The organism is Mycolicibacterium grossiae, assembly GCF_008329645.1.
Classification (GTDB): domain Bacteria; phylum Actinomycetota; class Actinomycetes; order Mycobacteriales; family Mycobacteriaceae; genus Mycobacterium; species Mycobacterium grossiae.
In genome coordinates, this window is record NZ_CP043474.1 from 2,290,118 (window position 1) to 2,347,326 (window position 57,209).

A 57,209-nucleotide genomic window follows, 5' to 3' on the forward strand; every position below is an offset into this window, starting at 1 on the left:
CTTGGCCCGGGTCACCGCGGTGTAGAACAACTCGCGCGTGAGCAGCCGTGAATCCACCGGCGGCAGCAGCACCGTCACCTCCGCGGCCTGCGAACCCTGGCTCTTGTGAATCGTCATGGCATGCATGGTTTCCACGTCGGCCAACCGGCCGGGCGCGAACTCGAGTCGTGCCGACGTGCCCGCCACCGCAACGCGCAGCCCAGTGTCGTGCCGCAGCGTCACGCCGACGTCGCCGTTGTAGAGGCCCAGACCATAGTCGTTCGCCGTCACCAGGACCGGACGCCCGACGTACCACGCCGACCAGATCGGTTCGCCCGTCTCCTCGGTGAGCCACCGCTCGACCTGACGGTTCCAGTGCGTGACGCCGTGCGGCCCGTGCCGGTGGGCACACAGCAGGCGGTGCGCGTCGAGCGTCGCCAGCGCTGTCTTCGCGTCGCCGAGGAGCGCCGCACGCCGCAGGTCGCGCGCCGTCGGCAGCAGCACCTCGCGCAACTGCTCGCCCGGTGCGTCGATCTCGAGCCATTCGACGTGCTCGCCGCCGTCGCGCAGCACCTCGAGTGCCGCGTTGTCGGCGCCGGCACGGATCGCGGCGGCGAGTGCCCCGATGCTCTCTCCGAAGCGGTGCGGCGTCCGCAACTCGGCGATCCGCACGTCCGCATGTCCGCCGAAGCCCTCGACGAGGTCGGCGAGCACCGCCCCGGCGTCGACGGACGCCAGCTGATCGGGATCGCCCACGAGGAGGACGCGGGCCTCGGGCCGCACCGCCTCCAGCAGCCGCGCCATCATGGTCAGCGACACCATGGACGTCTCGTCGACCACCACGACGTCGTGCGGCAACCGGTTGCCGCGGTGGTGCCGGAACCGCGACGAGCTGTCCGGCCGGCTGCCGAGCAGCCGGTGCAACGTCGTGGCCTGCAGCCCCGAGATGCGTTGTGCATCACCAGGATCGAGCTGTCCGATCTCGGATCGCACCGCCTCCTGCAGCCGTGCCGCCGCCTTGCCGGTCGGTGCGGCCAGTGCGATCCGCAGCGGCGGCGCACCGGCCTTCGCGGCCGATCCGGCGAGCAGCGCGAGCAGCCGCGCGACGGTCGTGGTCTTGCCGGTTCCGGGCCCGCCGGTGAGGACCGTGAGTCTCTGCGTCAGAGCCAGCTCGGCCGCCGCTCGCTGTTCGCCGTACCCGGCGGGGAACAGGCGGTCGACGTCGGACACCCCACCGACCGGCGGCGCCCCGGTGATCATCGCGCGCAGGTCGTCGGCGACCTGCTGCTCTTCGCGCCAGTAGCGGTCGAGGTACAGCGCCTCGTCCCGCAGCCGCAGTACGTGGGGCGGTGCGAGCAATGCGGAGTCACGGACCGCCGCCAGCCAGTCGTCCGGTTCGGGCCAGGGCAGGTCCGGTTGTTCGACGTGCTCGGCCACCGACCGGAGTTCGACGCACACCGAGCCGCCGCGCAGCCCTCGCACGGTGAAGGCGACCGCCAGCGCGACCCGCTCGTCGTCCTCGCCGCCGAGCGCACACAGTCGTTGCGCCACCAGGACGTCCGATGCGTCGAGCACGCCGGCGGCGTTGAACGCGGCCAGCAGACCGCACGCGCTGACCGCCCGTCGCCAGTCGGCCTCGTCGACGGTCGAGGTCATGCCGCAGCCCTCCCGGCGTCGAGCAGATCGGACAGCGCCACGATCATCGCCGCCGGCGGCTGCCAGTCGAAGACCCCGGCGGGATGACCGTCGACGACGGGCGTGGTGGGCCCGCACATGCCGCGGACGAACAGGTACAGGATGCCGCCGAGGTGGCGGCCGGGCTCGTATCCCGGTTGCCGCCACCTCAGGAAGCGGTGCAGCACGACGCTGTACAGCAGCGCCTGCAACGGGTAGTCCGAGTGCAGCATCGCCTCGGTCATCCGCGGACGGTCGTAGTCGTCCGCCGTCAACGGCGCGTCGCCGTCGCCGAGCCAGTTGGTCTTGTAGTCGACCACCACGTAGCGGTGGCCGTCCCCGTCCGGGATGCGCAGTACCGCGTCGATCTGGCCGCTGAGGTAACCGCGCAGCGACTGGCTGCCGAGCGGTTCGCCGAGCAGTCGTAGCGTGTACGACGCCAACGGGTCCGACGGCGGTAGGTGGTCGCGCAGCAGCACACCGACGTCGCGCAACCGCACTTCGGGAGCGTCGGCGCGCAGATCGCCCCCGGCGAGCGGGAACTCGAAGTCCAACTCGCGCAGCCGATCGCGAAGCGCGATGTCGCGCAACGTGAGTCCGTCGGCCAGCGGCCCGAGCGGGCTGTCGTGCATCGGCACCAGCGCGCCGGCCAGGTCCGCGACCGGGACGTCGACGGGCCACCACGCCAGTTGCTCGTCGATGCGGGCTGCCAGCTCGGCGGTGAGGTCGCCGGCGCGTGGGTCGGCGTTCTCGAGGACGGCGTGCACCAGCGTGCCGAACGCGGCACCGGTCGGCAGGTCGGCCATGGGCGAGGGCACGTCGCCCCCCACGGATGGACCGAGGATCGGGATCTCGGCCACCTCGTCGTCGAGTTCGGGCGCCTCGGCTTCGCTGCTGACGGTGCTGGTCTCGGTGACGCGGATGAGCCCGGAGTACGACGTGCGCCGCCACGCGGTGTCGATCGTCCGGTGGAAGTGCCGGGCGTCGAGGTCGGTGGGCGGCGGCGTCAGCGGCACCACCGGGGGCGGGGTCAGCACGGAGTCCTCGAGGACGGGACCGCCCGCAGCGGCCCACTCCCGAAGGCGTTCCCGCGCCGCGTCGTCGGTGACCTTGCTCGGCACGCAGACGTCGGGCACGGTGCTCTCGCCGGGCCGGCGGCCGCGCAGCAGCCGTGACAGCCCACCATTCGGCTCGTCCCAGGAGGGCGCCCACCACGCGACGACCTGGGCCTGGGCGCGGGTGAGTGCGACGTAGGTGAGTCTGCTGTCGTCACCGGCCTGTTCGGCGCGGCCCTGCGCGGCGACGGCGCGGTAGTCGGGACTGTCCGGCCCGCCGACGTGCAGGCACCGCGCGTCATCGTCGTGGTACAGGACGATGTCGGGGTCGCGGACGTTGCGATTGAACGCGAACGGCAGATAGACCACGGGGTACTGCAGTCCCTTGCTGACCCACACGGTCATGATCTGCACGGCGGCGGCGTCGCTGTCGAGGCGGCGATTGCGTTCGGTGCGGCCGTCGCCGCGCTCGTCCCGCTCGGCGCGGAGCCAGTCCCGCAGTGCGGGCAGCGAATACCGTTCCCGATGCGCGACGTCCTGCAGCAGCTGAGTCATGTGCGAGAGATCGGTCATGTGCCGCTCGCCGTCCCGCCACGACAGCACGCGATCGGCCATGCCGCGCAGCTGCGCAGCCTCGTAGATGGCGGCCACACCGCGTTCGCGGGCATGCCCGGCCCACTCGCGCAGCGTCTCGGCGATCCGGTCGGTCAGCACGTCGCCGCCGGCCACCAGCGTCTCGGCGGTCTCCCCGAAGAACATGGTGGCGGCGGCCGCGCGCACCACCCCCGCGCGGTGCGGCTGGTCGAACGCCTCGAGCAGGGCCAGCCAGTCGCCGGCCGCCTCGGAGGAGAAGATGTCGGAGTCACCGGTGTAGACGCACGGAATGCCCGCCGCCGTCAGCGCCTGTTGGCAGGTGCGGGCGTCGGTGTGCCGTTCGACGATGACAGCCACGTCGCGTGCCTGGATGCGCGTGCCATCGAACGTCGCGCCACTGGCGAGCAGCGCGCCGATGTCGTTGGCGAGGTCGGTGCCGATGTGCCGGCGGATGTCCGAGATGGGCACCGTCTGGGTGCCGCGGCGCCCGAAGGTGCTCCGCGACACGACGCGGAGGCGGAACGGATCGGGCCGTGGCGCCCCGGCCAGGCGGGTACCGGCATGCGCGGCGTCGACGTCGAGCACCTCGATGCGCGGGTCACCGAGCCGGGCGCCGCGCAGCACCGCCTGCAGGCGCTCGACGAGGGCGCCGTCGCTCCGCCAGTTGGTGCCCAACGTCCGGCGGTCACCCGCCGTCTCGGCGGCTGCGAGGTAGGTGACGATGTCGCCACCGCGGAACGCGTAGATCGCCTGCTTCGGATCACCGATGAGCACCACGGTCGACCGGTCGCTGAACGCGCGGTCGATCACCTGCCACTGCACCAGGTCGGTGTCCTGGAATTCGTCGACCATCACGATGGGCCACCGCTGATGCATCCGGGTGCGGGCGGGGGAGTCCTCCGCGGCGAGTGCATCGGCCAGCCGCGTCAGCAGGTCGTCGTAGCCGAGGATGCCCATGCGACGCTTGCGCGTCTCGACCTCCGCCAGCACGGCCTTTGCGAACGAGATGCACACGGCCGCGTGCGAATCCGGGTCCGGAGCGACGGGGCGCAGCTCGGTCGCCGGATTGCCGATGACCTCGCGGGCGAGGCGCAGCGCGTCGGCGTAGGCGAGCGCCGGGTCGTCGGCCTGCTGGCCGAAGTGCTTGAGGTACAGGTCGTCGACCACCTCGGTGACCAGATCGGTGAGGCTCTCGACGAGGGTGACGCCACCGTCGGAGTCGCCGGCGACGCCGAGGGACGACAGCACGAGTTGACAGAACTGGTGCGTGGTCGCGATGGTGGCCGCGTCGAAGCCGGCCATCGCGTCACGCAGGTTGCGTTGGCGGTCCTCGCGTTCGGCGTCCGTGCCGGCGACCAGCGCAGCCACCACCTCGTTGCCGTCGACGAGCGACGGATCGTCGAATGCGGCTGCGGCGTCGGTGATCTGGCGTCGGACCCGCTCGCGCAACTCCTGGCTCGCCGCGCGGCCGAAGGTGATCAGCAGCATCTGGTCGAGCGTCGCGACGCCTTCGGCGACGTACCGGGTGACGAGGTTCGCCAGGGCGAACGTCTTGCCGGTGCCGGCGCTGGCCTCCAGCACCGTCGTGCTGCGGGGTGTCGGAAGCGGGCCGAGCAGGTCGAAGCGGTTCACAGGTCACTCCGTTCGGCGCGTAGCAGGGGCAGCCACAGCCGGGCGGCGAAGGCGCCGAGGCGGTTGTTCTCGCCGTCGACCTGCTCTCCGGGGCGCAGTGGCTGCATGAGGTCGCGCAGCCAGGCGTCCTTGCCCCAGGCCCGCACGTGTGCGGGTTCGGCGTCCTCGCCCGGGAACCGGCTCGAGCGCCAGCGGTAGGACGCGGCACGTTCGGGATCGTCGCCGGTATGGCGGGCCTGGGCCCAGGCGTACGAGGTCTTCACCGGCAGCGGCAACGGTTCGCGACGTCCGACGTCGTACATCGCCACCAGGTCGCGCAGTACGTCGACGGCGGGCACCTCGGGCTGGCCGAGCGCCTGCGCCCGTGGCGTCGACCCCTTGGGCGGGCGGCCGATGCACACCGCCGCCCAGTCCCGGCCCGGATCGCGAGCGTGGAGCGCCAGCAACGGGATCCACGACTCGAGCAGGTGCTTGCCGCCCAGTTTCGAATAGGTGACCGACACCAGGCGCTCACCGAAGACGGGCGACACCGTGCCGGTGAGCCGACGCCGGTCACCGAGGTCCACGTCGACGTCGATCGCGCGCGCCGTGACCGAGCGATGCCGCCGGGCGGCCTCGGCGAGCAGGTGGGCCTGGTCGCGCAGTTCGGCCGCCTTGCGCCAGCCGAGCTTGCCCGGCGGCAGCGTGCCGCGGCGCCATTCGGCGGCACGCGCGTCGTCGGGTGCCATGCCGCGCAGCATGTCGGCGAGCATGCGGTCGCCGACGGTCCACTCCTCGAGCGCGTCGAGGTCGACCGGCATCTCGTCGTCGACGCCGTCGACGTCCCAGGGGAGCGTGTACTCCATCTCGCGGAAGAAGCCCTTGACCGGATCGCGGTAGAAGGCGACCAGGTCGGCGAGCGCGACGTCGGTGCGGGGGCGTTCCGGCAGCGGTCCCGCGATGAAGGGCGGCTGGGTCGAACGTTCGCGGGTGCTGACCCGCGCGGCGCGGAGTACCGTCGGATCGAAGCTGAACGGCTCGCCGGGCACCAGCTCGCCGCGGACGACGTTGCGAATGTCGAACGGCTGCAGCGGATGCCGGACCACGATGCGCTTGGCGACGATCTTGGCCGGCGTTTCGGTGGTGCGGTACACCGCGTCGAGCAGTTCGGCGAGCGGCACCGCGGGTGGGCGTTCGTGTCCGGATCCGGCGTCGGCGCCGGTGTAGGTGATGACGAGCTTCTCGGTGGCCGCACCGATGGCGTCGAGCAGCAGCTGCCGGTCCTCGGATCGGCTGTCCCGTTCGCCGGTCATCGGCGCGCGAGCCAGGACGTCGTCGCCGTCGACGATGCCGCGGCGCGGGAACACGCCGTCGTCGAGACCGACGAGGCACACCACGCGATGCGGGACCGACCGCATCGGCACCATGGTGCACACGGTCAGCGTGCCGGTGCGGAAGTTGGCCCGGGTGGGGCGGCCGCCGAGGCGGCGTTCGAGGAGCGCCTTGACGTCCGGAAGCCGCAGCGGGGTGTCGGCGTGGTCGCCGGCGGCGGCGAGGACGTCGGCGAATTCGCGCTCCATCTGGCTGAACTGCCACTGGTCGGCGTCCGCGGTGCGCGTCAGCCGGGTGATGCCGTCGGTGAGCGCGGCGAGCCAGGCGCGCAACGGCTGCTTCGTGGACAGTGCCGTGACGGTCCGTTGGACGCGGTCGACGTATTCGGCGAATTGCCCGGCCAATTCGACGCGGTTGCTGCTGACGTCGTCGAGGGGAAGCGTCGCATCTATCCAGGCGTGGGCGTCGTCGGACATCGCCACGCCCAGCAGGACGCGGTCGACGCCGAACTGCCAGGTGTTGTGCACGAAGTCGACGCCGTAGGGACGCCGGTGGTCCTGGTCGAAGCCCCACCGGACATTCGCCTGGCGCACCCACCGGGTGATGTCCTCGAGATCGTCGTCGGAGAACGCGAAGCGCGCGCGGACCGGCGCGGACTGCGCGAGGTTGAGGACCTCGCTCGCAGTGGCCCGGCTCCCGGCCAGGGCGAGCAGCTGCGTGGCGACGCCGAGCAGCGGGTTGGTCTGAACGAGTGCGCGATCCGCCAGCCGCATCCGCAGCTTGTGTGCCGGATGGACGCCGGGCAGCACGTCGCCGAGCCCGAAGTCGGCGTTGATGAGCGGCGCGTAGGCGTCGATGTCGGGGCACATGACGAGGATGTCGCGTGGCTGCAGGGTGGGGTCGTCGGCGAGCAGCCCGAGCAGGACCTCGCGCAGCACGTCCACCTGCCGCGCCTGTCCGTGGCAGGCGTGCACCTGCACCGAACGGTCGCCCGGGTCGTGCGAGCGGCCGTGCGGCCGAACCGCGTTGGCGGTGATGTCGGACTGCAACCACCCAAGCATCGTCGCCGGCCGCGGTGATTCGGGAAGGTGCTCGTCGGTGCCGGCGCCGGACGGCAGGCTGCGCTGCAACTCGCGAAGGTCCCGACCGAGCGTCGCCAGCAGCGGATGGCCCACGCTGCGGTGGCTGTCGTCGTCGCGGCGCGGCACCGGTCCGCGGCGTCCCCGAAGCGTCTGCCACAGCGCATCGCTCGCGTGCGGCAGCCACAGGTGCAGGTCGTGGTGCACCCCCAGCGCGGTCAGCAGCTCGATCTCGGTGACCGGTAGCCGGGTGTGTCCGAACAGCGAGAGCCGCTGCGGCAGATCGATCGCCGATTCGTGCAGTCGTGCAACGGTTTCGGCGTGGCGCACGTGCGGTGGAGCGGCGGGGACGCGGTCGACCACGGCGCGCCACAGCGGCGGCTGCCACGTGAGGTCGGGCGGGAGCGAGCCGCTGTCGCCGTCGAGCCACCCGGCGAGCAGCGCGGGCCGCTGGCGGGCGTAGGACGCGAACAACCCGGCCACGCGGCGGGCGACCGCGTACCGCCGGCCCAGCCGCAACTCGCGTTCGGCGTCGCCCGGCTCGAAGTGTCCGAGGTGCAGCGCCAGCGCCCGGCACCACGGTTCGTCGAGGCTGCGATCGATGACGTCGAGCAGCGGCCACACCAGCGCATCGGGCGCCCACGGATCGTCGTCGGCCGTGCCCGTCAGTTCGGCGATGAGCGAGTGCGGGTTGCGGAACTCGACGCCGGCGCAGACGCCGTCGGCGGCCGATCCGCGTCCCAGCACGTGCGACAGACGTTGCGACAACCAGCGTTCGACGCCCTTGGCGGGCACCAGCACGAGGTCCATTGCGAACGGATCGGACGGCGGGGTGGCCAGGAGTTCGGCCAGTCCCGAGGCGAGGACGTCGGTCCGGTCCGCGCGGTGGAGGTGAAGACCCATCGACCCCACCCTATGCCGCGCCGCAGGCGACGGGCACCGCTTTCGCCGGCGTGCGGTGTCGGACCCTCCTGCCACAGTGAGGGTGTGCATCGGACGTAGACGAGGGGGACACATGCCGACGGACGTCGACCAGCCAAAGCTCACCACGCGGTTCGACGAGGCGTTGCGCTACGCCTCGGAGCTGCACCGGACCCAGACCCGCAAGAGCAGTGAGGTCCCCTACCTCGGGCACCTGCTGTCGGTGGCGGGCCTGGTGATCGAGGGTGGGGGCACCGAGACGCAGGCGATCGCCGGGTTGCTGCACGACGCGGTCGAGGACCAGGGCGGGGCACCGGTCCTGGGGACGATCCGCGAGCGGTTCGGCGAGGACGTGGCGACGATCGTCGACGAGTGCAGCGACACCGACGTCGTCCCGAAGCCGCCGTGGAAACAGCGCAAACAGGACTACGTCGACCACCTCGGCGGAGCCTCGGACGGAACGATCCTGGTCTCGCTGGCGGACAAGCTCGACAACGCGCGGGCCATCCTGCGCGACCTGCGCGAGGTGGGTCCGGTGCTGTGGGACCGGTTCAGCGAAGGGGATCCGCGCGAGCACCTCTGGTACTACCGCTCCCTGCTCGCGGTCTACCGCGAGCGCACCGACACGTGGCTCGTCCGGGAACTGGCGCGCGTCCTCGACGCCATCGAGGACCTGGTCGACGGAGCCCAGGGGCGACCCAAGAGCTAACCCGCGGTCGCGGCGAACTCCGCCGGCAGGCCGTCGATGCCGGCGCGGATGGCGCGCAGGGCGTCGTCGCGGGCCTTGAGCTTGGAGGCGACGTGCGCCTTGGCGTGCACGGTGGCGGCAACGTCCGCGGCGACCTCGTGGGCGCGTGCCAACACGTTGCCGTCTGCGACGATCTCGTCGAGCCAGCCGGCCGACACCGCGGCGTCACCGGAGAACACGGCGGCCAGGGAGATGGCGCGCTGGAAGGCGGCGCGGGTGAGGCGCAGCCGCATGATCTCGATGGCGGAGATGGGCAGCACCATGCCGATCGCCACCTCGTTGGCCTGGCACCGCGAGCTGGGGGAGCCGACCCGGTGGTCGCCGCTCAGCAGGAGGAACGATCCCATCGCGATGGCCGGACCGGTGGCCGCGATGATCACCGGCACGGGGAAGGTCAGGAGTCGGATCGAGAGTTCGAAGCCGCCGGCCAGCATCCCCAGCGCGGCCGCGGCGTCACCGGAGCTGAACACCGACAGGTCGAATCCGGCGCTGAGGACCCGCGAGTTGCCTGCCAGCACGATGGCCTTCACCTCGCCGGCACCCGCCGCGGCCTCGGCCCGGTCCAACGCCTCGTTGAGGTGCTGCTGGGTGGCCGGCGACAGAACGTTGACCTTGCCGTCGTCCAGCGTGATCGTCGCGACGTTCTCGGTCAGCTCGTAGGTGACTGGACTGCTCATCGGCTCTCCCTCGGTGCGGCGGTTCGAGCCGATGGTACTGAGGCCGGACTGCGGCTCCGGTGTCAGCGGGTCCCGACCCGGTGCCTGCCCGCCGGGTCGTCGCGCAGCCAGGGGAGGTCGAGTTCGGTCGTCTGGTCGAGTTGCCGTGTGCGCCAACGGTCCTGCGTTTCGGCGACGGCGCCCTTCATGCGTTCGATCTCCTGCCGGAACACCTCGGGCTGCGTCTCCTTCGACGCGTAGTGGAAGTAGGTGAGCACGGTGCGCAGCAGTTCGAGCTTCTGCTTCTCGCGCTTGGCGAGGTCGTGCGTCGTCAGCAGGTCGAGGCGCTGCACCGGCTGCAGGGCGCCCCAGTCGAGGCTGACCTTCGACTCGAAGGACCGGCGCCGCCTCCACGCCCGGGTGTTGCGGCCGTCGGCCGGTCGGGGCGTATCCGTGTATCGCACTGTCCCGTCGAAGCGCGAGCGGATCGACCCACCGAGTTCCTCCCGGCTGATCGCCGAGTCCCACACCGTTCGCCATTCCTGGCCGGGAGCGAGGTGGGGCAATTCGCTGGGTAGCTCCAACTCGACGACCTCGGGTGGCCCGTCGTACGGGTTGTCCTCGTACACCGCCACGGTCGGCGGGTGGGTGAACTCGAAGCGAACGTCGTGGGCGGCGGTCTGCCCGTAGTTGCGCACGACCAGTTCGATGACGTGCCAGTCCGAGGGATGCGGCTCCATGTACATCGCCACCTCGGGCCGTACCTGGTCGGCCCTGACTGCCGATTCTTCGACATCTGCCGATGGGTGGCGACGGCGATGGCGATGCCCACGGCCACGGCCGTCCACACCGCGATCGCCAACCAGGTCTGTGCGCCGAGGCTCGTCACTCGGTCCCACTCCGATGTCATCTCGATCCCCACTGCGTTCGGTGTGCCCGTGCGTCGGGGAGGACACTACTGCGTCGCCGGCACCTCCGTCATGTGCGACGAAAAGTTTGCTGACGGCTACCAGGAGTGCGACGTAGCCCTGCGGCGGGGGCGCGCTGCAGGGCTACGTCGCGGTCCTCATCCGCACGCCGGCACCGTGACCGTCGGTGTCGGCGAGTCGCGCAGCGGTTGCACGGGAACCCGTGCGGCGCCGGGAGCGGTCAGCTCGGTCAGTTCGAAGGTCACCTCGATGGTCGCGCCGCGTTCGATGCGCAGCTGCGCGTCGAACACCGGGTGTCCGCGTTCCATCCCGGTGAACACGGCGACGCGGCGACCGTCGACGTAGGCGGCGGTCAGCTCGGCTCCCTGGGTGGCGACCAGGCTGACCGAGGCGACGTTGGTGCCCTCGGGGACGTCGCGCACGGGTCCGTCGGCGAGGCCGAAGGAGCCTGCCACGTAGCCCGGCAGTGCGCCGGAGGGCGCATCGTTGCGCAGCCGCACGGTGACGGTGGAGCTGCGACTGTCGGCGTCGCAGCCGGCGGCGCTGTAGACGATCTGCCGGGTGAGGTAGTAGTCGAGCTTGTTGCCACCGAGGTTGTTGACGAGCACCTGCGCGTACGGGCCGGGATCGTCGGGCACCACGTGTGCCAACACGGTGTCCTCGATGACCGCTTGTTCGTCGGGATGGTCACTCCACACCGAGATGCGTTGCTCTGCGGCGGCCTTGGCCAGCGCGTCGAGCAGCGCACGGTGGGAGCCCGCGAAGCTCGTCACCTTCGTCACCACCTCGCCGGCGATGTCCTGCAGGTACTGCTTGCGGGCGTCGTTGTCGTCGGCGAAGCGAAGGTAGGCGGTCGATTCGGTCAACTCGACGACGTTGTCCGCCGTGACGGTCTCGCCGTCGGGCATCGTCACCGGGCCGGTGACGGCGAGGACGTCGCTCAGCGCGACCGGGTCGAGGGCGATGACACCGTCGACCCGCTCACCGGACTGCTGCTCCCACATCGACTGCCAGATGCGCGCGGCGTAGGGGAAGTGCGGGCTGAGGTTGCTGTTGCGCACGTCGACCGTGGGATTGACGTAGCCGTACTGTGCGGTGAATTCCGGTCCGAGGTCGATCGGCGCGAACGGCCGGTTCAGTTCGGTGTTGCGACCCAACGTGTCGACCGATGCTCGACCGTCGGCGACGCGCAGGATGCCGAAGCCGCCGAGGAGTCCTCCGGTGCCGCGCGCCTCGGCGTTGGTCTGGAATCCGAGGAAGTACGTGCGTGGCCCGTCGGCGCCCAACATGGGTGGCAGGAGGCGGGCTGCCACGGCAGCGCGCTCGAGAAGCGAGGCGAGTTCCGACGTTTGGGTCCGAAGGGCCGCGCGGGCGTCGCGTACCGGAGCCAGGTAGGCGGGGTCGACGACGTCCCGGGCCGCCATGTCGGCGGTGCGTGCCTCGCGGGCCACGTCGGCCAGTGCTGGTGCCGCCTGCTCGAGCAGTGGGAGGTCGATTCTGCCGTCGGCGCCGAGGAAACGCTCCGGTGAGATGGCTACCGACGTGTCGACGGCCGGCCGAAGGACGTCGCGCACCAGGTGGACGACGACGTCGGAGATCTGCTGGGTGGCGAGCAGTGGGCGACCGACCCACGGCACCGAGGCCCCGGCGCTCCACGGCAGACTGTGCGTCGCTTCGCGCGCGGCGACGGCGTGTTCGAGAGCCGCATTGATGCGGCGCGATGCCTCGTCGGCGTCAGCGCGGGCGAGGGCGTCCTTGGCCTGTAATGCTTCGGCTCGGGCGTACTCGAGCTGCGACTTCGCCTGCGTTGCCTCATATCCCAGCCAGGCGGTCACCGCGCCGACGGCGCCGACGACGCCGAGGGCGATCAGCAGCCACGTGCGCATTGAGGGCCGCACCTTGGTCCCAGACCGGTGGCGGGACGTGCGTCAGCAGCTTCGCGCGACGCTGGCCGAGACGGTGCCGTACGGTCCGACCTTCACGCCGAGTCCCGCCACGCAGGCCTCGAGATTCAGTGCGGTGAACCACCCGAACAGCGGCTGCACGGCTCCGGGCAGAAGCCCGACCGGGTTGACGCTGAACAGGGTGGTTCGGTCCGGCGGCGTGGGATTCGGCGCGCCCAGCCAGAAGAGGTTCGGTTGGGCGGGCGCCGCGGCGGTCGATGCCGCCGAAAGCGTCGGCGCTCCCACGGAATTCGACCGTCCGAGCCACCATGGCGAGGTTCCGTCGACCAGGGCGGCGGTGCCGAGCGACCCCGTCGACGCCGGTGCGGCCGGTTCAGCCTGCGCCGGAGCCGCCGAGATCAGCCCGCTCGCCAGGGCCACGACGCCTGCGGCGACACCGGCACGCGCAGCGACAGCAATTCTTTCCATTTGGCTTCCCCCAGCCCCCCGTGGAATGTTGGCGACAGCATCGCAGACCTCCATCACGGTGTCAATCAGTGCGAATGCACGGTGGGGCGCGGTGTCAGTTACCGCAAAGGGCCGTACTCGGATTTCCATAGCTGCTGTCACAGCGAAGGATTGACGCGTCCTTTGTGGTGCGACGAAGGGTGGCACATCGCCACGCGGTGGCGACGCGTCATCACTGCAACGGCAGCTCGGCGCCTGCCCCGCCCGGGATGCCGTGAACCTCGATCGACGTCGGGACGGTGCCGACGGGGACATCGAAGGCGACGGCGGTCTCGACCACCTCGCCCGGCTCGATGGTGACGACGCCGCCGCCCATGTAGAAGGACGCCTCGTCATCGGGCACGAACGTCGTGTCGCCGGCCTTGAGCACCTGCAGCGTGGACAGGAAGTCCTGCGCGTCCGGTCCGTTGTTGCCGACCATGACGTAGACGACGACGAACTCACCCGTCGCGGTCTTCTGGACGGAGTCGTCCTCGACCGACGTGATGGTCGGACCGGTCTCGGTCCCCGAGATGGCGAACGTGAAGGGCCCTTCGGTGACTTGGCCGTCGACGGGTGCGGTGTCGGCCGGCGCGGCAGTGCCGGTCGTGGGTTCCGGCGATGACGGCTCGGCGGTCTCGAAGGTCGACGGCTCCACGGATGCGATGTCGGTCGTCGACGTGTCGCGAATGGCGAACGCGTACACCAGCAATCCGATGAGGATCACCAGCAGGGCGGCGACGCTGCCGAGGTAGCCGATGACGAGCCGGCGTTTACCCGGATTCTGCGATGGCGGAAAGCCCTCGGGTGCACCGAAGGAGGACGGAGCCGCCGGACCGAAGCTGTGCGCGTGCCCCGAGTCGTCCGGAGGAGCGTTCCATGCGGCAGGAGGCGGCGGCGCGGTGAACGTCGGCACGACCGTCGTCGGCTGCTCCGATGCGGGACCAGCGTTCGCGTCGTCGTCCGGACCGGTCGGCTGCTCCGCTCCCACGGGATGGTCGGGCGTCGTCTCTGTCGGGGCGTCGACCGCGGGTGCGTCCGGCGTCGTCAACGCACCGGACGAAATCGCCTCGAACGACGGTGTTTCGAAGGTCTCGAAGGTGGGCGGCTCGAACGGGCTGGGCTCCGGCGGTGGCGCCGACGTCGGCGCATCGCTTCGGTCGGACGCGGGATCCTCGTGCGGCGCGCCGGCCGTGGGGTCGGTGAGAGGTGCGGCGGCCGTGGCTCGTTCGCCGGCGGGAGGGATGGCCTGCGAGCGATGATGCGTCCACGCCGCGCCGTCCCAGTAGCGCAGCATGCCCAAGGCCTCGGGGTCCGGATACCAGCCGGCGGGCGTCGGCGGTGCGGTCATCGCAGGGTCCTCCCTGTCATGCGCCTGAGAGGGCGCTGCGAATGGGGACGATAGCGCAGGGCCTGCGCCGATGCGCTATTTCCACACCCGTGTGACGGCCCGTCAACCGCCCATGACCGCGCGCCACTGTTCCAGGCTGCTGGCCCGGTAGACGTAGTTCGTCTGCCGCACATCGGACAGTGGAGCACTGGGTTCGGCCGAGTACCAGTGGCCCGGGAACACCGTCGGATCGCCGGGCAACGTGGCGAGCGCCTGCAGGCTGCGGAACATGTCGTCGACGTTGCCGCCGGGGAAGTCGGTACGCCCGCAGCCCTCGAGGAACAGCGTGTCCCCGGCGATGAGGCGGCCGTCGAGGAGGAAGCACTGGCTGCCCGGGGTGTGGCCCGGCGTGTGCAGCAGTTCGATCTCGACGCCACCGACGGCGACGCGGTCGCCGTGCTGGTGCTCGGTGAGTTCGGACGGCGCGATGCCGGTGATGCGGGAGACCCAGTCCGCCTCGTGGGCGTTGACGTGGACCGGCAGGCTCGTCCGCTCGAGCAGTTCGGCGAGCCCCTTCAGCTCGAAGCCCATCATCGAGCCGCCGACGTGATCGGGATGGTGATGGGTGACGAGGACGCCGGCCAGACGCATCCCGTCGGACTCGGCGATGTCGGCGAGGTCGCCCGCGGCGTATGCCGGGTCGACCACCAGGGTGTCGCCGGTCTGCCGGTCGCCGATGAGGTAGGAGAAGTTGCGCATCTGCTGCGCGATCGGATCGCCGGCGGCGTAGTCCCGGCCGGACAGCAGCTGCCGGAAGTAGAGGCGGTCATCGGCGTCGGAGGAGCCCATGTGCTCACCCTATGGTGGGCGTCGGCCGTGGCGGCGCGGCGGTCGCCGATGATCGCGAAGTGCCCCTCACCAGCGCTACTGAGCAGCGGTTTGGCGCGTGAAACGCCGAGACTGTACCCTCTTCAATGCCCATGCAGCGGACGTCGTCCGAGGCCGGGGCACGGCCCCCTTAGCTCAGTCGGCAGAGCGTTTCCATGGTAAGGAAAAGGTCAACGGTTCGATTCCGTTAGGGGGCTCGGTGGACGGGTGGCGCGCTACCCGGATCCCGGGGCGGTGTAGCTCAGCTGGTTAGAGCGCACGACTCATAATCGTGAGGTCGGGGGATCGAGCCCCCCCACCGCTACTCCCAACAGCGATCTTCAACGAAGGACGACCAACGTGGCCTCGAGTACTGACGTACGGCCCAAGATCACCTTGGCCTGCGAGGTGTGCAAGCACCGCAACTACATCACCAAGAAGAACCGGCGCAACGATCCCGATCGCCTCGAGATCAAGAAGTTCTGCCCGAACTGCGGACACCACCAGCCGCACAAGGAATCGCGCTGACGCGTCACCCCGTGGGCACGGCCCGGGGGTGAAAGGTTAGGTTCGCTAGCTGTGGCTCTGTCGTCGAACATCGTCGGAAAGCACTTCCGCTACCCCGACCACTATGAGGTCGGCCGCGAGAAGATCCGCGAGTACGCGATCGCCGTCAAGAACGACGATGCGGTCTTCCAGGACAACGACGTGGCGGGCGCGCTGGGGCACGGCTCGATCCCCGCGCCGCTGACGTTCATCTCGATCTTCGGCTACATGGCGCAGACGGCGTTCTTCGAGCACGCCAACATCGGCATCAAGGACGCCAAGATCGTCCAGGTCGACCAGTCGCTCAAGTTCGTCCGGCCCATCTTCGCCGGGGACAAGTTGTACTGCGACGTGTACGTCGATTCCGTTCGGCAAGCGCACGGCACCGACCTCATCGTGACCAAGAACGTCGTCACCAATCAGGCCGGTGACGTCGTGCAGGAGAGTTATACGACCCTGGCGGGTCGAACGGGTGAAATGGGAGACGAGGGTTTCGACGATGGCACTGCGTGAGTTCGACACCGTGAAGGTAGGGGATCAGCTCCCCGAGAAGACCATTCCGCTGACGCGCGGCGACCTGGTCAACTACGCCGGCGTCTCCGGCGACCTCAACCCCATCCACTGGGACGACGACATCGCCAAGCAGGTCGGCCTCGACACCGCAATCGCGCACGGCATGCTGACCATGGGCCTCGGCGGTGGCTACGTGACGTCCTGGGTCGGCGATCCCGCGGCGGTGACGGAGTACAACGTCCGCTTCACCGCGGTCGTCCCCGTCCCCAATGACGGCATCGGTGCGGAGATCGTGTTCTCCGGTCGCGTGAAGTCGGTCAATCCCGAGGACAAGTCGGTCGTCATCGCGCTGTCCGCCACGACCGGGGGGAAGAAGATCTTCGGCCGCGCCGTCGCCACGGCGAAGTTGGCGTAACCATGGCACTGAAGACCGACATCCGCGGGATGGTCTGGAAGTACCCCGACGCGTTCGTCGTGGGACGCGAGCAGGTGCGGCAGTACGCAAAGGCCGTGAAGTCCGCGCATCCGGGCTCGATCGACGAGGACGCGGCCGCCGAACTCGGCCACGACGCCTTGATCGCGCCGCTCACCTTCGCAGCGATCTTCGCGGTCATGATCCAGAACCACTTCTTCCAACACGTCGACGTGGGCTTCGAGACCATGCAGATCGTGCAGGTGGATCAGAAGTTCCTGTTCCACCGCCCGATCAAGGTCGGCGATGCGCTCAACGGCACCATGCACATCGAGTCGGTCGACGAGCGGTTCGGCGCCGACATCGTGACCACGCGCAACGTCTGCACCGACGCCAATGGCGAGGTGGTCATGGAAGCCTTCACCACGCTGATGGGCCACGAGGGCGACAACTCGATCTCCGCCGGATGGGACCCGGAAACGGGCCAGGTCGTGCGCAAACCGGTCAAGCACGACGACGAGGAGATCGACGGCGTCGAGGTGTCGACGGGCCACGCGACGGATTAGTAAGTCTCACGTGGGCCGATGTACACTCGGTCCTCGGGGTTCACCCCGATTCAGCGCGCTGTCCGTCGGTTGCGTATCGACCGCTCGGAGAGCGCGCGAATCATGTGAGCCCCTGGGGTGACCTGGCAGGATTGCCCGCCGTGTCGTCCCCGAAGGGGCGTAGCTCAATTGGCAGAGCAGCGGTCTCCAAAACCGCAGGTTGCAGGTTCAAGTCCTGTCGCCCCTGCTCAACTGAATACTCGACAAGTGTGGACACTGGAAAGTGACCGCACGACGAACCAGACGAAAGGCATGCGGTGAGCGACGAGCGCGACGGTGCCGGCTCCGCAGGCGACGGCTCCGACAACGGACACGGTGACACCGGCGGCGACGCCGCCGTGGTGACCAAGCCGCAGCGGCCGACGGGCAAGCGGACGCGGCGTGAGGGGACGACCGCGACGGCCGTCGCCACCGACGCCGAGGTGGTCAAGAACGGCGACGGCAAGAAGCCCAAGACCGCCAAGAAGGACGGCCCGAGCCGCAACCCCTTCGCCTTCGTCTTCAACTACTTGAAGCAGGTCGTCGCCGAGCTGCGCAAGGTGATCTGGCCCAACCGCAAGCAGATGGTCAGCTACACGACCGTGGTGCTGGTGTTCCTGGCATTCATGGTGGCGCTGATCGGTGGAGTCGACTATGGCTTCGCCAAGCTCATCACCCTGGTGTTCGGCTGACCGGCACTACTGACGAGCTGCACTGAGAGGATTGATGTGACGAGTTTCGACGACGGGACGCCGACGGGTTACGGCGTCGACCAGTCGCCGCAGGAGATCTCCGACGCGCGCGTCGAGTCGGCCGATCCGACGACGGTCGTCGCCAGCACGGCGGCGGAGCAGCTCGAGCAGCCCACCGCCGACGCCGTCGAACCCGCTGCCGACGTCGAGGACGTCGCCGCTGCGGTCGAGGAGACGGATGCCGCGGATGCCCCGGCCGAGGAGCCCGAGGACGAGGACCCCGCCGTCGCGCTCAAGAAGGACCTGCGACGTCGGCCCGGTGACTGGTACGTCATCCACTCGTACGCCGGTTACGAGAACAAGGTGAAGGCGAACCTCGAGACCCGCGTGCAGAACCTGGACGTCGGCGACTACATCTTCCAGGTCGAGGTGCCCACCGAAGAGGTCACCGAGATCAAGAACGGCCAGCGCAAGCAGGTCAATCGCAAGGTGCTGCCGGGCTACATCCTGGTCCGCATGGAACTGAACGACGAGTCGTGGGGCGCCGTGCGGAACACGCCCGGCGTGACGGGCTTCGTCGGCGCGACGTCGCGCCCGTCCCCGCTGTCGCTCGACGACGTGGTGAAGTTCCTGCTGCCGCCTGCCGCGGCGAAGAAGCCCGGCAAGGCCGCTGCTGCCGCCGCGTCCGCAGCGTCGTCGGAGGCCACGTTCGAGCGGCCCGAGATCCTCGTCGACTTCGAGGTCGGCGAGTCGGTCACCGTCATGGACGGTCCGTTCGCCACGCTGCCCGCGTCGATCAGCGAGGTCAACGCCGAGCAGCAGAAGCTCAAGGTGCTGGTGTCGATCTTCGGTCGCGAGACGCCGGTCGAACTGACCTTCACGCAGGTCGCCAAGATTTAGCCGGACTCCGGCTAGTAGGAGCGGGCGCCACCCGCGCCCCGAAACCGCAAGTAAGGAAACACCACTCCCATGCCCCCGAAGAAGAAGGTCGCCGGGCTGATCAAGCTGCAGATCCAGGCCGGGCAGGCCAACCCCGCCCCGCCGGTCGGCCCTGCGCTCGGCCAGCACGGCGTCAACATCATGGAATTCTGCAAGGCGTACAACGCCGCGACGGAGTCGCAGCGCGGAAACGTCATCCCCGTGGAGATCACCGTCTACGAGGACCGCACGTTCACCTTCGCGCTGAAGACCCCGCCCGCCGCCAAGCTGCTGCTCAAGGCCGCCGGCGTGCAGAAGGGTTCCGGTGAGCCGCACAAGACCAAGGTCGCCAAGGTGACCTGGGACCAGGTGCGCGAGATCGCCGAGACCAAGAAGGAAGACCTGAACGCCAACGACATCGATCAGGCCGCGAAGATCATCGCGGGCACTGCTCGGTCCATGGGCATCACGGTCGAATGACTCGTCGACCGCCCCTGTGGCGGTCGTCAACACACCGAAGGCGTGGGAGGGCCAGCTCCGGCCCGCGAACCACGACTCCAACGAAAGTGATTGGAAGAACCACATGAGCAAGACCAGCAAGGCATACCGCGAAGCCGCCGAGAAGGTGGACCGGGAGAACCTGTACACGCCGCTCGAGGCCGCGCGCCTGGCGAAGGAGACGTCCAGCAAGAAGCAGGATGCGACCGTCGAGGTCGCGATCCGCCTCGGTGTCGACCCCCGCAAGGCCGATCAGATGGTGCGCGGCACCGTCAATCTGCCGCACGGGACCGGCAAGACCGCCCGCGTCGTGGTGTTCGCGGTCGGTGACAAGGCCGAGGCCGCCGAGGCGGCCGGCGCGGATGCCGTGGGCAGCGACGACCTGATCGAGCGCATCCAGGGCGGTTGGCTGGACTTCGACGCCGCGATCGCGACGCCGGACCAGATGGCGAAGGTCGGCCGCATCGCGCGCGTGCTGGGCCCGCGCGGCCTGATGCCGAACCCGAAGACCGGCACGGTCACCCCGGACGTGGCGAAGGCCGTGTCCGACATCAAGGGCGGCAAGATCAACTTCCGCGTCGACAAGCAGGCCAACCTGCACTTCGTCATCGGCAAGGCGTCGTTCGACGAGAAGTCGCTGGCCGAGAACTACGGTGCCGCACTGGACGAGATCCTGCGTGCCAAGCCGTCGTCGTCGAAGGGCCGCTACCTGAAGAAGGTCACCGTCTCGACCACCACCGGCCCGGGCATTCCGGTCGACCCGCAGGTCACCCGTAACTTCACCGAAGAGGCCTGATCTCCTCGACCGCGAGCGTGCACATCCGTCGCCGACATTCCGTGTCGCGTAGACGAATGTGCACGCTCGCGGCGTTTTCCGCTGCGATCCTGATGCTGATGACGTCTCACCCGGCCGCTGCCGACGTTCCTCCGGTGTCTCCCCGCGCCCAGGCGGCGGGGCTGGTGGACGTGCGTACGGCGGTGCCCGACGCCCGCATCGACCTGCGCTACGCGACCACGAACAACTTCGTCGGTGAGGCGCTCTATCCGGCGGGCGCCCGCTGCCTGGTCCACGAATCCCTTGCTCCCGGACTCGCCGTCGCCGCCGAACGGTTGCGGGCGCAGGGCCGCGTGCTCGTCTTCTGGGACTGCTACCGACCGCACGACGTGCAGGTGCGGATGTTCGAGAAGGTGCCGAATCCCAACTGGGTTGCGCGCCCCTCGGAGTTCGCCCGCAGCCACGAGTCCGGGCGGTCGGTCGACGTGACGGTCGCCGACGGCCACTACGGATGGCTGCTCGACATGGGCACCGACTTCGACGACTTCACGCCGCGCAGTCTGGCGCTGGCGACGGACGGGTTGAGCCCGGAACAGATCCAGAACCGCGCGGCGCTGCGTGAGGCGATGGCCGCCGGCGGACTGACCGTCTACTCCGGTGAGTGGTGGCACTTCGACGGGCCCGGCGCCAAGGATCCGCGACCCATCCTGGACGTGCCGGTCGACTAGCGCTGCGCCGGGATCGTGACGTCGGCGACCACCGCCATGTGATCGGTGCCGGGGATGCGGGCCGTCTCGACGCCGGTCGCGACGGCTCCGTGGGTCAGGACGTGGTCGATCGCGATGACCGGTCGATAACTGTCCGCGGGGTAGGTCAGGCGGAACGGTTCGCCCGCCTGGTTGGCAGCGTCGTGGTAGTCACCCGGCAGAGCGTTCCGGAACTGCGCCATGTCCGTCGTGGAATTGAAGTCGCCGGCTACCAGAACGGCGTTGCCGCGCGCGGTGTCCGCGAGGCGAGTGAGGGTCGCCGGCAGGCGGGCCACGTCGTGGCGCCACTCCTCGACCGGCATCGGCCACGGCGGGCTGAGGTGTACCGAGGCGACGACGGGTCGTGTTGCGACGCCCGGGATCTCGAGCCGTGCCGAGACGGCGGGGAGCCGGAAGTCGGTAATGGGCTGCTGGTCCGTCAACGGGTACCGGCTCCACAGGCCGACGCCGTTCGCCTCGGGGCGCGGGTCGAGGTAGCGATGGGGCAGCAGCTCGTCGATACCGGCCGCTGACAGCGCGGTCACGGCCTCGGGCGTCATCTCCTGGACGGTCAGGACGTCGACGCCGTCCCGGGCGAGTGCGACCGCCTCGCGCGCGTCCGCGCCGCCGTACTTCATGTTGAGCGACATGACGCGAAGCGACGTGCCTGGCGGGGCCGTGGCCGCCACGAAGCCCGGTGCCGCCACTGCGGCGGCCGTGATGGTGGTGATCGCCGCGAGTGCGGTGAGGGCGCGACGCCGCGCAATGAGGCTGAGCAGCAATGCGATTGGCGCTGCGGCGGTCGCCAACGGTGCTGCGAGCGACACCATCATCGACGGGTGATTGACGACTGGGACGTACCGCGCGACGAGCAGCGCTACGGCCGCGATGAGCGCGACGACGCCGAGGACGGTGGTGATGCTGCGGAGCGTTCTCATGGCGAGGTCGAGGGTACGTGGGGGCGAGGGGAGCGCCTCGGGCCCGCGACTCTCGTCGTGACCGTCAATATCTGGCGAAGATCTGTGCCGAGCGTTGTACCAGTTGTAGCAAACTTCGTACCGAAGGTCTGTCCGGTAGTGCTCTGAGGGTCGCGGCAGCCGCTCACTGCCGCTGCCGCTGAAGCGCGAGTAGGTCGTGGATGGCGCGGCTCGTCGTGCGGACTGTCGCTCCTGGCGCGCCAAGCTTGCCAGCGGCTGAACGCGGCCGCAGTGGTTTGCATTGCGCTGCGACCGATCGAAGAGTGAAAAAGCACGTTGTGCCGGTAATTTACGTTCCCCGCCCGTAGCCCAAGTCGCACGTCCAGGAAACTCCTAGGGGTTCCCCCGATTCCTGCCCCCTTGCAGTCCCTTAGCGTTGTGCCCGAAGGAGGCGGGCGGACGAGCCGCCGAGCGGGTATGCCGCGCGGGACCGTCGATGAATGTAGGGCGCAACGTGGCGCCTCTGGCGGCACTCGGCGCTCCCGAATTCGAGTTTCAGCAATGCGCATGTCCGAGTCAGGCGCTACTATCAGTTCGTCTGGCAAATCGCGGCGGGTGGGGGACACAAGCCGCGGCCAGTTATCGGTGGGGGAAGTCAATGGTTGGTCGCGCGCGAACGCGTGAGACTCGGAGCAGCGTCGTCGCCGGCGATCCGGCGCCGGGGCGCCACCTCTTGGTCGCGTCGACCGGAGGGCACCTCGCAGAACTCGAGCGGTGGTCGAAGGTCATCGGATCGGACGCCGACTCGCTCTGGGTGACCTGCGAATCCCTTCACAGTGCGTCGGTGTTGCGAAACCGGAGGGTCCTCTTCCATCCGTACGTCGCGCCGCGTGATGCGGCGGGGTCGGCGAAGGCCTTCCTGCGGATGCGGAAGGAGATCGACTGGGCGGCCGAGGAGTTCTCTGCCGCCGTGACGACGGGTGCAGCTCTCGGGGTCGTCGGCCTCGCTGCCGCGCGCCTGCAAGGTGTCCCGTCCTTCTACTACGAGAGCGTGTCCCGTGTGAACGGGCCGTCGCTGAGCGGCAAGCTCGCCGGCCTCGACCCGGGTATCACCCGGTTCTGCCAGTACGAGCACTGGGCGAAGGGGTCGTGGACGTACCGTCGTTCGCTCTTCGACTCATTCGCCTCCGTGGCCAAGGCCCCGGTTGACCGACCCAAGCTGTTCGTCACGCTGGGGACGATCCAGCCGTACCGATTCGATGCCATGGTCGATGCAGTCATGTCGACTGGACTCGCCGATGACAGGACGGTGTGGCAGCTCGGAGCCACGAAACGCACTGACCTTCCGGGAACGACTGTGTCGCAGCTGAGTTCGACCGAGTTCGCAGAAGCCAGCCGCGGTGCGGACGTAGTCCTGACCCACGCCGGCGTCGGCACGATCATGAACCTGCTCGACATGGGCATCTCACCAGTCGTGACGCCGCGGCGATCGAGCCGGAAGGAACACGTCGACGATCACCAGTGCGAGATCGCCGGATTCCTTCGCCGCCGGGCGTTGGCGAGCGTGGCCGAGGTGGAGCAGCTGGACGAATCGGCCATTTTGGGAGCGTCGGGTTTGGCGACGGAACGCCGTAGCCGCGAGGACCTCCTCCCGGCGAACGCCTCCGGGTGAACGACCAGTCCAATGCTGCAGACGCACACTTCGCCCGTCGGTGCCACCGAGGGCATCAAGATTGATGATGTCCTCCCATACCGAGCTGACATCGACGGCTTGCGCGCCGTTGCCGTCACGGCCGTCGTCGTGTTTCACGCTGGCTTCAGCGGTCTACCGGGTGGCTTCATGGGCGTTGATGTCTTCTTCGTCATCTCCGGTTACCTCATTGGCGCTCAGGTATTTCGGCAGTCTGCTGGTGGTAGCTTCAGCTATCTGGCGTTCTACGCGCGACGTCTCCGGCGCTTGCTTCCTGCGCTACTGACGCTGATCGGCGCATTCTTCGTCATCGGTTGGTTCGTGCTCACGCCCGATGAACTCCGCGAACTCGGCAAGGAAAGCGTGGCAGCAATCGCGGGGGCGTCGAACGTGCTGTTCTACCTCGGCGGCGATTACTTCGCTCCAGCGGCCGACATGAAGCCCTTGCTTCATACGTGGTCGCTGGGCGTGGAAGAGCAGTTCTACATCCTCCTCCCCCTCTTGGCCATCCTCATGACGAAGGTCATCAGGATCCGGCCATTCGTCGGGCTCGCGGTCGTAACGGCGATCTCGTTCGGTGCATCCATTGTCCTGGTTCAGCTGAACGCCCAGGCCGCTTTCTATCTCCTACCTACACGATTCTGGGAGCTGAGTATCGGTGCTCTGCTTGCCATTTCGAGTATCACAACGGAGCGCCGCCTCGGCATCGGTGTGCAGCGAGTCGTCGCCTGCGGTGGGACGGTCTTGATTGGCTTGGCCTTCGTCGCGTACGAACCGGCCTTCGGCTTTCCCGGCGTGCTTGCGCTCCTGCCGACGGTGGGTACCGTGCTCATCATCGCCTCTCCGACGAGCCTGCTCAATCGGGGTTTCCTGGCCAATCCGGTCACCGTGTTCGTTGGGAAGGTGTCGTATTCCTGGTACCTCTGGCACTGGCCGGTCTTCTACCTCGCTCGCGTGCTTGATGCCGAACACTCCGTACATCCGGCCGTACTTGCCGCGACGTCCTTCGGATTGGCGGTTGTGTCGTGGCGTCTCATCGAGCAGCCCTTTCGACAGCGCCGATCGACGAATGGTCGAACGGTTGGGCGCTACTGCGCGGCAATGTTGGTGATGGCGGCAGTGGGCACACTCTTCTACCACCAGAATGGCTTCCCTTCTCGACTCGATCCTTCTGCGCGTCAAGCAGCCGAGGACGCGCGCCGAACGCAGGACGACCCCTGTCTTCTCCGGAACGGCGATATCACTGTTGATCCCCGGCAGTGCTCCACGGCGACGCCTGGTCAGGCGTCCGTCACCATCATCGGTGACAGCCACGCAGCTTCCATTGCACCCGGCTTCGAAGCGCTTGCCTCACAACATGGGATGGGCTTCCGACAGTCGACGAAGTCGCTTTGCACAGCCCAGTGGGGATACGCCAACCTGGTCTCGGACCTGCCTCACTTCGTCGATGAGTGCCTTGACTACCAAGCGGGAGCTTTCGAAGCCGTCGAGAACGATCAGAGCATTCGGGTGGTCGTCCTTGCGTCGCGTTGGTCGCTCGAGCAGGAACTCGTCACCACCTCCGCCGGATCCGTCATGGGTTTGGAAGCGGCGCTCGAAGCGACAGTGCGGCGATTGACAGCCCTGGGCCGACGTGTAGTCCTGGTCCAGGATGTCCCCGCCTTCACCTTCGACCCCTACGCGCGAGTGATCGGAGAGGCGCTACCACTTCGCGCGGATATCCAGTCGTTACTCCGCGCTCCTGCTGACGACGGAATCGCAGCGGTCGCGGATGTCGAACGCGACACGAGCCGGCAGATTCTCGAACGCGTCGCTGCACGGCATGACGGCGTTTCGCTGTTCGACCCGTGGACGAATCTCTGCAGCGTCGACGGATGCAGATATCGGTTCGAGGAGAGGCTGTTCTATTTCGACAATCAGCATCTCACGGCAGCAGGTGCTCGACGAGCGGTTGGACGCGAGGCGCCATGGCGCTGAGCGCACGGACCAACCATACGAGGATCGACGACGGCGCTATCGACAGGCGGGAAATGACGTCATGAAGGGGGATACGAAATGAACAAAGGGGTCGTGGTCTTGAACGCGACGATGGTGATGATCGCAGCTGCGCTTTGGGGCGGGTCCGGTGTCGCTTCTGCGGATACGCCGGACGTCGTCGGGAAGACCTTCGGGGATGCCAAAGGGATCGTCTGGCAGAGCCAGATGAAGCCGGTCGTCGTCACGATGATGGGTGACAGAGTCCCGCAGGACCAGTGCTACGTCGTGAGCACGACACGGGTCTCCACTCGCGACGCCCGCGGACAAGTCGAGAGCCCACCGGTTTTGGGGCTGAATCTGAGCTGTTACAAATCGTCGGCCAGCGGGAAAGCGCCCGGATTCTCCGCAGGAAACACGTCCCCGAGCGCTGAGGCGGTCCGCACTGCTGACGCAGAAGCCACGCGCAAATGGAAGCAGAGCCCGAATGGGCAGGAGTGGTGTGAGAAAACCTACTCGGCGCATCCCGAGTGGGATATCGACCCAGATTGCGTCCTCGACGAATGACGCACGTCGCCGGCGAAGCGACCGTCACAGCCGAGGAGTCGGTGACTGGGGTCCAGCATTCGACGGCAACCCCCCATGTGGCGGCGGTCGTGCTGAATTGGAACGGAGCCGAGGACACCATTACCTGCGTCGAAAGTCTCCTGCGTTCGACCCATCCTTGCCTCAGTGTCATCATCTGCGACAACGCCTCTCGCGACGACTCAGTTGAACGTATCCGAGGATGGGGCGCGACGATCTCGACCTCACACCCAACGTTCGCCTTCAAGGAATGGACTCCACACGATGTGGGGCGTTCCGGAAACGATCTAGCGGGTACCGTCAATCTCGTACGCAGCGAGCGAAACGGGGGATACGCCGCCGGCAACAACCTTGCGATGAGATTTGCGCTTGAGGACCCGAGTGTGGTCGCAGTATGGATTCTGAACAATGACGTCGTCGTCGAGGAGTCAGCGCTCACCGAAGCGTGGGCGGTTCTCCGGGACGACGATCGCATCGGAATAGTCGGTGCGACATTGCGCTATTACGAAAGAAGTGACGTCATCCAGTGTCAGGCTGGGGGATCCTTCGTCCCGCGGAAGGGCCTCGCTGAAACGATCGGCGCAGGGCGGCCGGCAACCGACCCCTTGTCCGCGGACCACGTCCTGTCTCGTCTCGATTTCATCAATGGTGCCGCCGCACTGGTGAGTCGGCGGATGATCGAGACCGTCGGAATGATGTCCGAGGACTACTTCCTTTACTGGGAGGAACTCGATTGGGCGTATCGCGCTCGATCCATCTTTCAGCTGTCCTACGCTCCTGCAGCGGTGATCCGCCACAAGGTCGGTGCGTCGATCGGCACGAATGACCATGGCGAGGGCTCCGTCCTGTCGGAGTATTACTACAACCGCAACAGGCTCCGATTCTGTTGGCGGCATTCGCGCACGTCTCTGCCGTACGTCTGGATGCAGCTGTCATGGGATCTGCTTCGAGCAATTGCATCACGTCGTCGACGGCGAGCTACCGTCCTCAGTCGAGCGATGCTCGGCTTGCCCGGTCCCCAGCCGTCATGACGGCACCGTCGCCTGCAGATTGACGAACGAAGTGGAGGACTAGATGTTTCACGTCGTTCTCAATCGACCGAGTGCGCTTGGCGAGAAAGCGCGCGGCGCGTCCGCCGGCGAGAATCCACGTCACTCGATGCATGATTTGGCTCTGCGCCTGCGTGCTCAAGTGCATGACGGCACGAACGTCACCCCGGCTCGCCTCGACGCGGTGTTGGCACGAATGACGCGCACCAAGCCGCTCTGGTGGTCGATCGCTCGTCGGCTCAGGCGTGAGGTCCGCCCTGGCGACGTCATCTTCTGCACGGGTGAGGACGTGGGACTGATTGTCGCGCTCCTCTGCGGGGCGCGTAGTCGACGTTGCCACGTTGCCGTCATGGCTCACCGCGTAGACACCACGAAGAAGCGCATGGCCCTTCTTGCCTTTCGTGGCCGGAGTCGAGTCGCCCTGTTCACGACGGTGTGCTCTCGCCAGGCCGAGGTGCTCGGAACGCTCGTCAAGAACGGTGGACCGCGCACGATCTGCATGTGGGATCAGACCGATACACTCTTCTTCTCGCCAGGACCGTCAACTGCTGCGAAGAGTCGACCTTTGATCGCCAGTGTGGGTCTCGAAAGCCGGGATTACGCGACACTGGCGACCGCAACGGAAGACCTCGACGTGGATGTCCGCATCAGCGGATACTCCGCGGACACCCGGGTGCTGGCGGAAGCGTTCCCGATGACCATGCCACGCAACATGGAGCGCCGATTTCACACGTGGCGGGAACTCGTGCAGCTTTATCGAGACGCCGATGTGGTGGTAGTGAGTCTGTATCCGAATGCGTATGCAGCCGGTGTTCAGGCACTGATGGAGGCACTCGCATGTGGTCGTCCCACGGTGGTGACATCCACCGTTGGCCTCCGCGACTACATCGAAGATCCTGCCGTTCGATGCGTGCGGCCTGGCGACGCTGACGACATGAGAGCCGTTCTCCTCGAGATCATCGAAAATCCGGAAGAATCTGAACGGCTAGGCCAGGCTGCAGCGACACTGGCGGCTGAACGACATTCTTGCGAAGCGTATGTCGAACGACTAGTCACCGAGTTGAGGGCTCTGTCCAATCATGGTGAGTACCCGGTCACGGCGCGGTAAAGATCATCGAAGCGTGTCGAGACGGCCGCAACCTCGAAGTCCCGTCCTACGCGTGTGTGCGCTGCCTGACCGATGCGAGCGCGCAGTGGTGCATCGTCGATCAGGCCGTTCAATGCGGCGCCCAGTGCGACTGGGTCGTCCGGACTAACCAAGATGCCGGCTTCGCCCTGCAGCATTTCGGGGATGCCACCGACCGGGGTGGAGACGACGGCGATCCCACGCGACATCGCCTCGAGTATGGCCATCGGCTGACCCTCGTCCCGCGATGGCAACACGAGAACCTTCGTTCGGGCCAGGAGTTCTTCGACCTCCGCGGATGGCTTCCAGCCCTCTACGAGGACCGAATCCGTCAAGCCATATTCAGTGACCAAGTCTCGGGCACGCTGTACGTCTCCATCGCCGGCGATGATCAACCGGGCGGAGGCTGATCGTTCGGCATTGGCTCTCGCCACCGCACGCCACGCTTCGATGAGGATAAAGGTTCCCTTTCGGTCACCGATCTCCCCGAGGAATGTCACTTGTACGTCGCCTGAGGCGAATTGATCAACGGATGTCTTGAGCGGAACGGAATTCGGGATCACCACGATTGAAGCCGCTGGAGCGATTGCGCGCAACCGAACGGCCCAAGCACTACCCAGAGCGACGACTGCTGCTGCAGACTCCAGTGTCCGCCGGATGAACGTCTGCATCAACCGAGGAGCCTCGTCGTGGAAGAGATGGAGATCGGCACCGTGCATGTGGAAGACGACGGGGATGTGAAAGAGCCTTGACACCCAGGTCAGTAAGGCTTTCCGCACGAAACTTCCATATGCGGCGCTGTGGACGTGAACGACGGCTGGCCGGCGCAAGAGGACCTCGACCAAGAAGAGTGTCCCGCCCTTGATGAAGTACCCCAGTCGTACGAAGGCATTGCCGTTGGTGTGGGTTACTACGAGCCGCACATTCCATTCGTCCCAGAGAGGGGTCTCGGCGACCGTGGTGACGAAGCGAGCGATACCGCCGCGTGCCTTCGTGGAAGCCCACAGCGCGCGACGTTCAGGCACCGGCGTCGGGTGTCGATGTTACCGCCCTAGCGCTCGCCACAACGTCCTCGAAGATGTCGATGAGGCGACGAACTGCGACCGAGACGTCGAAGTGTTCGGTGTAGTGGGCGAGCGCTGCTCTACCTTGCCTCTCGACTTCGGCCGGTTCGGCCAATGAGTCGAATGCCGCGCAAAGCCCGGTGACGTCATCGACGTCAGTGACACTGCATTGGGGAGGTTGGTACTCGGGAAGACCTCCGGCGGTGGACACTATCGGCGGCACTCCTAGCTGCATGGAAACGAGCTGTACGCCGCTTTGGGACGCCGTCCGGCAGTGCACGACGGAACCTTTGGCGCTCGCGAGCGTTGCCGTGACGTCGCGGTACCGAAAGTCCTCGTTCCTCCATCGCGTATGCGCGGGAAGGGGGACTGCGACCTCTCCGGTGCCGAACAGTACGAGTTGGTCACCGCGCCAGAATGAGCCGCGGACGTGCGCCTCCCATGCCGCGAAGACGACGGCGTGGTTCTTGTAAGGACGTTGGCGGCCAACCAGGACGAAGTTCTGTCGCTTCGCGCCCGGAACGAAGCCCGGAAGGTGAGTGGCGTCGAGGTCGGTCACGAGCGGCGCTACGTGGACGGGCCGGCGCAAGCGCTGACGAACGCGATGCGCAACGTATTCGCTATAGACGACCGTTGCGGCGGATCGCGCGTTCCACGCTTCAAACGATCGAATCCACCACGGTTCACGGTGGGTCTCATCGTGTGGGCGGTCGTCGTGAAGGAGTTCGATGCGTGGTGCGAGGCCGCCGAAGATGCGCCATCGTGGATCTCGAAGGAGTTCCGTCACAACGACATCAGGTTTGAAACGACTTGCGGCCCGATAAGCGCGCGCGATGTTGACCCAATCGACAGTCGGTACCGGCCGGCCACACAAGACCGTCTCGTATGGACGCAACCCGTCGGACTCAGGGTGCAGATTGGCCGTCACGAGCATGACGTCGACGCCATGTGCCCTCAGGCCATCTGCGCAATTGCGCGCAATCGGTCGTAGCCACGGCGACAACCACAGGACGCGCACTATCTATCCTCAGTCGACAGGGCTTCGCGTGCCCCGCGAGACGAGTGATTACACGAAGCGAACATGACCAAGCCCCCACTTGTCAGCATGGCGCGAAGAAGCGTCAAGGCATACAGCAACCTTCACCCCTGGCGCGAGTCTAGCTCAGTCGCCGACATTCCGCGTTGCGTATCCGGTGTTATTGACCTGGTAACGCGGCAACTTCCCGATCGTAGCCAGGCCCGGGTAGAGTCTAATAAGTCCGCGTGACGCTGAACTGGCAACGCTGGCGGTGAGTGGGGACTCGGGGGGATCGCAGTGATCGTGCGTGTCGGTGTTGGGGCGACCGTGCTGGCCTGCCCATTGGTCGCGATGCGGCGATATGGAGCGTGGTCGGGATGAATCGGCGGCAAGCGCTCCTTGCCATCGCAGCCGCATCGGTCGGCTCTGCCTGCAGCGGCCCGGCGGAGCAGGACGTCATCCGCTCGGGCGGGCCGACGGTCGCTACTAGCGATGGTCCGCGGAAACTGGCCATCGGCTCGGGTGACCGTATCCGTGGGGTTTGTCTCGGACCTGCCGTAGAAGACTTCCGCGGCGACAGCGCGTGGACTGGTCTGTGGCAGCGCTGGGATTGGGAGGGGCGGATTCGGAACGAGTTGGACGACGCGGTCGCGGTCGGAGCGAATTGCGTTCGTCTCATTGGTAACACGCATGCCGTAACCTCGAACGTCATCAGCCGCGATCTCTATCTGTCGCGGTGGCAGCAGTTCCTGGATCATTGCAGCGGCGCGGGGTTGCTGGTCTATCCGTGCGGCGGGGACTTGCGGCACTGGGGCGAAACCCCGTTGCCAATGGCCGAGGACATCTACCGGGACTGGGCCGGATTGCTTGCTCGATACGAAGGGGTGGTAGGCGTCGACATCACGAACGAATCACCCGCAGCCTCGCGGATTCAAGGCGGAGTGGCGTTTCACCAATCCGAATCGTGGCTTTACACGGTCCGCAGACTTGGAGAAGTAGTGCGCGAGGTTACCGACAAGGCAATCACTCATTCGCGAGGCCTCTACAAGTACGACGCGGCCAGTTGGCTGCACGGAAGTCCCGAAACCGATGCGTTGTCCGATTTCGTCGACGTCCACGCCTACCGAGCGAGTACGCCGGCCGAAGCGGACGCGCTGTATGCGTCGGATTGGGCTGCGAACAAGCAGCTTCTCATCGGAGAATTTGGCGCCAACATGACGGCGACGGTCGTCGAACGCGCAGCGGCCTACCAAGAGGTCAAGGCTCTCATCGAACACGACCCGAGGTGTGTCGGCGGTCTTGCCTGGACCATCTACGACACTGGCACAGATACCGAAAGCATGTACGGCCTCTACGACGAGAACCGGCAGCCCAGGCAAGACATCGCTGACGTATTCGCAACCTTCCCCACCACGCGATGAAGTGTCGGCGTCGAACTCGCAGTCGTCCCGCCGACTCGGCGGACAACGAAGCCTCCGAGATCGAATGAGCGCACGCAAGGGACGCCTTACCAATTCTGGCGACCCGTTAGACATGAGTAGGAACTCGTCGAAACGAATCATGGCCGCAGCATTCGGCCAGCAGCTCGTCTTCCGCGTCGTAGGCATGTTGGTCAACGTCGTCACGATCACTGCGACGACCCGCTACCTCGGCCCAGCGGAGTACGGAGAACTCACCACGGCGGTCGTCTTCGTGGCGCTGTGGACGAGTCTTACGGAGCTGGGCATCGGTTCGGTGATCGTTCGGAGGGTCGCATCCGGAAGCGGCTCGCTCGAGCGCCTCGTACGAATCAATGCTGGGATGTCACTGACCTACTCCCTGCCTCTATTCCTCGTTTCGGCGGCCACCGGCGCAGTGGTCTACCGACACGACGGCGACGTGGTAACCATGATCGTCATCGTATCGAGTGGGCTACTGGCCACGACGATTTCGAGCTGCTTTCAGCCCGTTTTCATCGCGACGGTTCGCTTCAAGGCGGTAGCCGCTGCCGATTTCACGAGCAGAGTGGCCGCTCTGGGGATCACCCTCGTGTTGGTCCATCAGCAGGCCGACCTCGTTTGGTTCGCCGTCGTGCAGTTGGCGCCGCCACTCGCCGTGCTCGCCATTCAATCGGTAGCGGCATCGCGAATCGTCCACTGCAGACCGATCTTCAATCGACGTGAGAGCTGGGCTCTGCTTCGTGAAAGCCTTCCGCAGACGGCCGTACTGATCATTGGAGTGCTCTATTGGCGCATCGATGGAGTGATCCTGAGTCTGATGAGCAGTCCCGCCGAGGTCGGGGTGTATGGGCTCGCCTACTCGCTTGCCTTCACCATCTCGGTGCTGCCCGGTTTTCTGGGGACGTCAACGCTCTCGGCGATGACGCGGCTACATGCCGAGGATGCGGGAAGATTCGGTTCCTTCACCGCTGGAACCGTTGAGCTGATGATGTTCTTCGGTCTTCCCATTGCTGTCGTTGGTGCCTTCTGCGCCTCCGACATCGTCGGGGGCATGAGTTCCACGGAGTTCGTGAGCCGTGGAGGACCGACACTTGCGCTTTTGCTCATCGCGGCTTGTATCGGGTTCTTGACAGGCGTACTCGGACAAGCGCTCTTCGCGGCACATGACCAAGTGTTCTTACTCAAGCTCAACGTTGTGACGCTCATCGTCAACATAGGATTGAACGTCATCCTGGCACCGCGTCACGGTGCGATCGGCGCGGGAGTAGCCATGCTGGTCACCGAGGTAATCGGCCTCGTTGTTGCCGTCTGGCGATTGCGAGTTACGACGACCTACCGGACGCCCTTGAAGTTCGCCGCGCGGTTGTTGGTTCCCATTGCGGCTACTTCGACCGTCGTCGTGGGTCTCGAAGCTGCCAACGTGATGCTCGCACTCTCCTGTGCCGTCGTGGCATACCTCGGACTCAATCTGCTAATCGGACCCGTGACCAAGGATCGCCTCCAATCGCTGTGGTCTGACACTGGTAAACAGCCGGGACAGGTCGCCAGGCCGTGAGGGCGCCGTGAGCGGCTGGTCGGCAGACGGACAGGGCCTTCTGAGCAAAGTTTTGAGGGATCGGCGAATATCCGATAACCTGCTCTCGTGCGCGGTTGGGACCGGGCACGAGGGGAAGCTCGCGAGGGGGATTTGCGGTGTTCGATCGCCGTGCGTACATCCGTGGCGGGATCGGCACCTATTCGCACTGAATCGCGGCAGGTCGACTCGCTTCGTCCATCAAGGCGTGGCATGGCAAATCTGCGGAGCGTGCGTGAGGTCTCTGAGGAAGGCCGGGGGAGAACTGTGTCATCACTGAATGTTGCGGCACTTCGGAGATGGTGGTGGCTCTTGGTCATCACCACGACGCTCGGACTCGGGGGCGCTTTCATCTCGTTGCAGGTGGTCGAGCCCGAGTATCAGTCGTCATGCAAGCTTTTCGTGGCGGGACGGCCAGACTCCGGCACAGGTGAGGGTTATCAGGCGGCGCAGTTTGCGCAGGCTCGCGTTGCTGCTTACCTGGATCTCATCAAGGGAGCGCGAGTTGCAGAGGGCGCCATCAACGCTCTAGACCTCGACATCCCCACACAGGACCTGCAGCAACGGATCTCGGCCAGTGCGGCTGCAGAATCGGTGATCATCACGGTATCCGTCACGGACTTGCAGTCCCAGAGATCGGCAGACCTCGCCAACGCCGTCTGCAACACGTTCATCGCGGTGGCCACGGATGCCGAGGGTGCAAATCCGCTCGTGAACGTCAGGGTCATCGAGTATGCGAAGGGTCCGCTCTATCCGATCGGGCCAAGCCAGAAGCGTTACCTCGCTGTGGGCCTGCTGACCGGCGTTCTTGCTGGCGCGGGACTCATCGTGGCCCTCGGGAACATGACTCGTTCGCCGCGGGTGGCGCCGCCCCCGACTGGAGGCGAGCCGCACGATCATTCGTCCAATGGACGACGAGTGGAGAACTCTTCGAACGAGGTGCCTGTTTCCGACGGATCAGGACGCCGTCGGCGCGAGCATTAGGTGCGGCGATGGGAGATGCAGCCGGAAGGCCGTTGTTCCTCGAATCCCACAGGATCAGTGCGTTGCGCGCATCGGTGGTCGGGATGCCGCAGGCGGTCCGCGTACGTAGCGAATGGTCGCTCATTGGCACCACATTCGCCGTCGTCTTCGGTCTCAGCGCAACGATGCACGGACTGTCGCCGTCGCTGCCGGCGATCGTCGGTGGAAGCTTCTTCTTCGGCATGTTGGTCGTCCGGAATCGAGCTTGGATAGTCCACGCGACGTTGATCGTCCTCTTCATGACTTCCGTGCCAGAGGTTCCGCGCGGTGTTCGTGTCGGAGGGATCTTCGTCTTCTTCTATGAGATCTTCATCTTCGCCTCGTTTCTGTACGCCCTCTCCCTGGCAAGGGCTCACAGCGCGGATCTTCGCACCTTGACGAAGCGCGCGGTCGTCAGATGCGCGGTCGTGTTCTCGGTCGTCATCTTCATGGGCTTGGCTATAGCCGTGCTGCGGGGCCATCCCGTATGGGACATCCAATACGACGCGAAGTCCATCGCCGAGATGATGATCGTGACATTCATCGCGGTGGTGCTCATCGCAGTCGATGACTGGAAGCGTTACGTCAAGACCCTGGCCTGGGTGCTGAGTACTTCCGCGTTGCTGATGGTTTATGCCTCGGCGACCGGCTTCGTGTTGTGGGGTCGGACTGAAACAGCAGAACTCTATGCCTCGGGCGGTCGAGCGCTTGCCGGAGGATCCGAAGCGGTGCGCTATCTGACGCAGACGACCCCGCTCGCCCTAGCCGTGCTGCTTGGAGGCGTCGGCCTCTCCCTCGTCGGGCGATTGACCACCTTCGGGTGGTTCTTCGTCGTGTTGCCGGCACTCGTCATCAGCGTCCTTAGCTTCTCCAGAAATACCTTGCTCGCTCTCGCAGGCGCGGTCGTATTCACGTTGGTCGTCGCCGCCGTCCAAGGCGAGGCCGCGACGTTGGCCAGACGATTGGTGGTCCTTCCGCTGATTGCGGTGCCTCTACTGGTCGTCATCATGAGCTTCAGTTCCGTGCTGGGTGCTCGCGACTGGATCGACACGCAGATATCCGGCTACGCCAATCGAGTGGTCGCCGGTCTCGACGAATCGAACGAGCGAGCCGATGTGTCGGCGAATTATCGAGATCTCGAGAACACCTACATCACACAAGCCGGCATGGAGCACCTGGCGTTCGGCGGCGGTTTTGGTACACGGTACAAGCCGGCGAGTGGCAAACGAGGAGAGTTTCAGGCTGTCGAAGGCACGATGTACGCACACAATGCTTACAACTGGCTCTTCGTCAAAGTCGGATTGCTTGGACTTCTTTCGTTCGTTGTTCTGCTACTGGCTTGCATCGTGCCCGTCGCAACCCGAAGACGCAGTTCGACCCTCGCGATCGCAGGGGCGGTGACATTGGCGGGTTTGAGCATTGCGATCGTCGTGACGCCGATGCCGATCGAACAACCCGGATGTTCAATCCTGGCCATTCTCATTGCGATGTGCGTCTTCCGACGCGATGTCGACCTCGGTCGAGCACGGACACCATCCTTCGACCTGACGAAAACGAGTTGAACATGTCGGTGCGAATGGGCCACGCAGCAGTGCGTGCGCTTTCGTGCATCGCCGCCACGATGGTGTTGACGGCATGCGCATCGACTCCAGCAACCACAGCGCCTCAACAGAACCTCGGCGCGACCTCGATCACCACGTGGAAGGACGGTAAACGAGCGGTCTACATGTTGGCGTTCGACGACAACCTGCCCTCTCAGCTCGACAATGCGGTTCCGATGCTCGAAGAGCGAGACTTGGTGGGCACGTTCTATGTCGTTCCCGGAAGCGCATTATGGCTTCAATACTCTCCGCAGTGGGCTGAGGCGGCACGGAGCACATCGGTCGTACTCGCCAACCACACCTTCACTCATCGTGGAGTGACCGACATACAACAACTGGACTTCGAACTGACGTCGGCGAATGATGCACTTTACGCTCTCTATCCCGACCGTCCACGTCCTTTCTTGATGGGGTGGGCTCGTCCAGGCGGCGTTCCTTGGGACGTGACACCCGAGGAACAGAACGCCGAACTCCTCGAGCACGACCTCGTCGAACGTCCCGACTATGCTGGATCGCCCGTCAACTTCACGACGGAAGCCGAATTGTTGGCCTCCGTCGACACCGCGATCGCAAATCGCGGCATCGGCCACAACGACATGCATGGCATCGGCGGCGACTACCTAGTAACGCCACTCGAATGGTTCACTGCGCTACTCGACAAAATCAAGGCGCGATCCGCTGACTTGTGGGTCCCAGATCTGGTCAGCTTCGTCAAGTACCGAGCTGAGCGAGAAACTGCGCGAGTCGATCTTCTGAAGAGGAGAAGCGGCGAAATTCGCCTCTCGCTGAAATCTGACGCCCCGTCGTCCTCGTACGACTACCCGCTGACTCTGAGAACCGAAGTTCCACAGAATTGGAGCGTTGCCGTGGTGAAACAGGGAAGAGTCCAAACAGCCGTGCCGGTCGAGGACGGCGTTGCGCAATACGACGCCGTTCCGGGTAGGGAGGACATATCCCTCACGGCAATTTAGTTGCAGTCCACTCGAGCCTCGTGGTCGTCAACATCCCGGCCGTCCAACAAGTAACGACGTGACCATTCATTGCGCCTCTGCAGCCACGTGTCCTGCGTATTCGTCGCCGCGAAACGGACGGCATTCTTGGCCATGCCTGCAAGCAGGCCGCGGTCTGCTGCTAGGGCAACGATGGCTGCGGCCAAAGACTCGGAATCAGGCCAGGATGCCAACGCGACAGCTCCCGATTCCTGCTGTAAGTCACGAAAGTACGCGGTGTCGAAACTGACGATAGGCAGCCCTCTGGCAAAGGCATCGAAAGCGGCTCTCGGTGTGTCTTCGACAAGCGGGGCTGCGACGCACGCGTGCACCGCCTCTAGCAACTCGAACAAGCGTCTGCCGTACTCCACTTGTGGGTGCACCTTTACGCAGTCGGTGAGGCCCAGGCTCTCGATTTGCGTTCTCAGCGCTTCCTCGAGGTCTCCGCCGCCGATCAGCAAGAGTTGGATGTCGCAATCACTCTGTCGCGCGATGCTGATGGCCTCAACGATGCGATCCAAACCCTTCTTCCAGGTGAATCGCCCGAAGTAGCAGAGTATGAACGTCGGCGATTCCGACGTGGCCAGCCAGCCCTGCCTCCGCTGGACCGCCGCCTCGGACAGCACGTCGTTCGCCGAATGCACGGTGTCGTAGAACGCGTGCACATGGGGGAGGCCTCGACCGTAATCGGCGACCAGGGACGAGCCCTTGAAGAGGACGAGATCGCTCATGAGGGGGGCCAAGTGGAGCTGCAGGCGCCGGAATGGCTCCAGCACAAAAGCATTGAGGGCGTACTTCCAGATACTCCATTGGCCGAGTCGACGATAGCGGCGTGCATCCTCACGGAAGTCGATGTCGAGGACGAACAACGTCGGAAGGTCTTGGAGCCAAGCCATCACGTTGAGAAGGGCGAGGAGCGGTCGACGGATGTTGAACGCCATCCCGGAATGCAAAACCCGTGCCCGCTTCATCTGCTTCCAGAGTGGAGGTAGGGATGCCAAGAACGACCGTGTCCAGAAGGCGAGCGATGAATCGTCTTCGTCATAGGGACACAGAATTTCCACTCCATCGCTATCCCGGAGGACCGTCATGTGGTGTCGTTGAGCGCCGTAGACCTGCTTGGACATCCGAGGGCACACGAGGACGATGCGTTCGATCTCGTTGCCAACTTCCTCGCGCAAGGCAACGACGTGCCGTGCAAAAGCGCTCTCAAGGGCAATCCATCCGGTCGGATCCTCGTATGCCGGTGTCTGGACCGCCAGCATGTAATCCCCATGTCGACGTCTTGCTGGACACCGTCGCCACACGCGTGATTGTGTGCTCACGGTGCCTCTCACGTTCGGGCCGGCGTTGTGGTTCGCGAAGCCGGCCGCCGCACGAAGGTACGCGTCCACGCTTTGATCAACGGCTTTTCGACGTACCGGAACACCAGGTAGCCCGCGAATGCGGACAGCGGCACCATCATCAAGGTGAACGGCACGATGGGTAACTCGGGGAAGAGCTTCGCTACTCCGAGCTTTGCGGCCGGTGCGATGACGAAGCTATGCGTCAAGTAGATCGAATAGGAAGCGTCTCCCACGGAGCGCGCCAGCCTTCGCAGCAGCGAGTCCTTCGCGCCACTGTCCGCCAGCGCGGTCACCGTCACGCAGACGAGCGCAGCGACGGGAAGCACCACCGAGACGATGGTCGCAGGCAACCCGACGTCTACCGCTGATGCCGTCAGCGCCAGCGTCACGACGGCCACACCGAGCGCCACGCCGAATGACGGTCCTCCAGGAATGCGTCTGCGCAACAGCGCGATTCCGACCCCGGCGAGGAAGTAGAGAATCATCGGATGCGACCAGAACGCCAAGACATTCTCGGGGCTGAAAGCGCCCGCCAGGTGCAGGATGGTTAGCGAGCCGAAAAGCGCAACGACGAGCCACAGGCCTCGTCGTGCGAACAACGCGAGCCCAAAGACGAGATAGAACAGCATTTCGTAGTTGAGGGTCCAGCCGAGGCCGAGGACGGGCCGCCACACGCCGTCGGCGTTCTGGAACGGGATGAAGAATAGCGATTTGAGAATCTCTGAGATGGTCGCGTTGCCGAAGTAGACCTGTTTGGCCCCGTAGAGAATCGTGATGGCCCAGTAGAGCGGCACGATGCGGGCGATACGTCTGGCGTAGAACGTCCTCGTAGCAGCAGGCTGGCCGAAGTCGTTGCCGTGGACGTAGACCATGAGGAAGCCGCTGATGACGAAGAAGGTGTTGACGCCAAGGGCTCCGTAGACGTCGACCGGCGCGTTGCCGATTCCCGAAGCACCGCGGTAGATGGCCAGGGAGTGGCCGATCACCACCATCAACGCGGCGCATCCGCGCAGACCCTGAAGCGCATCCAGCCTGGAGCGTGGAACCGTTCCGTCGGTTCGTCGTTCCGTTGGCAGCGTACGGTTCCAGAAAGCAATCATGACGACGATTCCCCCCGAATCATCCGCGCGAGTTAACTGTGGCGCGCGACCGCGTCGTTCAATGCCCGCGAACGAGGTCGCTCTCCCATGCGCCTGCAGGTGAATGTACCAGTCTCGGCCAGTTTTCGTAGGCTGGCTGACGTTGCCGCCGCTTCGACGAATCGGCGCGGAATGCTTAGCTCAATCCGAGTCGGAAGCGCGCTCGCGGGGACGCGCTGATTGCTCCGACGGGAAGTCGCAAGCCACGGCGTCGCTGTGCACCGCCGCCAAAGACGCCCACCGAACCACACATGACGACTTGACCGATCCGCAGTCCCGGAACGCCGCGATGTGTCACCGTTTACCCATGCGTAAGTCGGCGAGAGCGTTCCTGCTCGTCATCGTGTCCCTCATCGGCGCCATAGGCCTCACGATCGGCGCGGCCTTCTCGGCAGCGCTCGCCTTCGGCGCGGTCGCGCTCATCGTCCCGGGCACCGGCACGCCGAACCCCGGCAGCGTCGAGAACTACATGTCTCAGGCTCAGAAGCGGTACCTGCAGGACACTGCCTGCGCCGACGCCGCGTCGTGCTCACTGCAGGGCATCGACTACCCGGCGTCGTTCTGGCCGCTGGCGATCATCCCGAACTGGTGCCGCTCGGGCCCGGACGGGTGCGACAAGTGGGACGAGTCGGTCGGCAAGGGCACCGCCCAGCTGACCACCCAGCTGAACACCGTGCTGACCACCACCAACGAGCAGGTCGTCGTCTTCGGCTACTCGCAGGGCGGCGCCGTGGTCTCCAACGTGCTGTCGGGCTATATCAACAACCTCTCCCAGGAGCAGAAGGACCGGATCAAGGTCGTCACCATCGGCGGCATCCAGACGCCCGACGGCGGCCTGTGGTCGCGCCTCGGCTTCTTCGGCTACATCCCGATCCTCGACGTCACGCTGCAGCCGCCGATGAACCCGAACACCGGCGTCGACTTCATCAGCTACGCCTTCCACTTCGACCCCGTCGCCGACGCCCCACGCTATTGGGGCAACCCGTTCGCGCTGCTCAACGCTTTCGCGGCGCTGGAGACCGTGCACGGCTACTACCTCACCCCGAATGGCAACGGCCCCGATGAGACGCTGCCGTATGGCTACACCGACACCACGCTTGCGACCCAATTGAACTGCTCGGCGAGCCCGAAGAATTGCCGCGAGGACGCCAACGGCAATCAGTACATCGTCATCCCGGCGACGTCGCTGCCGATTGCCGACCTGGCTTATGAACTCACGCCCAGCGCGCTGCGGCCGCTGATCAAGCCCTTCCTCGAACTGGTGGCCCCGGCCTACCGCGTCCTCGCCGAGCTGGGCTACGACTACACCGGCGACCCCAGCGTCGGCACGCCGCTGTCGATTCTTCCGTTCAACCCGTTCACCTTCAACCCGGTGAACTTCGCAGTGCAGTTCGCCAGCGCGATCGTCCAGGGCATCACCAACGCCCTGGGCGGCGGCACCAGCCTCTCGCCGCTGAACCCGCCGACCACGTCCCCGGCGCCGACCGTCGCGCCGGCGATCCAGGCGCTCAGCCGGCTGGCGGGCGATCAGACGCCGGTCGCGACGCTCGCCGCGGCCACAGCGGGTACCGAGAAGGCGGCCGGTGCCGCGGAGGCGGCTCAGCCCGTCTCGAGCGAACCCACTGTGGCGCAGCCGGAACCGGTCGTCGACGCGACTCCGGCCGTCCGTGCCGAACCCGTCGTGAAGGAGCCGGCGACGGCCGCGCCGGTCGAGACCCTGCCGGCGACGACCGAACCCGTGCAGACCGCGCCGGTCACGAGCGATCCGACCACGACCGAGCCAGTGAAGACCGAGCCAGTGAAGACCGAGCCCGTTCAGGCCAAGCCCGTCGAGGCCCCGTCGAGCACGACTGAACCGGTGACCGAGCCGACCAAGACCGAGCCGGCCACGACGCAACCGGCGAAGGTGGAGCCGATCAAGCCGACGACGTCCACGGTCACCAAGGAGGACCCCGCCGACACCGCGAACAAGGTCGAGCCGAAGAAGGCCGACGTCGGCGGCGCGAAGGACTCGGATGCCGCCAAGGACTCGGACGCCAAGAATGGCGGCGACGCGGGAGGTTCGGCAGGCGAGGCGAAGGCCGCCGCCTGACCCCGGGCGTCAGGACACCCGGGCGCCGACCTCGCGTCTGACGTACGCCGCCAGCGCGTCGCCGGCGTCTTCGGGTGTGAAGCCGACGTTGGTGATCTTCGTCAGGTCCAGCACACTGTTGCGGGGCCGCGGCGCGACGGGACCGGTTGCCGTCGCGAAGTATCCGTCGGTGGCGACGCCGGTGATGCGATCGGGATCGTGGCCGGCAAGGGCGAACGTGCTCCGCGCGACGTCGGCCCACGACGTCGCGTCACCGGACCCCGTGACGTTGTAGGTGCCGAAGGGGGCGGCGCTCTCGGCGAGATGCCGGATCGCCTTCGCCAGATCGGTCGTGAACGTCAGCCGGCCGCGTTGGTCGTCGACGACGCGGGGATCAACGCCACGCTCGGCGAGCGACAGCATGGTGCGGACGAAGTTCTTGCCCTCACCGATGACCCAAGACGTCCGGACGACGTAGTGCCGAGGCACGGTGGCGACCACGCGGTCCGCGGCAGCCTTCGTCTGCCCGTAGACGCCGAGGGGCGAGACGGCGTCATCCTCGAGGTAGGGCCGGGAGGCACTGCCGTCGAAGACGTAGTCACTGGAGACGTGGATCAGCGTGATCCCGTGCGCGGTCGCGACATTCGCCAGCGCGGCGACACCGTCGACGTTCACGACCCACGCGGCGGCACGGCCCTCCGCCGTCTCCGCGGCATCGACGGCCGTGTAGGCCGCGGCGTTGACGATGGTGCCGTAGTCACGCCAGCGTCGTGCCCCGGCCAGGCTCGAGGTCAGGTCGAGTTCGGTGCGGTCGGCGAACTCGACGTCCGCGCGGCCGTGGTAGGCCTCGCGCAGAGCGCGCCCGAGTTGCCCGGCGGCACCGACGATCAGCGTCTTCCGCGGAGGGATCGGAGTGATGTCACGCAGGCGCGGGTGGTCGCGGTCCTTCGCCGAGAGTTCGGCCTCCGCGAGGGGGATGGGCCAGGCGATCGCGGCGGTCTCGTCGGCGAGGTTGATCGACGTGTACTGGGCATCGGCCGAATAGTGGTCGTTGACGAGGTAGGTGTACGCGGTGTGGGGCTCGAGCGTCTGGAACGAATTGCCCACGCCCCGCGGAACGAACACGGCGCGTGAGGGATCGAGTTCGGCGGTGAAGACGGCGCCGAATGTCGGGCCATCACGCAGATCGACCCACGCGCCGAAGATGCGGCCGGTCGCGACCGACACGAACTTGTCCCAGGGCTCGGCGTGGATGCCACGCGTGGTGCCGGCAGCGTCGTTGAACGACACGTTGTTCTGTACCGGTCCGAAGTCCGGCAGGCCGAGCGCCTGCATCTTCTCGCGCTGCCAGTTCTCCTTGAACCATCCGCGATTGTCCCCGTGCACGGGCAGGTCCCACACCGTCAGGCCGGCGATGGGCGTGCTCTGCGCAGCGAGGGGCTTGCCGTATTCGGTCACGTCGTCACCTACTGGCCAATCCTGGCGTAGAAGGCCTCAGTAGTTTCCTTGGTGGGCGCCCACCAGTCCTCGTGCTCGCGGTACCAGGCAATGGTCGCTTCCAGGCCCGCGCGGAAGTCGGAATACTCCGGGGTCCAAGCGAGTTCGTCGCGTAGCTTCGACGAGTCGATGGCGTAGCGAAGGTCGTGGCCGGCGCGGTCGACCACGTGGTCGTAGGCATCGGTGGGCTGACCCATGAGATCGAGGATCATCTCGACGACGCTCTTGTTGTCCTTCTCGCCGTCGGCGCCAATCAGGTAGGTCTGCCCGATCGATCCCTTCTCGAGGATCCGCAGCACTGCCGAGGAGTGGTCCTCGGCGTGGATCCAGTCCCGGACGTTGCGGCCCTCGCCATACAGCTTCGGGCGTATTCCGCGGAGCACGTTAGTGATCTGTCGGGGGATGAACTTCTCGACGTGTTGGTACGGCCCGTAGTTGTTCGAGCAGTTCGAGATGGTCGCGGCGACGCCGAACGAGCGGACCCACGCCCGCACCAGCAGATCGCTTCCGGCCTTCGTCGCGGAGTACGGCGATGACGGGTTGTAGGGCGTGGCCTCGGTGAACCGTTCCGGATCGTCGAGTTCGAGGTCGCCGTAGACCTCGTCGGTGGAGATGTGGTGAAAGCGCACGTCGCGTCGACGTGCCGCTTCCAGCAGGGTGAAGGTGCCGACGACGTTCGTGTTCAGGAAGGGCCGCGGATCGTCCAGTGAATTGTCGTTGTGCGATTCGGCCGCGAAGTGCACGACGGCGTCGGTCGTGGTGAACAGATCGTCGACGAGGTCGGCGTCCGCGACGTCGCCGTGGACGAAGGCGACGCGCTCTTCCGGCAGGCCCGCCAGCGACGCACGGTTCCCGGCGTAGGTCAACGCGTCCAGGACCGTGACGTGGTGATCGGTGGCGCCGACCAGGTGGTGCACGAAGTTGGCGCCGATGAAGCCGGCGCCACCCGTGACGAGAATCCGCATCCTCAGTGTCCCCTCTGCAGTAACTCCAGAAGGTACGCGCCGTACCCCGACTTCATCGACCGCTTGGCGCACAGCTGCAGGTCCTCGTCGGAGAGGAAGCCCTGGCGCCAGGCGATCTCCTCGGGGACACCGATCTTCAACCCGGTGCGCCGCTCGATGGTGCGGACGTACTCGCCGGCGTCGGTCATCTGGTCGAAGGTCCCGGTGTCCAACCACGCAGTTCCCCGCGGCAGCACCTGCACCCGCAGTCGGCCGTTCTCGAGGTAGGCGCGATTGACGTCGGTGATCTCGTACTCGCCACGGGCGCTGGGCTCCAGGTCGCGGGCGATGGCGACGACGTCGTTGTCGTAGAAGTACAGGCCGGGCACGGCGTAATTGCTCTTCGGCCGAGTCGGCTTCTCCTCCAGGGACACCACCCGTCCCCCGGCGTCGAACTCGACGACACCGTACGCCGACGGCTCGGCGACCCAGTACGCGAAGATGGCGCCGCCGTCGACGTCGGTGAAGTTCTTCAGCTGCGTGCCCAGGCCGGGGCCGTAGAGCAGGTTGTCGCCGAGGACGAGCGCGACCCTGTCATTGCCGATGAAGTCGGCGCCGATCGTGAACGCCTGCGCCAGGCCGTCGGGGGAAGGCTGCTGCGCGAATCGAATCGACACGCCGAACCGCGAACCGTCGCCGAGGAGTCGCTCGAATCCCTCCGCGTCATGGGGTGTCGTAACTACGAGGATGTCCCGGATGCCGGCCAGCATCAACGTCGACAGCGGGTAGTAGATCATCGGTTTGTCGTACACGGGGATCAGTTGCTTGGAGATTCCCAGCGTAATTGGATGGAGACGTGTACCCGAGCCGCCTGCCAGAATGATTCCCCGCATGCGGACATGGTGACACACGCCGGCCCACATTGCCTAGTCGAACGTTTGCTAGATCCGCACGTCGGTGTCAATCCAACGCCCTTTGGGTCGTCATTCAGCTAACCCAGAGAGGGTCTGAATGCGGTGCTGGACAGCGCCCACCAGCGCAAAACGCCCCGACACATCGGTGTCGGGGCGTTCGCGGTTCGATGCGGTCAGGCGGCGGCAGCCTGCTTCAGGTACGTCACCAGGCTCACGTCGAGCGCCTCGTCGACGTAGTAGTACTGACAGCCCGTCAGGTACCGCATGTAGTCGTCGTAGGACTGCTCGCCGGCGGCGGCGATCGCCTCGTCGCGGTGCTGCTCGAGGCGGGCTGCCCAGATGCCGAGCGTCTTGATGTAGTGGTTGCGCAGGGAGAGCGGCTCGGGAACGGTGAAGCCGGCCTTCTCACCGTGCTCCACCAGCATCTTGGTCGACGGAATCCGGCCTCCCGGGAAGATCGTCTCGGCCATGAACTTGGCGAAGCGGGCCAGCTCGAAGGTGAGCTTCTTGCCACGCGCCCGCAGATCGTCGGGGTGGTAGCCACAGCTGCTCTGAATGGTCATCCGGCCGTCCTCGGGCAGGATCTCGAAGCAGGTCTTGAAGAACTCGTCGAAACGCTCGAAGCCGAAGTGCTCGATGGCCTCGATGGACACGATGCGGTCGACGGGGGAGTGGAACTGCTCCCAGCCCTCGAGCCGGACGTCGAACGTGCGGTCGGACTTGGCGTTGGCGAGCAGCCGGCTGCAGTAGGCCTGCTGGTTCTTGCTCAGCGTCAGGCCGATGACGTTCACGTCGTACTTCTCCATGGCCCGCTGCAGCGTCAGGCCCCAGCCGCAGCCCACCTCGAGCAGCGTCATCCCCGGCTTGAGGTCCAGCCGCTCGAGGTGCTGGTCGACGTTGGCGATCTGGGCCTCGGACAGCGTGGCGTTCGGGCCGGTGAAGTAGGCGCAGCTGTACTTGCGCGTCGGGTCCTGAAAGACACCGAAGAAGTCGTCGGACAGGTCGTAGTGCGCCTGGATGTCCTCGAAGTGAGGAGTGAGGTCCTTGGTGCCGGTGGTGTCAGCCATGTTTCTCCTGCGGGGCCTTTCCTCGCGACAGCTGCGAGCAGCCGATTCGTGTTTCTGATGCGGTGACCGAACCCTACGGGGTCCGGCGCCCAAGACGGGCCCGACTAGCCGTACACCCTAGCGTTTTGGGTGTTCGGCAGACCAATGCGGTTGCCGGTCGGGCGCGGCCACTCACTTCTGGCAGGTGAACTGATTCACGTCGATGAACCCGCGGCGGAACATGTCCGCGCACCCCGTCAGGTAGTGCATGTACCGGTCGTAGACCTCCACGGACTGCAGCGCGACGGCCTCCTCGCGGCGAGCCTGCAACGCCTCGGCCCACAGGTCGAGCGTGCGCGCGTAGTGCAGCTGCAGCGATTGCACGCGGGTCACGTCGAAACCGGCCGCAGTGGCGTGCTCGCGCACCTGGTCGATCGCCGGCAGCTGCCCGCCCGGGAAGATCTCCTTGGCGATGAACAGCGTGAACCGCGCGACGTCCATGCTCAGCGGAATCCCGCGCTCCTTCACCTCAGCCATCATCAGCCGCGTGATCGTGTGGAGCAGCATCACGCCGTCGTCGGGCAGCACCCGGTTCGCCATCGCGAAGAAGGCCTCCCACCGGTCGGCGCCGAAGTGCTCGAACGCGCCGATCGACACGATGCGGTCGACGGGCTCGTCGAACTGCTCCCAGCCCTGCAGCTGCACGCGCCGCGAACGGGCGCTGTCCAGGCCCTCGAAGGCCTTCTGCACGTGTGCGTACTGGTTCTCCGACAGCGTCAGACCGACGACGTTGACGTCGTAGCGCTCGATGGCCCGCAGCATCGTCGCGCCCCACCCGCAACCGACGTCCAGCAGCGTCATCCCCGGTTCGAGACCGAGCTTGCCCAACGACAGGTCGATCTTCGCCAGCTGCGCCTCCTGCAGCGTCATGTCGTCGCGCTCGAAGTAGGCGCAGCTGTAGGTCTGCGTCGGGTCCAGGAACAACCGGTAGAAGTCGTCGGACAGGTCGTAGTGGGTCTGGACGTCGTCGAAGTGCGGCGTCAGATCGGACGAGGGCGTGGAGGAAGACAAGGGGCTGTGGTCACCAATCGGTTGCGGCGCCGAGCCCTCGGTGTGGTCGAGGACGTCGGAGAGTTCGCCGGCGCGTGGCGTCCCAGGCTACCCGGGGCCCCTGTGCTCGCCGAAATTCGCTACTTGACCAACGTGAACTGGTTGACGTCGGTGTAGCCCTTGCGGAATGAATCCGCGCACCCCGTCAGGTAGTGCATGTAGCGGTCGTAGACCTCTTCGGACTGCACCTCGATGGCCTTCTCGCGGTTCGCTTCCAGCGCGGCAGCCCACGTGTCGAGCGTGCGCGCGTAGTGCGGCTGCAGCGACTGCTCACGGGTGAGCGTGAAGCCGGCCTTGGCGGCGTGCTCGCCGACGAGGTCGATGGTCGGCAGGTACCCGCCGGGGAAGATCTCGGTGAGGATGAACTTGATGAACCGCGCGACCGAGAACGTTAGCGGGATCTTGCGTTCGGCCATCTGCGGGATGGTCAGCGCCGTGATGGTGTGCAGCAGCATCACGCCGTCGTCGGGCAGGACCTCGTAGGCCTTCGTGAAGAAGTCGTCCCAGCGGTCGCGGCCGAAGTGCTCGAAGGCGCCGATCGACACGATGCGATCGACGGGCTGGTCGAAGTTCTCCCAGCCCTCCAGGCGGATCTCCTTGGTGCGCGGGCTGTCGGAGGCGGCGAACACCCGCTCGACGTGGGCCTTCTGGTTCTCGCTGAGCGTCAGACCGATCACGTTGACGTCGTAGCGCTCGATCGCCCGCATCATCGTGTAGCCCCAGCCGCAGCCGACGTCGAGCAAGGTCATGCCGGGCTCCAGGCCGAGCTTGCCGAGCGCCAGGTCGACCTTCGCGCGCTGGGCCTCCTCGAGCGTCATGTCGTCGCGCTCGAAGTAGGCGCAGCTGTACATCTGGCTCGGGTCGAGAAACAGCCGGAAGAAGTCGTCGGAGAGGTCGTAGTGCGCCTGGACGTCCTCGAAGTGCGGCTTCAGCTTGTCCTTGCGCGTCGTGTTCGCCATGGTCGAACTCGCCTTTCTGGCTCGGCAGAGGCGCGCCCGGAGTCGGCACTGACGCCCCCGCGGCGCTGGTGCGCTCGAAGGGAATGTTACGCGTCGTGGCTTGACAACCACGAATCGCGCCGTCAGGCGGCGTCGGCGAACGTCTTCTGCAACTCCGCGACGATGTCGTCCCACAGCGGCTCGGGGAGTTCGTGTCCCATGCCGTCGAACAGCACCAGCCGGGCGTTCGGGATCGCCTTCGCGATCGCCTTGCCGCCCGAGGGCCGCATCAGCTTGTCGGCCTTGCCGTGGATGACGACCGTCGGTGCGGTGATCCGCTTGTCGTAGTGCAGCAGGCTGCCGCTGCCGGTGATGGCGTTGAACTGCCGCGCGATGCCCTGCGGGTAGTAGGCGCGGTCGTAGAACGCGACCGCGTCGGCGCGCAGCGTCTCCTCCGACGCCGGATAGCCCGGGCTGCCGATGATCCGGCTCACCCGGATGGAGTTCTCGATGATGACGTCGCGCGGCGAATCCGGCGACGGGCCGGTGATCACCGCCAGCAGCTGCTGCGGACCGGGCGGCGGCAGCAATGGCTGATTGTTCGACGAGAAGATCACGCCGAGCCCCCGTGTGCGTGCGGCATGCCGGGCGGCGACGACCTGCGCGATCATCCCGCCCATCGAGCCGCCCACGACGTGGGCGCGCTCGATGCCGAGGTGGTCGAGCAGCGCGGCGGCGTCGTCGGCCATGTCCTCGAGCGTGTACACCGACGGGCTCTTCACCCCGAGGAAGGACCGGACCATGTTGCCGACCTGGGATCCCTTGGTGCGCCGGCCGTCGAAGTGGCTCGACAGCCCGACGTCGCGGTTGTCGTACCGGATGACGCGGTACCCCTGGTCGACGAGTTTGCGGCAGAAGCCCTCCCGCCAGAACGTCAGCTGCGCGCCGAGGCCCATGATGAGCAGGATGGCGGGATCGCCCTCGTCGCCCATGTCCTCGTAGTGGATGTCCAGATCCCCGGACCGGGCCTTGCCCTCGCGAACGTCCATGCGGCCCTCAGACCTCCAACTCGTCGACGGACTCCTCGAGGACGTCCTCGTTGTCCTTGTGCTCCCTGCTGACCTCTACCATGAAGTTGGCGAAGTATCCGGTCAGCTGCGGATCGTTCATCATTTGCCACTTCGGCGCGAGTAGCTTCATGTATCGCTCCACGTAGAGGAACTGCTTGCCGATCAGCACCAGTTCGCGCGGCAGCTTCACGTCGTAGGCGTCGGCGAGCGCGGAGAGCTGCTTGCCGATCTCGGCGTAGCTCAGATCCCCCAGCGACGTCATGGTCAGAGGCGTCGCGAACTTCTCCAGATCCTTGGCCGCCTGCGCCTCCGGCTTCACGGTGCCCACGGCCCCCATCAGCACGACGATCTTCCCCGCAGCGGCGTGGTCCTTCTTGACCAGCAGCGCGTACACCAGTTCGCGCAGCAGCCAGCGGGTGCGCGGATCGATGCGGCCCATGATGCCGAAGTCGAAGAACACGATCTTGCCGTCGTCGTCGACGTACAGGTTGCCCGCATGCAGGTCGCCGTGGAACAGGCCGTGCCGCAGGCCGCCCTCGAACACGCTGAACAGCAACGCCTTCACCAGGTCGACGCCGTCGAAGCCCTTCTTGCGGATCGCGGCGACGTCGTCGATGCGGACGCCGGAGATGCGCTCCATGGTCAGCACGCGCGCGCTCGTCAGATCCCAGTAGACCTGCGCCACCCGGATGTTCTCGCCCAGCGGCGAGGCGTGCATGTGCGACACCCACGCGTCCATCGACTGCGCCTCGAGGCGGAAGTCGAGTTCCTCGGCGAGGTTGTCGGCGAAGTCGGCGACGACGTCCTGGGCGCTCAGGCGCTGGCCGAGCTTGGCGTACTCGACCAGGCGCGCACCGCGCTTGAGGATCTGCAGGTCGGCCGCGACCCGGCGACGGATGCCGGGCCGTTGGATCTTGACCACGACCTCCTCACCGGTGTGCAGCGTGGCGTAGTGCACCTGCGCGATGGACGCCGATGCAAACGGCTCCTCGTCGAAGTGCTTGAACAGGTTCTTCGGATCGTCGCCCAGCTCCTCCTTGAACAGCCGGTGCACGTCCTCCTTCTTCGCCGGCGGCACTCGGTCGAGCAGACTGCGGAACTCGCGGCTGAGCGGCTCGCCGAAGGCGCCGGGGCTCGAGGCGATGATCTGACCGAGCTTGACGTACGTGGGGCCGAGGTCGGCGAAGGTCTGAGGCAGCTGCTTGACCACCTTCTGCTGCAGCGAGCCGCGACCCACGAGGCTGGAAACGACGCGAGCACCGGTCCGGGTGACCTGCCACCCGGTGGCGCCGACGCGCGCGACCTCGAACGGGAGCGGCACCCGGTCCAGCTTGGCTACCTCGCGGTGGGGTGTGTTCCGCGTAGTACTCATGACTGCAGTGTCTCAAAAGCCGCGAAGACGCCAAAAATCCGTGTGCACCAGGTCACAGGTCAGGCGAACTCGCGCTCGACCTCCGCGCGGGTGCGCACGGGGTCGTCGCCACGCACGTAGGTCGGCACGGTGTGCGGAGCCAGCGCCGGGTCGACGCCGTCGGCGACTCGGCCGCGGGCGGCGACGAACTCCGGGGTGGGGCCCGCCGCCGCGTGCAACCCGTTGATGGTGGCCCAGACGGCCGCCCGCCGGGCCGTCCGCTCGACGACGTTGGGGGAGCGGTGCCCGATCAGCTGCTTGGCGAAGCGCGGCATGGTGTCCCGGATCGCCCAGTCCACCGCGCTCTGCGGCATCGGCAGGTGATGCCCGGTGGCCATCGCCGCGCCGTGGGTCAGTGCCAGCCGTGGCACGTAGGAGGTCAGGCAGTCGAGCGTCTCGGCCTTCGTCGTCGGTAGGTCCGTGCCGCCCAGGGCGTGTCCGACGCGCACGAACTCGCCGTAGTAGCGGTCCAGGTCGCGACCTCGCAGCGGCTGCGGGTGGTACATCTCGTGCGCGGTCGCCAGGCCCCAGACGACGGTGGCGTAGTTCCACCGCAGCCACTCGGGATCGGCGGCGTCGTACGGCGCGCCGTCGGGGCGGACGCCCTTGATGGTGTGGTGCATGGCGCGCACCGTCTGCGCGAGCCGTTCGGCGGTGGCGGTGGAGCCGTAGGCGGTGCCGATGAAGAAGGCGATCGAGTGCCCCAGCCGGATGGCCGCGCCCTCGGGATCGATGCGCGGCGGGCGGGTGTCGTCCCCGGTGCGCCGAACCAGCCGCGAATGGTGCACGCCCATCCAATAGATCGAGGGGTCGAGGCGCTCCAGGTAGGCCGCGCACTGCAGGCCGAAGATCAGCGCCTGCAGGTGGGAGTGGACGTGCCAGACGGCGCTGGCGGGACCGAACCAGCCCGGGTCGCCGACGGGCCCCGCGAAGTCCATGCCGCGGAAGTAGTGCCGCCGCACGGTGCGGTCGAACTGCCGTGACAGCGTCTGCTCGAGCATTTGATGCGGCATCAACACGGCGACCCCTCGCGACGATTTGACTACTGTCGTTGTCAGATTACGCCGCCGCGGCCGCGCCGGGGAGCGTTCGGCGCGGCCGCCCGGTGGCCGGCGTCCGTCAGCCGCCGATGGGCTGCTTGCCCCACGGCGTCAGCCACGGCGTCGGTTCCCAGTTCTCCAGACCGGCCAGCAGCTCGTACAGCGTTGCGCCGTCGATGCTTTCGCGGATGACGTCGGCCTGGCCGGCGTGCCGTGCGAGTTCCTCGATCATGTGGAAGAACACCCAGCGCACCGACCACGCCGGCACGTCCTTGGGGAACCACGGAACGTCCTGCGGGATCGGCACGGCCGCGTTCAGGTCGCTGGTCTCCACCAGTCGCAGCGTCTCGGCGTTCTGCGCGTCGAAGCGGGCGAGCACGTCGGCCAGCGTCTCGTCGTCGCGCATCGTGAACTCATCGGCCCACTGCGCCTGCTGCTCCTGCGGCGATTGCTCCTCGATGAAGAGGTCCGGGGCGGCCTCGACCCGTCGCATCCAGCTCCGCTGGCAGCTGGTGACGTGCTTGATCACCCCGCCGATCGAGAGCGCGCTGACCGACGGCGTCGAGCGGGCCTGCTCGTCGGTGAGCCCGAAGGCGATGGCATGGAACGCGTACTGCTGGGCCTTGACGTACTCCCTCAGGCCGGCGCGCTCGTCGGCGATGGGCGGGGGCATGGCGGACATCAGTTCTCCTTCTGGTGGGTGTGTACGTACAGGTCGCGGAGCAGGGCGATCTCTGCTCCGTGGTGGATCACCTCGCGGTTGATGTGCAGGACGAGGGCGGCCATCGGGGCGTCGGCGTATCCGCCCTCGGCCGGGCCGCACGGCGTCCAGAGATCGTCGTCGGTGAGCCCGCGCACGCCGGCGGACCAGCCGGCGTACGCCACGTCGAGTTGCGCGAGGGCGGTTGCGGCGGTGGTCGCGTACGGCCAGGTGGAGTAGTCCGCGGGCGGTCCGCCGAAGTGGTCGTGCGTCCGCGCGCCGAAGACGCCGACGATGACGTGGGCGAGTCGCCACGCGATCGTCGTGACGGGGTCCGGGCGTGGCGGCGGGTGCGCGAAGTCGATGCCGCCGTCCGGGTGCACCGTCGAGCAGTGCGGCACCGGCTGCCAGAAGTACTCCTCGTCGGACAAGCCGTCCAGCCGCGGACGGAGTTGCTGGGTCCAGTGCCATTCGAGTTGTTCGGCCAGTTGGGTGACCACGTCGGCGCTCATGGGATGAGCCTCGCACCCGCTTAGGACCGTTTCGGTCCTATGAGTGCGGGAGACTCGTCGCATGTCCGAAACGACCGGCCGGGTGCTTCAGCTGCTCGGCCTGCTGCAGTCCCGTCGCGTGTGGTCGGGCGCCGAACTCGCCGAACGGCTGGGCGTGACGGGGCGCAGCGTGCGCCGCGACGTCGACCGGCTGCGGGACCTCGGCTATCCGGTGCACGCCAGCAAGGGGCACGGCGGGGGCTATCGGCTCGGTGCGGGCGCCGCGCTCCCACCGCTGCTGTTGGACCCCGAGGAGGCCGTCGCCATGGCCGTCTGCCTGCGCGTCGCCGCGGGCGGCAGTGTCGCCGGGGTGGGGGAGTCGGCACTGCGCGCGCTGACGAAACTCGACCAGGTGATGCCGGCCCGGCTGCGCTCGCAGGTGTCGGCCGTGCACGAGGCCACCGTGACGCTGACCGGCGGCCAGGACCTCGACGTCGTGGAACCGGACGTCCTGATGACGCTGGCGCGCGCCAGCCGGGATCACGAGCACGTCACCGCCGACTACGTCGACATCCGGGGAAACGCGACGCACCGCCGACTGGAGCCCTACCACCTGGTCACGACCGGCCGGCGGTGGTATCTGCTGGCCTACGACCGCGACAAACGGGACTGGCGCAGCCTGCGCCTGGACCGCATGACCGACGTCCGCGCGGTCGGGACGACGTTCGTGGCGCGCGAGGCGCCGGACGCGGCGAGCTACGTACGACGCTCGATCAGCTCGGCGGCCTACCCGTACGTTGCCCGGGTGCGCTATCACGCACCCGCCGAGGTCATCGCGCGGTCGTTCTCGGCGGCGTCGGTCGACATCGAGGCCGACGGGGCAGACGCCTGCATCATGACCACCGGCGCCAGCGACCCGGCGCTGATGGTTCCGTGGCTGGCGCTGCCCGGGGTCGACTTCGAGGTACTCGAGCCGCCCGAGGTCGCCACGGCCGTGGGGGAGGTGGCGGAGCGGTTACGCCGCGCCGCGGGATGACCGGCGGCGGTTGTGGGCGGCGTCGTGCAGTCGGAGGCGCAGCAGCAGGAGGCCGCGGTGCGCTTCGAAACCCAGCGACAGCGGATCCCGCCGCTTCGGCTTCGACCTGTGGGAGGGCCTGGGTGCCGTGTGGTGTGCGTTCACGATGACTCCACTGTGACAGGCGATCGGCGCCCGGACACCGCACCGACGGCGGACGTCGTCCGTCGATGACGTGAATTGTCGTCCTCCGAGGTCGACGCCCGGTCGACGGCGGTTCACGGTCTGGTCACGTCGCCCGGTGGTTCGAACACCTCCGGTGATTCGTGCACGACGGACCGCGGTGAGCGCGGCGGAGCGTGCACGAATAGCGCGTTTTGGCTGATCGAGGGGCGAGCCGCTATTGTGGTCGGCGTTCCACCAAAGACCGTCGGTCACCGAGCAATCGGTTGAAGGTTCCGGGATTCCCGGGCGGCCCACGCAGGAGGACGAGGCCAGTACGCACGACGTACTTCTTTTGCGCCCCGACCGGTCTGCGTCGGGGCGTTCGTGTTTCTCCGGGTTCTTCGCTCCGTCGGTGGTGGACGTCCAACCATCACGAGGAGGCAAGCATGGCCACGGCTGACAAGGCCACCGCGGTCGCCGACATCGCCGAGAAGTTCAAGGAGTCGACGGCCACCGTCGTCACCGAGTACCGCGGCCTGTCGGTGGCCAATCTTGCCGAGCTGCGCAGGTCGCTGGGTAACGACACGACCTACACCGTCGCCAAGAACACCTTGGTGAAGCGTGCAGCGAGCGAGGCCGGCATCGAGGGTCTCGACGAGCTGTTCGCGGGACCGACCGCCATCGCGTTCATCAACGGCGAGCCGGTCGACGCTGCCAAGGCGATCAAGAAGTTCGCCAAGGACAACAAGGCCCTGACCATCAAGGGCGGCTACATGGACGGTCGCGCGCTGACCGTCTCCGAGGTCGAGCGCATCGCCGACCTCGAGTCGCGCGAGGTCCTGCTGTCCAAGCTGGCAGGCGCCCTCAAGGCCAAGCAGTCCCAGGCCGCGGCGCTGTTCGCAGCACCCGCGTCCCAGGTCGCGCGCCTGGCCGCAGCTCTGCAAGAGAAGAAGGCCGGTTCGGGCGAGTCCGAACCCGCCGAGTGAACCACCCCCGCAACCCGAGAACCCCGTAAGTAGGAAAGGACCATTCACATGGCCAAGCTCAGCACCGACGAACTGCTCGACGCCTTCAAGGAGATGACCCTCCTCGAGCTCAGCGAGTTCGTGAAGCAGTTCGAGGAGACCTTCGACGTCACCGCGGCCGCCCCGGTCGCCGTCGCCGCTGCCGGCCCCGCCGGTGGTGCGCCCGCCGAGGCCGCCGAGGAGCAGTCCGAGTTCGACGTCATCCTCGAGGGTGCCGGCGAGAAGAAGATCGGCGTCATCAAGGTCGTCCGCGAGATCGTCTCCGGCCTGGGCCTCAAGGAGGCCAAGGACCTCGTCGACAGCGCGCCCAAGCCGCTGCTGGAGAAGGTCAACAAGGAGGCCGCCGAGGACGCCAAGGCCAAGCTCGAGGCCGCCGGCGCGTCGGTGACCGTCAAGTAGTTCAGCTTTTGCCACCTTCTGGCAAAGCTTCCCGTGGGGTCGATCCGGTGACGGATCGACCCCACGGTCGTCTCCGGGATCCCCGTTCGCCGTATGGTGTTCTGCGAACTGGCACGTAGGCTACAGTGACTCAAGCCACAGGCGGGTGCTGTGTGCTGGCAATGACTCTGCGGAAGGATCGCACGCGTGGGCATCGGTATTCAGGTTGAGGGGCTGACGAAGTCCTTCGGGTCCCAGCGAATCTGGGAGGATGTCACCTTCGACCTGCCCGCCGGTGAGGTCAGCGTGCTGCTGGGCCCGTCGGGTACCGGCAAGTCGGTGTTCTTGAAGTCGTTGATCGGGCTGCTGCGGCCGGAGCGCGGCAAGATCATCGTCGATGGCACCAACATCATCGAGTGCTCGGCCAAGGAACTCTACGAGATCCGCACGCTGTTCGGCGTCATGTTCCAGGACGGCGCCCTGTTCGGCTCGATGAGCCTGTACGACAACACCGCCTTCCCGCTTCGTGAGCACACGAAGAAGAAGGAATCCGAGATCCGCAAGATCGTCATGGAGAAGCTGGATCTCGTCGGCCTCGGTGGCGACGAGAACAAGTTCCCCGGTGAGATCTCCGGCGGTATGCGCAAGCGCGCCGGCCTGGCCCGCTCACTGGTGCTGGATCCGCAGATCATCCTCTGCGACGAGCCCGACTCCGGTCTGGACCCCGTCCGCACCGCCTACCTGAGCCAGCTGCTGATCGACATCAACGCCCAGATCGACTGCACGATCCTCATCGTCACGCACAACATCAACATCGCCCGCACGGTGCCGGACAACATGGGCATGTTGTTCCGCAAGCACCTGGTGATGTTCGGCCCGCGCGAGGTGCTGCTGACCTCGGATGAGCCGGTGGTCCGGCAGTTCCTCAACGGTCGCCGCATCGGTCCGATCGGCATGTCCGAGGAGAAGGACGAGTCGACGATGGCCGAGGAGCAGGCCATGATCGACGCCGGCCACCACGACGGTGGTGTGGAGGAGATCGAGGGCGTGCCGCCGCAGGTCATGGCCACCCCCGGCATGCCCGAGCGCAAGGCCGTCGGCCGCCGCCAGGCCCGCGTGCGCGACATCATGCACACCCTGCCGCCCGCCGCGCAGGAGGCCATCCGCGCCGACCTCGAGGGCACCAACTCGCACGCGACCAGTGGCAACGGCTCGAGCAACGGGGACACCCGGCACCGCACCGAGGACGACGCCCCGACCGCGTCCATCCCGGTCCAGCGCGAGGCCTGAGTCCCATCTCGGCCATGGCCGGGGGTGAGCGATCCGCGGTACTGAACCGCGTCCGCGAGCTGCTGTCGGCGCCGGCCTCCGAGGTCGACGGCTACCTCGACGTCCTCGGTGTCGACCGGGTACCGCAGACCACCGCGCAGCGGCTCATGGGGTCGACGCTGCTGCCGCGGATCTACGAGCGGCTGTGGCGGCCCGTGCTGTTCTTCGGCTTCACGATGCGCAACACCGCCGACGAGGAACGGCTCAAGCAGCGCCTGCTCGACGTCTCCGCGGGCGACGCCGTGCTCGACGTCGCCTGCGGCCCCGGCAACACCACGCGCTCGTTCGTCGACCGGGTGGGACCGGCCGGGCTCGCCGTCGGCGTCGACAGCTCGGCCACCATGCTCGCCCGCGCCGTCGCCGACTCACCCGCCGAGGCGCCGGTGGGATACGTGCGTGCCGACGGCGCCGACCTGCCCTTCGGCGACGGCACGTTCGACGCCGTCAGCTGCTACGGCGCGCTGTACCTCATGGACGACCCGTTCGGCGCGCTGCGCGAGATGCTGCGCGTGCTCAAGCCTGGCGGCCGGATCGCAGTGCTGACCACCTGCGCCCGCGGGCCCGCGCCGGTCCGGCGGGCGGAGGTGGCGGTATCGCACGTCGCGCCGCTGCGCGTGTTCGACACCGACGAGGTGACCCGCGTCCTGCGCGACGCGGGCCTGGTCGACGTGACACGGCATGTCTCCGCGGCGTCGCAGACGGTC

At 66.7% G+C, this 57,209-nt stretch carries 50 protein-coding genes, 3 tRNA genes and 1 pseudogene (2 of these 54 running past the window's edge); 29 read left to right on the top strand and 25 right to left on the bottom strand.

The genetic code is table 11. The annotated features are described in order from the left end of the window. The 3 genes in view from recD to recC are tightly spaced (each overlapping or abutting the next) and all read right to left on the bottom strand, a layout consistent with a single transcriptional unit that may run on beyond the window. A protein-coding gene (gene recD, locus FZ046_RS10920) for an exodeoxyribonuclease V subunit alpha (RefSeq protein ID WP_070351321.1) crosses the window boundary here: on the bottom strand, positions 1-1,635 show its 5' portion. It extends 99 nt beyond the left edge of the window; 1,635 of the gene's 1,734 nt are visible here — the first part of the coding sequence; the start codon lies at positions 1,633-1,635; the stop codon falls past the left edge of the window. Continuing rightward, the gene (locus FZ046_RS10925; protein WP_070351322.1) at positions 1,632-4,934 is read right to left on the bottom strand and encodes a UvrD-helicase domain-containing protein; all 3,303 of its coding nucleotides are present in this window, start codon (positions 4,932-4,934) and stop codon (positions 1,632-1,634) included. The genes recD and FZ046_RS10925 overlap by 4 nt, the downstream gene beginning before the upstream one ends. Next, on the bottom strand, positions 4,931-8,227 hold the full coding sequence (gene recC, locus FZ046_RS10930) for an exodeoxyribonuclease V subunit gamma (protein ID WP_070351323.1): 3,297 nt from the start codon (positions 8,225-8,227) through the stop codon (positions 4,931-4,933). Before recC ends, FZ046_RS10925 begins: the two co-directional genes overlap by 4 nt. Before the next feature lie 112 nt (positions 8,228-8,339). On the opposite strand from recC, the gene FZ046_RS10935 reads away from it, so the two are divergent. Then, on the top strand, positions 8,340-8,954 hold the full coding sequence (locus FZ046_RS10935) for an HD domain-containing protein (protein ID WP_070351324.1): 615 nt from the start codon (positions 8,340-8,342) through the stop codon (positions 8,952-8,954). Here the strand turns inward: FZ046_RS10935 and FZ046_RS10940 are convergent. The 6 genes and pseudogenes from FZ046_RS10940 to FZ046_RS10965 all read right to left on the bottom strand — a co-directional run bounded on the left by FZ046_RS10940 (position 8,951) and on the right by FZ046_RS10965 (position 15,147). Then, positions 8,951-9,670 (bottom strand): crotonase/enoyl-CoA hydratase family protein, encoded by a 720-nt coding sequence (locus tag FZ046_RS10940; protein ID WP_070351325.1) that lies wholly within the window; start codon positions 9,668-9,670, stop codon positions 8,951-8,953. The two genes, FZ046_RS10935 and FZ046_RS10940, sit on opposite strands and share 4 nt — an antisense overlap. A gap of 62 nt (positions 9,671-9,732) precedes the next feature. Beyond that, positions 9,733-10,559, bottom strand: a pseudogene (locus FZ046_RS10945) (hypothetical protein). Between the two features lie 156 nt (positions 10,560-10,715). Further along, on the bottom strand, positions 10,716-12,464 hold the full coding sequence (locus FZ046_RS10950) for a DUF4012 domain-containing protein (protein WP_070351326.1): 1,749 nt from the start codon (positions 12,462-12,464) through the stop codon (positions 10,716-10,718). A gap of 42 nt (positions 12,465-12,506) precedes the next feature. After that, complete coding sequence (locus tag FZ046_RS10955; protein ID WP_125939657.1) at positions 12,507-13,007, bottom strand: hypothetical protein; 501 nt, start codon at positions 13,005-13,007, stop codon at positions 12,507-12,509. 154 nt (positions 13,008-13,161) lie between these two features. Continuing rightward, positions 13,162-14,319 (bottom strand): DUF2510 domain-containing protein, encoded by a 1,158-nt coding sequence (locus tag FZ046_RS10960; RefSeq protein ID WP_070351328.1) that lies wholly within the window; start codon positions 14,317-14,319, stop codon positions 13,162-13,164. 102 nt (positions 14,320-14,421) lie between these two features. Further along, on the bottom strand, positions 14,422-15,147 hold the full coding sequence (locus FZ046_RS10965; protein ID WP_070351329.1) for an MBL fold metallo-hydrolase: 726 nt from the start codon (positions 15,145-15,147) through the stop codon (positions 14,422-14,424). 163 nt (positions 15,148-15,310) lie between these two features. Here FZ046_RS10965 and FZ046_RS10970 point away from each other — a divergent pair. The 12 genes from FZ046_RS10970 to FZ046_RS11025 all read left to right on the top strand — a co-directional run bounded on the left by FZ046_RS10970 (position 15,311) and on the right by FZ046_RS11025 (position 20,831). Beyond that, positions 15,311-15,383, top strand: a tRNA-Thr gene (locus FZ046_RS10970). A gap of 33 nt (positions 15,384-15,416) precedes the next feature. After that, a tRNA-Met gene (locus FZ046_RS10975) sits at positions 15,417-15,490 on the top strand. A gap of 35 nt (positions 15,491-15,525) precedes the next feature. Further along, complete coding sequence (gene rpmG / locus FZ046_RS10980) at positions 15,526-15,693, top strand: 50S ribosomal protein L33 (RefSeq protein WP_023985310.1); 168 nt, start codon at positions 15,526-15,528, stop codon at positions 15,691-15,693. 51 nt (positions 15,694-15,744) lie between these two features. Beyond that, positions 15,745-16,224 carry a (3R)-hydroxyacyl-ACP dehydratase subunit HadA gene (gene hadA / locus FZ046_RS10985; RefSeq protein WP_070351330.1) on the top strand — a complete coding sequence of 160 codons (480 nt, stop codon included), beginning with the start codon at positions 15,745-15,747 and terminating at the stop codon, positions 16,222-16,224. Next, entirely contained in the window at positions 16,211-16,639 is a 429-nt protein-coding gene (gene hadB / locus FZ046_RS10990) for a (3R)-hydroxyacyl-ACP dehydratase subunit HadB (protein ID WP_070351331.1), read from the top strand. Before hadA ends, hadB begins: the two co-directional genes overlap by 14 nt. A 2-nt stretch (positions 16,640-16,641) precedes the next feature. After that, on the top strand, positions 16,642-17,202 hold the full coding sequence (gene hadC / locus FZ046_RS10995; RefSeq protein ID WP_070351332.1) for a (3R)-hydroxyacyl-ACP dehydratase subunit HadC: 561 nt from the start codon (positions 16,642-16,644) through the stop codon (positions 17,200-17,202). A 153-nt stretch (positions 17,203-17,355) separates the two neighbouring features. Continuing rightward, a tRNA-Trp gene (locus tag FZ046_RS11000) sits at positions 17,356-17,428 on the top strand. 70 nt (positions 17,429-17,498) lie between these two features. Continuing rightward, positions 17,499-17,912: a preprotein translocase subunit SecE gene (secE, locus tag FZ046_RS11005; protein ID WP_070351333.1), complete on the top strand. Its 414-nt coding sequence runs from the start codon at positions 17,499-17,501 to the stop codon at positions 17,910-17,912. A gap of 36 nt (positions 17,913-17,948) precedes the next feature. Next, positions 17,949-18,812 carry a transcription termination/antitermination protein NusG gene (gene nusG / locus FZ046_RS11010; RefSeq protein WP_083297964.1) on the top strand — a complete coding sequence of 288 codons (864 nt, stop codon included), beginning with the start codon at positions 17,949-17,951 and terminating at the stop codon, positions 18,810-18,812. 69 nt (positions 18,813-18,881) lie between these two features. Next, complete coding sequence (gene rplK / locus FZ046_RS11015) at positions 18,882-19,310, top strand: 50S ribosomal protein L11 (RefSeq protein WP_043405614.1); 429 nt, start codon at positions 18,882-18,884, stop codon at positions 19,308-19,310. A gap of 103 nt (positions 19,311-19,413) precedes the next feature. Further along, positions 19,414-20,124, top strand: coding sequence for a 50S ribosomal protein L1 (gene rplA, locus FZ046_RS11020; protein WP_070351377.1), 711 nt, complete (start codon positions 19,414-19,416; stop codon positions 20,122-20,124). A 92-nt stretch (positions 20,125-20,216) separates the two neighbouring features. Continuing rightward, positions 20,217-20,831, top strand: coding sequence for a M15 family metallopeptidase (locus tag FZ046_RS11025; RefSeq protein ID WP_246183028.1), 615 nt, complete (start codon positions 20,217-20,219; stop codon positions 20,829-20,831). Here the strand turns inward: FZ046_RS11025 and FZ046_RS11030 are convergent. Continuing rightward, positions 20,828-21,787, bottom strand: a complete 960-nt coding sequence (locus tag FZ046_RS11030) for an endonuclease/exonuclease/phosphatase family protein (RefSeq protein ID WP_070351335.1) — start codon at positions 21,785-21,787, stop codon at positions 20,828-20,830. The genes FZ046_RS11025 and FZ046_RS11030 overlap by 4 nt on opposite strands. A gap of 712 nt (positions 21,788-22,499) precedes the next feature. Here FZ046_RS11030 and FZ046_RS11035 point away from each other — a divergent pair. From FZ046_RS11035 to FZ046_RS11055, 5 genes are all read left to right on the top strand, one after another. Beyond that, positions 22,500-23,438 carry a glycosyltransferase gene (locus FZ046_RS11035; protein WP_070351336.1) on the top strand — a complete coding sequence of 313 codons (939 nt, stop codon included), beginning with the start codon at positions 22,500-22,502 and terminating at the stop codon, positions 23,436-23,438. Between the two features lie 12 nt (positions 23,439-23,450). Beyond that, positions 23,451-25,433, top strand: coding sequence for an acyltransferase family protein (locus tag FZ046_RS11040; protein WP_070351337.1), 1,983 nt, complete (start codon positions 23,451-23,453; stop codon positions 25,431-25,433). Positions 25,434-25,511: 78 nt separating this feature from the next. Next, a complete protein-coding gene (locus tag FZ046_RS11045) occupies positions 25,512-25,997 on the top strand; it encodes a hypothetical protein (RefSeq protein ID WP_070351338.1) in 486 nt (161 codons plus the stop codon). Next, entirely contained in the window at positions 25,994-27,046 is a 1,053-nt protein-coding gene (locus FZ046_RS11050) for a glycosyltransferase family 2 protein (RefSeq protein ID WP_083297966.1), read from the top strand. Before FZ046_RS11045 ends, FZ046_RS11050 begins: the two co-directional genes overlap by 4 nt. A gap of 43 nt (positions 27,047-27,089) precedes the next feature. Next, a complete protein-coding gene (locus FZ046_RS11055) occupies positions 27,090-28,172 on the top strand; it encodes a glycosyltransferase family 4 protein (RefSeq protein WP_083297967.1) in 1,083 nt (360 codons plus the stop codon). Here the strand turns inward: FZ046_RS11055 and FZ046_RS11060 are convergent. Both FZ046_RS11060 and FZ046_RS11065 read right to left on the bottom strand, forming a co-directional pair. Beyond that, positions 28,142-29,215, bottom strand: a complete 1,074-nt coding sequence (locus FZ046_RS11060) for a glycosyltransferase family 4 protein (RefSeq protein ID WP_070351339.1) — start codon at positions 29,213-29,215, stop codon at positions 28,142-28,144. The two genes, FZ046_RS11055 and FZ046_RS11060, sit on opposite strands and share 31 nt — an antisense overlap. Continuing rightward, positions 29,208-30,272 carry a glycosyltransferase family 4 protein gene (locus tag FZ046_RS11065; RefSeq protein ID WP_070351340.1) on the bottom strand — a complete coding sequence of 355 codons (1,065 nt, stop codon included), beginning with the start codon at positions 30,270-30,272 and terminating at the stop codon, positions 29,208-29,210. The genes FZ046_RS11060 and FZ046_RS11065 overlap by 8 nt, the downstream gene beginning before the upstream one ends. Positions 30,273-30,649: 377 nt before the next feature. Between FZ046_RS11065 and FZ046_RS11070 the strand changes: the two genes are divergently transcribed. The 5 genes from FZ046_RS11070 (at position 30,650) to FZ046_RS11090 (ending at position 36,858) form a co-directional block, all read left to right on the top strand. Beyond that, positions 30,650-31,693, top strand: a complete 1,044-nt coding sequence (locus FZ046_RS11070) for a glycoside hydrolase family 5 protein (RefSeq protein WP_125939658.1) — start codon at positions 30,650-30,652, stop codon at positions 31,691-31,693. Between the two features lie 139 nt (positions 31,694-31,832). Next, complete coding sequence (locus tag FZ046_RS11075) at positions 31,833-33,266, top strand: flippase (protein ID WP_246182964.1); 1,434 nt, start codon at positions 31,833-31,835, stop codon at positions 33,264-33,266. Positions 33,267-33,596: 330 nt separating this feature from the next. Further along, a complete protein-coding gene (locus FZ046_RS11080) occupies positions 33,597-34,268 on the top strand; it encodes a YveK family protein (RefSeq protein ID WP_170292424.1) in 672 nt (223 codons plus the stop codon). Between the two features lie 8 nt (positions 34,269-34,276). Beyond that, on the top strand, positions 34,277-35,848 hold the full coding sequence (locus tag FZ046_RS11085) for an O-antigen ligase family protein (protein WP_125939659.1): 1,572 nt from the start codon (positions 34,277-34,279) through the stop codon (positions 35,846-35,848). A 2-nt stretch (positions 35,849-35,850) separates the two neighbouring features. Then, positions 35,851-36,858: a polysaccharide deacetylase family protein gene (locus FZ046_RS11090; RefSeq protein WP_170292425.1), complete on the top strand. Its 1,008-nt coding sequence runs from the start codon at positions 35,851-35,853 to the stop codon at positions 36,856-36,858. Here the strand turns inward: FZ046_RS11090 and FZ046_RS11095 are convergent. Next, entirely contained in the window at positions 36,855-38,141 is a 1,287-nt protein-coding gene (locus tag FZ046_RS11095; RefSeq protein ID WP_070351345.1) for a glycosyltransferase, read from the bottom strand. The genes FZ046_RS11090 and FZ046_RS11095 overlap by 4 nt on opposite strands. Before the next feature lie 68 nt (positions 38,142-38,209). Then, the gene (locus FZ046_RS11100) at positions 38,210-39,322 is read right to left on the bottom strand and encodes an acyltransferase family protein (RefSeq protein ID WP_083297971.1); all 1,113 of its coding nucleotides are present in this window, start codon (positions 39,320-39,322) and stop codon (positions 38,210-38,212) included. 298 nt (positions 39,323-39,620) lie between these two features. Between FZ046_RS11100 and FZ046_RS11105 the strand changes: the two genes are divergently transcribed. Further along, positions 39,621-41,453, top strand: a complete 1,833-nt coding sequence (locus tag FZ046_RS11105) for a PE-PPE domain-containing protein (RefSeq protein WP_170292426.1) — start codon at positions 39,621-39,623, stop codon at positions 41,451-41,453. 9 nt (positions 41,454-41,462) lie between these two features. Here FZ046_RS11105 and FZ046_RS11110 read toward each other — a convergent pair whose 3' ends face one another. The 11 genes from FZ046_RS11110 to FZ046_RS11160 form a co-directional block, all read right to left on the bottom strand. Next, positions 41,463-42,890, bottom strand: coding sequence for a sugar nucleotide-binding protein (locus FZ046_RS11110; protein ID WP_070351348.1), 1,428 nt, complete (start codon positions 42,888-42,890; stop codon positions 41,463-41,465). An 8-nt stretch (positions 42,891-42,898) separates the two neighbouring features. Continuing rightward, positions 42,899-43,894, bottom strand: a complete 996-nt coding sequence (gene rfbB / locus FZ046_RS11115; protein WP_070351349.1) for a dTDP-glucose 4,6-dehydratase — start codon at positions 43,892-43,894, stop codon at positions 42,899-42,901. A gap of 2 nt (positions 43,895-43,896) precedes the next feature. After that, the gene (gene rfbA, locus FZ046_RS11120; protein ID WP_070351378.1) at positions 43,897-44,766 is read right to left on the bottom strand and encodes a glucose-1-phosphate thymidylyltransferase RfbA; all 870 of its coding nucleotides are present in this window, start codon (positions 44,764-44,766) and stop codon (positions 43,897-43,899) included. 194 nt (positions 44,767-44,960) lie between these two features. Then, positions 44,961-45,854: a cyclopropane mycolic acid synthase family methyltransferase gene (locus tag FZ046_RS11125; RefSeq protein WP_070351350.1), complete on the bottom strand. Its 894-nt coding sequence runs from the start codon at positions 45,852-45,854 to the stop codon at positions 44,961-44,963. Positions 45,855-46,025: 171 nt separating this feature from the next. Next, positions 46,026-46,904 (bottom strand): cyclopropane mycolic acid synthase family methyltransferase, encoded by an 879-nt coding sequence (locus FZ046_RS11130; RefSeq protein ID WP_070351351.1) that lies wholly within the window; start codon positions 46,902-46,904, stop codon positions 46,026-46,028. A gap of 119 nt (positions 46,905-47,023) precedes the next feature. Next, the gene (locus FZ046_RS11135) at positions 47,024-47,902 is read right to left on the bottom strand and encodes a cyclopropane mycolic acid synthase family methyltransferase (RefSeq protein ID WP_070351352.1); all 879 of its coding nucleotides are present in this window, start codon (positions 47,900-47,902) and stop codon (positions 47,024-47,026) included. Between the two features lie 122 nt (positions 47,903-48,024). Beyond that, positions 48,025-48,930: an alpha/beta fold hydrolase gene (locus tag FZ046_RS11140; RefSeq protein ID WP_070351353.1), complete on the bottom strand. Its 906-nt coding sequence runs from the start codon at positions 48,928-48,930 to the stop codon at positions 48,025-48,027. A gap of 7 nt (positions 48,931-48,937) precedes the next feature. Beyond that, positions 48,938-50,323, bottom strand: coding sequence for an ABC1 kinase family protein (locus FZ046_RS11145; protein ID WP_070351354.1), 1,386 nt, complete (start codon positions 50,321-50,323; stop codon positions 48,938-48,940). A 59-nt stretch (positions 50,324-50,382) separates the two neighbouring features. Then, complete coding sequence (locus FZ046_RS11150; protein WP_070351355.1) at positions 50,383-51,381, bottom strand: oxygenase MpaB family protein; 999 nt, start codon at positions 51,379-51,381, stop codon at positions 50,383-50,385. Positions 51,382-51,481: 100 nt separating this feature from the next. After that, positions 51,482-52,084, bottom strand: coding sequence for a DinB family protein (locus FZ046_RS11155; RefSeq protein ID WP_070351356.1), 603 nt, complete (start codon positions 52,082-52,084; stop codon positions 51,482-51,484). Then, the gene (locus FZ046_RS11160) at positions 52,084-52,614 is read right to left on the bottom strand and encodes a DinB family protein (protein ID WP_070351357.1); all 531 of its coding nucleotides are present in this window, start codon (positions 52,612-52,614) and stop codon (positions 52,084-52,086) included. The genes FZ046_RS11155 and FZ046_RS11160 overlap by 1 nt, the downstream gene beginning before the upstream one ends. Positions 52,615-52,675: 61 nt before the next feature. On the opposite strand from FZ046_RS11160, the gene FZ046_RS11165 reads away from it, so the two are divergent. From FZ046_RS11165 to FZ046_RS11185, 5 genes are all read left to right on the top strand, one after another. Further along, positions 52,676-53,629 (top strand): helix-turn-helix transcriptional regulator, encoded by a 954-nt coding sequence (locus FZ046_RS11165; protein ID WP_070351358.1) that lies wholly within the window; start codon positions 52,676-52,678, stop codon positions 53,627-53,629. 590 nt (positions 53,630-54,219) lie between these two features. After that, the gene (rplJ, locus tag FZ046_RS11170; protein WP_070351359.1) at positions 54,220-54,759 is read left to right on the top strand and encodes a 50S ribosomal protein L10; all 540 of its coding nucleotides are present in this window, start codon (positions 54,220-54,222) and stop codon (positions 54,757-54,759) included. Positions 54,760-54,807: 48 nt separating this feature from the next. Then, the gene (gene rplL, locus FZ046_RS11175; RefSeq protein ID WP_070351360.1) at positions 54,808-55,197 is read left to right on the top strand and encodes a 50S ribosomal protein L7/L12; all 390 of its coding nucleotides are present in this window, start codon (positions 54,808-54,810) and stop codon (positions 55,195-55,197) included. A 186-nt stretch (positions 55,198-55,383) separates the two neighbouring features. Then, positions 55,384-56,466: an ABC transporter ATP-binding protein gene (locus FZ046_RS11180; RefSeq protein WP_070351361.1), complete on the top strand. Its 1,083-nt coding sequence runs from the start codon at positions 55,384-55,386 to the stop codon at positions 56,464-56,466. Positions 56,467-56,480: 14 nt separating this feature from the next. Further along, positions 56,481-57,209: the 5' portion of a methyltransferase domain-containing protein gene (locus FZ046_RS11185; protein WP_070351362.1), read on the top strand. 27 nt of this gene lie beyond the right edge of the window; 729 of the gene's 756 nt are visible here — the first part of the coding sequence; its start codon is at positions 56,481-56,483; its stop codon lies off the right edge, out of view.

What these genes read in the sequence shown, in the direction of transcription:
- recC (WP_070351323.1), bottom strand. Translation starts at nt 8,227, where the DNA reads ATGGGTCTTCACCTCCACCGCGCGGACCGGACCGACGTCCTCGCCTCG.
- FZ046_RS10935 (WP_070351324.1), top strand. Translation starts at nt 8,340, where the DNA reads ATGCCGACGGACGTCGACCAGCCAAAGCTCACCACGCGGTTCGACGAG.
- FZ046_RS10940 (WP_070351325.1), bottom strand. Translation starts at nt 9,670, where the DNA reads ATGAGCAGTCCAGTCACCTACGAGCTGACCGAGAACGTCGCGACGATC.
- FZ046_RS10950 (WP_070351326.1), bottom strand. Translation starts at nt 12,464, where the DNA reads ATGCGCACGTGGCTGCTGATCGCCCTCGGCGTCGTCGGCGCCGTCGGC.
- FZ046_RS10960 (WP_070351328.1), bottom strand. Translation starts at nt 14,319, where the DNA reads ATGACCGCACCGCCGACGCCCGCCGGCTGGTATCCGGACCCCGAGGCC.
- FZ046_RS10965 (WP_070351329.1), bottom strand. Translation starts at nt 15,147, where the DNA reads ATGGGCTCCTCCGACGCCGATGACCGCCTCTACTTCCGGCAGCTGCTG.
- hadB (WP_070351331.1), top strand. Translation starts at nt 16,211, where the DNA reads ATGGCACTGCGTGAGTTCGACACCGTGAAGGTAGGGGATCAGCTCCCC.
- hadC (WP_070351332.1), top strand. Translation starts at nt 16,642, where the DNA reads ATGGCACTGAAGACCGACATCCGCGGGATGGTCTGGAAGTACCCCGAC.
- rplK (WP_043405614.1), top strand. Translation starts at nt 18,882, where the DNA reads ATGCCCCCGAAGAAGAAGGTCGCCGGGCTGATCAAGCTGCAGATCCAG.
- rplA (WP_070351377.1), top strand. Translation starts at nt 19,414, where the DNA reads ATGAGCAAGACCAGCAAGGCATACCGCGAAGCCGCCGAGAAGGTGGAC.
- FZ046_RS11025 (WP_246183028.1), top strand. Translation starts at nt 20,217, where the DNA reads ATGCTGATGACGTCTCACCCGGCCGCTGCCGACGTTCCTCCGGTGTCT.
- FZ046_RS11030 (WP_070351335.1), bottom strand. Translation starts at nt 21,787, where the DNA reads ATGAGAACGCTCCGCAGCATCACCACCGTCCTCGGCGTCGTCGCGCTC.
- FZ046_RS11040 (WP_070351337.1), top strand. Translation starts at nt 23,451, where the DNA reads ATGCTGCAGACGCACACTTCGCCCGTCGGTGCCACCGAGGGCATCAAG.
- FZ046_RS11045 (WP_070351338.1), top strand. Translation starts at nt 25,512, where the DNA reads ATGAACAAAGGGGTCGTGGTCTTGAACGCGACGATGGTGATGATCGCA.
- FZ046_RS11050 (WP_083297966.1), top strand. Translation starts at nt 25,994, where the DNA reads ATGACGCACGTCGCCGGCGAAGCGACCGTCACAGCCGAGGAGTCGGTG.
- FZ046_RS11055 (WP_083297967.1), top strand. Translation starts at nt 27,090, where the DNA reads ATGTTTCACGTCGTTCTCAATCGACCGAGTGCGCTTGGCGAGAAAGCG.
- FZ046_RS11070 (WP_125939658.1), top strand. Translation starts at nt 30,650, where the DNA reads ATGAATCGGCGGCAAGCGCTCCTTGCCATCGCAGCCGCATCGGTCGGC.
- FZ046_RS11075 (WP_246182964.1), top strand. Translation starts at nt 31,833, where the DNA reads ATGGCCGCAGCATTCGGCCAGCAGCTCGTCTTCCGCGTCGTAGGCATG.
- FZ046_RS11085 (WP_125939659.1), top strand. Translation starts at nt 34,277, where the DNA reads ATGGGAGATGCAGCCGGAAGGCCGTTGTTCCTCGAATCCCACAGGATC.
- FZ046_RS11090 (WP_170292425.1), top strand. Translation starts at nt 35,851, where the DNA reads ATGTCGGTGCGAATGGGCCACGCAGCAGTGCGTGCGCTTTCGTGCATC.
- FZ046_RS11095 (WP_070351345.1), bottom strand. Translation starts at nt 38,141, where the DNA reads ATGCTGGCGGTCCAGACACCGGCATACGAGGATCCGACCGGATGGATT.
- FZ046_RS11100 (WP_083297971.1), bottom strand. Translation starts at nt 39,322, where the DNA reads ATGATTGCTTTCTGGAACCGTACGCTGCCAACGGAACGACGAACCGAC.
- rfbB (WP_070351349.1), bottom strand. Translation starts at nt 43,894, where the DNA reads ATGCGGATTCTCGTCACGGGTGGCGCCGGCTTCATCGGCGCCAACTTC.
- rfbA (WP_070351378.1), bottom strand. Translation starts at nt 44,766, where the DNA reads ATGCGGGGAATCATTCTGGCAGGCGGCTCGGGTACACGTCTCCATCCA.
- FZ046_RS11125 (WP_070351350.1), bottom strand. Translation starts at nt 45,854, where the DNA reads ATGGCTGACACCACCGGCACCAAGGACCTCACTCCTCACTTCGAGGAC.
- FZ046_RS11135 (WP_070351352.1), bottom strand. Translation starts at nt 47,902, where the DNA reads ATGGCGAACACGACGCGCAAGGACAAGCTGAAGCCGCACTTCGAGGAC.
- FZ046_RS11140 (WP_070351353.1), bottom strand. Translation starts at nt 48,930, where the DNA reads ATGGACGTTCGCGAGGGCAAGGCCCGGTCCGGGGATCTGGACATCCAC.
- FZ046_RS11145 (WP_070351354.1), bottom strand. Translation starts at nt 50,323, where the DNA reads ATGAGTACTACGCGGAACACACCCCACCGCGAGGTAGCCAAGCTGGAC.
- FZ046_RS11155 (WP_070351356.1), bottom strand. Translation starts at nt 52,084, where the DNA reads ATGTCCGCCATGCCCCCGCCCATCGCCGACGAGCGCGCCGGCCTGAGG.
- FZ046_RS11160 (WP_070351357.1), bottom strand. Translation starts at nt 52,614, where the DNA reads ATGAGCGCCGACGTGGTCACCCAACTGGCCGAACAACTCGAATGGCAC.
- FZ046_RS11165 (WP_070351358.1), top strand. Translation starts at nt 52,676, where the DNA reads ATGTCCGAAACGACCGGCCGGGTGCTTCAGCTGCTCGGCCTGCTGCAG.
- rplJ (WP_070351359.1), top strand. Translation starts at nt 54,220, where the DNA reads ATGGCCACGGCTGACAAGGCCACCGCGGTCGCCGACATCGCCGAGAAG.
- rplL (WP_070351360.1), top strand. Translation starts at nt 54,808, where the DNA reads ATGGCCAAGCTCAGCACCGACGAACTGCTCGACGCCTTCAAGGAGATG.